57 protein-coding genes (1 of these 57 only partly in view) are annotated in these 57,671 nt (G+C 46.2%); 41 read left to right on the top strand and 16 right to left on the bottom strand.

Features of this window, described 5'->3' with window-relative positions; all coding sequences use genetic code 11:
* Positions 1–381 precede the first annotated feature (381 nt).
* Positions 382–1,374, top strand: a complete 993-nt coding sequence (locus bslm_RS19630; RefSeq protein WP_003243554.1) for a JmjC domain-containing protein — start codon at positions 382–384, stop codon at positions 1,372–1,374.
* Between the two features lie 79 nt (positions 1,375–1,453).
* A complete protein-coding gene (locus tag bslm_RS19625; RefSeq protein WP_003244176.1) occupies positions 1,454–1,933 on the top strand; it encodes a GNAT family N-acetyltransferase in 480 nt (159 codons plus the stop codon).
* A 38-nt stretch (positions 1,934–1,971) separates the two neighbouring features.
* Here bslm_RS19625 and bslm_RS19620 read toward each other — a convergent pair whose 3' ends face one another.
* Positions 1,972–3,309, bottom strand: coding sequence for an aldehyde dehydrogenase family protein (locus tag bslm_RS19620; RefSeq protein WP_003243415.1), 1,338 nt, complete (start codon positions 3,307–3,309; stop codon positions 1,972–1,974).
* 142 nt (positions 3,310–3,451) lie between these two features.
* Here bslm_RS19620 and bslm_RS19615 point away from each other — a divergent pair, with 142 nt between their 5' ends.
* The gene (locus bslm_RS19615; protein ID WP_003243187.1) at positions 3,452–4,594 is read left to right on the top strand and encodes a TetR/AcrR family transcriptional regulator; all 1,143 of its coding nucleotides are present in this window, start codon (positions 3,452–3,454) and stop codon (positions 4,592–4,594) included.
* Positions 4,595–4,622: 28 nt separating this feature from the next.
* On the opposite strand, the gene bslm_RS19610 is transcribed toward bslm_RS19615, so the two are convergent.
* Positions 4,623–5,444 (bottom strand): SDR family oxidoreductase, encoded by an 822-nt coding sequence (locus tag bslm_RS19610; RefSeq protein WP_003244072.1) that lies wholly within the window; start codon positions 5,442–5,444, stop codon positions 4,623–4,625.
* A 116-nt stretch (positions 5,445–5,560) separates the two neighbouring features.
* Between bslm_RS19610 and bslm_RS19605 the strand changes: the two genes are divergently transcribed.
* Together bslm_RS19605 and htpG are read left to right on the top strand one after the other, a co-directional pair.
* Positions 5,561–5,812 carry a hypothetical protein gene (locus bslm_RS19605; RefSeq protein ID WP_003244458.1) on the top strand — a complete coding sequence of 84 codons (252 nt, stop codon included), beginning with the start codon at positions 5,561–5,563 and terminating at the stop codon, positions 5,810–5,812.
* Between the two features lie 167 nt (positions 5,813–5,979).
* Entirely contained in the window at positions 5,980–7,860 is a 1,881-nt protein-coding gene (gene htpG / locus bslm_RS19600; protein WP_003243561.1) for a molecular chaperone HtpG, read from the top strand.
* Positions 7,861–7,901: 41 nt separating this feature from the next.
* Here the strand turns inward: htpG and bslm_RS19595 are convergent, their stop codons facing one another.
* The 5 genes from bslm_RS19595 to iolR form a co-directional block, all read right to left on the bottom strand.
* Positions 7,902–9,287 (bottom strand): sugar porter family MFS transporter, encoded by a 1,386-nt coding sequence (locus bslm_RS19595; RefSeq protein WP_003244055.1) that lies wholly within the window; start codon positions 9,285–9,287, stop codon positions 7,902–7,904.
* A gap of 241 nt (positions 9,288–9,528) precedes the next feature.
* Complete coding sequence (locus tag bslm_RS19590) at positions 9,529–9,837, bottom strand: YxcD family protein (protein ID WP_003227046.1); 309 nt, start codon at positions 9,835–9,837, stop codon at positions 9,529–9,531.
* A 3-nt stretch (positions 9,838–9,840) separates the two neighbouring features.
* Positions 9,841–10,491 carry a hypothetical protein gene (locus bslm_RS19585; protein ID WP_046381462.1) on the bottom strand — a complete coding sequence of 217 codons (651 nt, stop codon included), beginning with the start codon at positions 10,489–10,491 and terminating at the stop codon, positions 9,841–9,843.
* Positions 10,492–10,755: 264 nt separating this feature from the next.
* Entirely contained in the window at positions 10,756–11,688 is a 933-nt protein-coding gene (locus tag bslm_RS19580) for an aldo/keto reductase (RefSeq protein ID WP_003227049.1), read from the bottom strand.
* 53 nt (positions 11,689–11,741) lie between these two features.
* Complete coding sequence (gene iolR / locus bslm_RS19575; protein ID WP_003227050.1) at positions 11,742–12,497, bottom strand: myo-inositol utilization transcriptional regulator IolR; 756 nt, start codon at positions 12,495–12,497, stop codon at positions 11,742–11,744.
* Positions 12,498–12,913: 416 nt separating this feature from the next.
* Between iolR and iolA the strand changes: the two genes are divergently transcribed.
* From iolA to bslm_RS19500, 15 genes are all read left to right on the top strand, one after another.
* Positions 12,914–14,377 (top strand): methylmalonate-semialdehyde dehydrogenase, encoded by a 1,464-nt coding sequence (iolA, locus tag bslm_RS19570; RefSeq protein ID WP_003243682.1) that lies wholly within the window; start codon positions 12,914–12,916, stop codon positions 14,375–14,377.
* A gap of 74 nt (positions 14,378–14,451) precedes the next feature.
* Positions 14,452–15,267: a 5-deoxy-glucuronate isomerase gene (iolB, locus tag bslm_RS19565; protein WP_014481418.1), complete on the top strand. Its 816-nt coding sequence runs from the start codon at positions 14,452–14,454 to the stop codon at positions 15,265–15,267.
* 23 nt (positions 15,268–15,290) lie between these two features.
* On the top strand, positions 15,291–16,268 hold the full coding sequence (iolC, locus tag bslm_RS19560; RefSeq protein ID WP_029318583.1) for a 5-dehydro-2-deoxygluconokinase: 978 nt from the start codon (positions 15,291–15,293) through the stop codon (positions 16,266–16,268).
* Between the two features lie 32 nt (positions 16,269–16,300).
* Complete coding sequence (iolD, locus tag bslm_RS19555; protein WP_046381461.1) at positions 16,301–18,214, top strand: 3D-(3,5/4)-trihydroxycyclohexane-1,2-dione acylhydrolase (decyclizing); 1,914 nt, start codon at positions 16,301–16,303, stop codon at positions 18,212–18,214.
* A gap of 16 nt (positions 18,215–18,230) precedes the next feature.
* Positions 18,231–19,124 (top strand): myo-inosose-2 dehydratase, encoded by an 894-nt coding sequence (gene iolE, locus bslm_RS19550; protein WP_003227062.1) that lies wholly within the window; start codon positions 18,231–18,233, stop codon positions 19,122–19,124.
* Between the two features lie 14 nt (positions 19,125–19,138).
* Positions 19,139–20,455 carry a myo-inositol transporter IolF gene (gene iolF / locus bslm_RS19545; protein WP_029318585.1) on the top strand — a complete coding sequence of 439 codons (1,317 nt, stop codon included), beginning with the start codon at positions 19,139–19,141 and terminating at the stop codon, positions 20,453–20,455.
* A 22-nt stretch (positions 20,456–20,477) separates the two neighbouring features.
* Positions 20,478–21,512, top strand: coding sequence for a bifunctional inositol 2-dehydrogenase/D-chiro-inositol 1-dehydrogenase (gene iolG / locus bslm_RS19540; protein WP_003244482.1), 1,035 nt, complete (start codon positions 20,478–20,480; stop codon positions 21,510–21,512).
* Between the two features lie 19 nt (positions 21,513–21,531).
* On the top strand, positions 21,532–22,401 hold the full coding sequence (locus bslm_RS19535; protein WP_015250852.1) for a sugar phosphate isomerase/epimerase family protein: 870 nt from the start codon (positions 21,532–21,534) through the stop codon (positions 22,399–22,401).
* An 85-nt stretch (positions 22,402–22,486) separates the two neighbouring features.
* Positions 22,487–23,323: a 2-keto-myo-inositol isomerase gene (gene iolI / locus bslm_RS19530; protein WP_046381460.1), complete on the top strand. Its 837-nt coding sequence runs from the start codon at positions 22,487–22,489 to the stop codon at positions 23,321–23,323.
* A 20-nt stretch (positions 23,324–23,343) separates the two neighbouring features.
* Positions 23,344–24,216 carry a 6-phospho-5-dehydro-2-deoxy-D-gluconate aldolase gene (gene iolJ / locus bslm_RS19525; RefSeq protein WP_015250854.1) on the top strand — a complete coding sequence of 291 codons (873 nt, stop codon included), beginning with the start codon at positions 23,344–23,346 and terminating at the stop codon, positions 24,214–24,216.
* Positions 24,217–24,323: 107 nt separating this feature from the next.
* The gene (yxdJ, locus tag bslm_RS19520) at positions 24,324–25,013 is read left to right on the top strand and encodes a two-component system response regulator YxdJ (protein ID WP_046381459.1); all 690 of its coding nucleotides are present in this window, start codon (positions 24,324–24,326) and stop codon (positions 25,011–25,013) included.
* Entirely contained in the window at positions 25,010–25,987 is a 978-nt protein-coding gene (gene yxdK, locus bslm_RS19515; RefSeq protein ID WP_024572300.1) for a two-component system sensor histidine kinase YxdK, read from the top strand. Before yxdJ ends, yxdK begins: the two co-directional genes overlap by 4 nt.
* Positions 25,988–26,130: 143 nt before the next feature.
* On the top strand, positions 26,131–26,904 hold the full coding sequence (gene yxdL, locus bslm_RS19510) for an ABC transporter ATP-binding protein YxdL (RefSeq protein WP_003243557.1): 774 nt from the start codon (positions 26,131–26,133) through the stop codon (positions 26,902–26,904).
* Positions 26,879–28,747, top strand: coding sequence for an ABC transporter permease YxdM (gene yxdM / locus bslm_RS19505; RefSeq protein WP_046381458.1), 1,869 nt, complete (start codon positions 26,879–26,881; stop codon positions 28,745–28,747). The genes yxdL and yxdM overlap by 26 nt, the downstream gene beginning before the upstream one ends.
* A 13-nt stretch (positions 28,748–28,760) precedes the next feature.
* The gene (locus tag bslm_RS19500; RefSeq protein ID WP_015715011.1) at positions 28,761–29,108 is read left to right on the top strand and encodes a YxeA family protein; all 348 of its coding nucleotides are present in this window, start codon (positions 28,761–28,763) and stop codon (positions 29,106–29,108) included.
* A gap of 40 nt (positions 29,109–29,148) precedes the next feature.
* On the opposite strand, the gene bslm_RS19495 is transcribed toward bslm_RS19500, so the two are convergent.
* Complete coding sequence (locus bslm_RS19495) at positions 29,149–30,114, bottom strand: iron-hydroxamate ABC transporter substrate-binding protein (RefSeq protein WP_046381457.1); 966 nt, start codon at positions 30,112–30,114, stop codon at positions 29,149–29,151.
* Between the two features lie 177 nt (positions 30,115–30,291).
* On the opposite strand from bslm_RS19495, the gene bslm_RS19490 reads away from it, so the two are divergent.
* The gene (locus bslm_RS19490) at positions 30,292–30,690 is read left to right on the top strand and encodes a hypothetical protein (protein WP_003243293.1); all 399 of its coding nucleotides are present in this window, start codon (positions 30,292–30,294) and stop codon (positions 30,688–30,690) included.
* A gap of 43 nt (positions 30,691–30,733) precedes the next feature.
* Here the strand turns inward: bslm_RS19490 and bslm_RS19485 are convergent, their stop codons facing one another.
* Together bslm_RS19485 and cotNE are read right to left on the bottom strand one after the other, a co-directional pair.
* On the bottom strand, positions 30,734–31,087 hold the full coding sequence (locus tag bslm_RS19485; protein ID WP_003242469.1) for a hypothetical protein: 354 nt from the start codon (positions 31,085–31,087) through the stop codon (positions 30,734–30,736).
* Positions 31,088–31,334: 247 nt separating this feature from the next.
* Positions 31,335–31,700 carry an inner spore coat protein CotNE gene (cotNE, locus tag bslm_RS19480; RefSeq protein ID WP_003227093.1) on the bottom strand — a complete coding sequence of 122 codons (366 nt, stop codon included), beginning with the start codon at positions 31,698–31,700 and terminating at the stop codon, positions 31,335–31,337.
* A gap of 90 nt (positions 31,701–31,790) precedes the next feature.
* Here cotNE and bslm_RS19475 point away from each other — a divergent pair, with 90 nt between their 5' ends.
* The 18 genes from bslm_RS19475 (at position 31,791) to bslm_RS19390 (ending at position 48,290) form a co-directional block, all read left to right on the top strand.
* Positions 31,791–32,225, top strand: a complete 435-nt coding sequence (locus bslm_RS19475) for a DUF3255 family protein (RefSeq protein ID WP_015715009.1) — start codon at positions 31,791–31,793, stop codon at positions 32,223–32,225.
* Positions 32,206–32,763: a hypothetical protein gene (locus bslm_RS19470; protein ID WP_038429908.1), complete on the top strand. Its 558-nt coding sequence runs from the start codon at positions 32,206–32,208 to the stop codon at positions 32,761–32,763. The genes bslm_RS19475 and bslm_RS19470 overlap by 20 nt, the downstream gene beginning before the upstream one ends.
* A gap of 39 nt (positions 32,764–32,802) precedes the next feature.
* The gene (yidA, locus tag bslm_RS19465; RefSeq protein WP_003243315.1) at positions 32,803–33,615 is read left to right on the top strand and encodes a sugar-phosphatase; all 813 of its coding nucleotides are present in this window, start codon (positions 32,803–32,805) and stop codon (positions 33,613–33,615) included.
* A gap of 154 nt (positions 33,616–33,769) precedes the next feature.
* Positions 33,770–34,756 carry a penicillin V amidase gene (gene yxeI / locus bslm_RS19460; protein ID WP_003243495.1) on the top strand — a complete coding sequence of 329 codons (987 nt, stop codon included), beginning with the start codon at positions 33,770–33,772 and terminating at the stop codon, positions 34,754–34,756.
* A complete protein-coding gene (locus tag bslm_RS19455) occupies positions 34,743–34,970 on the top strand; it encodes a hypothetical protein (protein ID WP_003243777.1) in 228 nt (75 codons plus the stop codon). Before yxeI ends, bslm_RS19455 begins: the two co-directional genes overlap by 14 nt.
* Before the next feature lie 185 nt (positions 34,971–35,155).
* Positions 35,156–36,481 carry an LLM class flavin-dependent oxidoreductase gene (locus bslm_RS19450; protein WP_015385100.1) on the top strand — a complete coding sequence of 442 codons (1,326 nt, stop codon included), beginning with the start codon at positions 35,156–35,158 and terminating at the stop codon, positions 36,479–36,481.
* Positions 36,482–36,494: 13 nt separating this feature from the next.
* Positions 36,495–36,992, top strand: coding sequence for a sulfur-containing aminoacid acetyltransferase SnaB (gene snaB / locus bslm_RS19445; protein WP_046381456.1), 498 nt, complete (start codon positions 36,495–36,497; stop codon positions 36,990–36,992).
* Between the two features lie 24 nt (positions 36,993–37,016).
* Positions 37,017–37,811, top strand: coding sequence for an amino acid ABC transporter substrate-binding protein (locus tag bslm_RS19440; RefSeq protein WP_003227109.1), 795 nt, complete (start codon positions 37,017–37,019; stop codon positions 37,809–37,811).
* Positions 37,812–37,833: 22 nt separating this feature from the next.
* On the top strand, positions 37,834–38,508 hold the full coding sequence (locus bslm_RS19435) for an amino acid ABC transporter permease (protein ID WP_003243465.1): 675 nt from the start codon (positions 37,834–37,836) through the stop codon (positions 38,506–38,508).
* A gap of 12 nt (positions 38,509–38,520) precedes the next feature.
* Complete coding sequence (locus bslm_RS19430) at positions 38,521–39,270, top strand: amino acid ABC transporter ATP-binding protein (protein WP_003243284.1); 750 nt, start codon at positions 38,521–38,523, stop codon at positions 39,268–39,270.
* Positions 39,271–39,286: 16 nt separating this feature from the next.
* Entirely contained in the window at positions 39,287–40,429 is a 1,143-nt protein-coding gene (gene sndB / locus bslm_RS19425; RefSeq protein WP_003243840.1) for an N-acetyl-sulfur-metabolite deacetylase SndB, read from the top strand.
* On the top strand, positions 40,426–41,763 hold the full coding sequence (locus bslm_RS19420; protein WP_003243743.1) for an MmgE/PrpD family protein: 1,338 nt from the start codon (positions 40,426–40,428) through the stop codon (positions 41,761–41,763). The genes sndB and bslm_RS19420 overlap by 4 nt, the downstream gene beginning before the upstream one ends.
* 69 nt (positions 41,764–41,832) lie before the next feature.
* Positions 41,833–42,945 carry an ethanolamine utilization protein EutH gene (gene eutH / locus bslm_RS19415; protein WP_003243423.1) on the top strand — a complete coding sequence of 371 codons (1,113 nt, stop codon included), beginning with the start codon at positions 41,833–41,835 and terminating at the stop codon, positions 42,943–42,945.
* Between the two features lie 72 nt (positions 42,946–43,017).
* On the top strand, positions 43,018–43,845 hold the full coding sequence (locus bslm_RS19410; protein ID WP_046381455.1) for a DUF1206 domain-containing protein: 828 nt from the start codon (positions 43,018–43,020) through the stop codon (positions 43,843–43,845).
* Positions 43,846–43,978: 133 nt separating this feature from the next.
* The gene (gene deoR / locus bslm_RS19405) at positions 43,979–44,920 is read left to right on the top strand and encodes a DNA-binding transcriptional repressor DeoR (protein ID WP_003227124.1); all 942 of its coding nucleotides are present in this window, start codon (positions 43,979–43,981) and stop codon (positions 44,918–44,920) included.
* Positions 44,921–45,025: 105 nt separating this feature from the next.
* Complete coding sequence (gene deoC / locus bslm_RS19400; RefSeq protein ID WP_003227127.1) at positions 45,026–45,697, top strand: deoxyribose-phosphate aldolase; 672 nt, start codon at positions 45,026–45,028, stop codon at positions 45,695–45,697.
* Between the two features lie 80 nt (positions 45,698–45,777).
* Complete coding sequence (gene nupC / locus bslm_RS19395) at positions 45,778–46,959, top strand: nucleoside permease NupC (protein ID WP_046381454.1); 1,182 nt, start codon at positions 45,778–45,780, stop codon at positions 46,957–46,959.
* Positions 46,960–46,988: 29 nt separating this feature from the next.
* Positions 46,989–48,290, top strand: a complete 1,302-nt coding sequence (locus tag bslm_RS19390) for a pyrimidine-nucleoside phosphorylase (protein ID WP_046381453.1) — start codon at positions 46,989–46,991, stop codon at positions 48,288–48,290.
* A gap of 41 nt (positions 48,291–48,331) precedes the next feature.
* On the opposite strand, the gene bslm_RS19385 is transcribed toward bslm_RS19390, so the two are convergent.
* From bslm_RS19385 to hutP, 6 genes are all read right to left on the bottom strand, one after another.
* Positions 48,332–49,759, bottom strand: coding sequence for an amino acid permease (locus bslm_RS19385; RefSeq protein WP_046381452.1), 1,428 nt, complete (start codon positions 49,757–49,759; stop codon positions 48,332–48,334).
* A gap of 75 nt (positions 49,760–49,834) precedes the next feature.
* Positions 49,835–50,794: a formimidoylglutamase gene (gene hutG, locus bslm_RS19380; RefSeq protein ID WP_003227136.1), complete on the bottom strand. Its 960-nt coding sequence runs from the start codon at positions 50,792–50,794 to the stop codon at positions 49,835–49,837.
* On the bottom strand, positions 50,787–52,052 hold the full coding sequence (gene hutI, locus bslm_RS19375; RefSeq protein WP_003244327.1) for an imidazolonepropionase: 1,266 nt from the start codon (positions 52,050–52,052) through the stop codon (positions 50,787–50,789). The genes hutG and hutI overlap by 8 nt, the downstream gene beginning before the upstream one ends.
* A 12-nt stretch (positions 52,053–52,064) precedes the next feature.
* The gene (gene hutU / locus bslm_RS19370) at positions 52,065–53,723 is read right to left on the bottom strand and encodes a urocanate hydratase (RefSeq protein WP_003243634.1); all 1,659 of its coding nucleotides are present in this window, start codon (positions 53,721–53,723) and stop codon (positions 52,065–52,067) included.
* Positions 53,720–55,246 (bottom strand): histidine ammonia-lyase, encoded by a 1,527-nt coding sequence (gene hutH, locus bslm_RS19365; RefSeq protein WP_003243255.1) that lies wholly within the window; start codon positions 55,244–55,246, stop codon positions 53,720–53,722. Before hutH ends, hutU begins: the two co-directional genes overlap by 4 nt.
* A gap of 112 nt (positions 55,247–55,358) precedes the next feature.
* Positions 55,359–55,805 carry a histidine utilization transcription antiterminator HutP gene (gene hutP, locus bslm_RS19360; protein WP_003243875.1) on the bottom strand — a complete coding sequence of 149 codons (447 nt, stop codon included), beginning with the start codon at positions 55,803–55,805 and terminating at the stop codon, positions 55,359–55,361.
* A gap of 317 nt (positions 55,806–56,122) precedes the next feature.
* On the opposite strand from hutP, the gene bslm_RS21175 reads away from it, so the two are divergent.
* Positions 56,123–56,287 (top strand): hypothetical protein, encoded by a 165-nt coding sequence (locus tag bslm_RS21175; protein ID WP_069703969.1) that lies wholly within the window; start codon positions 56,123–56,125, stop codon positions 56,285–56,287.
* A 133-nt stretch (positions 56,288–56,420) separates the two neighbouring features.
* Positions 56,421–57,671: the 5' portion of an arabinan endo-1,5-alpha-L-arabinosidase AbnB gene (gene abnB / locus bslm_RS19355; RefSeq protein WP_003244268.1), read on the top strand. It continues 159 nt past the right edge of the window; only the first 1,251 of its 1,410 coding nucleotides appear in the window; the start codon lies at positions 56,421–56,423; its stop codon lies beyond the right edge, outside the window.

Below are 57,671 nucleotides of genomic sequence, written 5' to 3'. Positions count from 1 at the left end.
TCATTGAGCATCCCTCCTAAAATAGAGTACTAGATGTCAAATGCTATATGAGATTAATGGCCGCCAGCTGCTACAGCACGGCGCAGTTCAAAAAGGCGAGGTTTCTTATAAGCTTTTTTCATTGAGCATCCCTCCTAAAATAGAGTACTAGATGTCAAATGCTATATGAGATTAATGGCCGCCAGCTGCTACAGCACGGCGCAGTTCAAAAAGACGAGGTTTCTTATAAGCCTTTTTCATCCTTTTCCCTCCTTCCTTGTAAAAAAATAGGCTATCACGCACAACTAAATATTATAATCCTCTGATAATTCTGTCAATATTTACTTTTAGAAAAAAATGTTATATCTTTGTGGTGAAGTTACTTTTTTTGGGAGGGATAATATGAGTGCTGTAACCGAATCGGTTTTGGAGTCTATCATCAGTCCTGTAACGATGAGTGAGTTTTTAGAAGAATATTGGCCTGTAAAACCTTTGGTAGCCAGAGGAGAAGTGGAGAGATTTACAAGCATACCGGGGTTTGAAAAGGTTAGAACGCTAGAAAACGTATTGGCTATCTACAATAATCCAGTCATGGTCGTTGGTGATGCTGTGATTGAAGAATCTGAAGGGATCACAGACAGATTTCTTGTGTCACCTGCAGAGGCTTTAGAGTGGTATGAAAAAGGGGCTGCATTAGAGTTTGATTTCACCGACCTATTTATTCCCCAAGTCAGAAGGTGGATAGAAAAACTCAAAGCGGAATTAAGACTGCCTGCGGGTACTTCTTCCAAAGCCATTGTTTACGCGGCGAAAAATGGCGGGGGATTCAAAGCCCATTTTGACGCCTACACCAACTTGATTTTTCAAATTCAAGGTGAGAAAACATGGAAGCTTGCCAAGAATGAAAATGTGAGCAATCCAATGCAGCACTATGATTTATCAGAGGCTCCTTACTATCCTGATGATTTACAGTCATATTGGAAAGGAGATCCGCCAAAAGAGGATCTGCCAGATGCAGAAATCGTTAATTTAACACCGGGAACCATGCTGTATTTGCCAAGAGGTTTATGGCACTCCACCAAATCTGATCAAGCAACGTTAGCTTTAAATATTACATTTGGCCAGCCTGCATGGCTTGACTTGATGCTAGCAGCTCTTCGAAAAAAATTAATCAGTGATAACAGATTTAGAGAACTCGCTGTAAATCATCAATCCCTACATGAATCGTCCAAATCAGAGTTAAATGGATATTTGGAAAGTCTGATTCAAACGTTATCAGAGAACGCAGAGACATTGACCCCAGAGCAAATCTTCCAATCTCAGGATTCAGATTTTGATCCTTATCAATCCACGCAATTGGTATTCAGACAGCTTTTGACAAGTTATAAGTTCTAGTAAATACTAGATAAGGGGATTAATGACATAAAATAGGTTGTTAATTCTCTTATTTTTGTTCAGCTAAAAGGAGGAAAATATGAATATTATTCCGACATGCCAGATACCTAAAGATCTTGTTTCCGCGTTTTTTCAAAAACACTGGGGCAGTCCGCAAATGGTTATTTCTAGCGGTATTTATAACTGCGATGAATTAGATGGTTATGGAATGCTCAACGATGATAACCAGATTGTTGGCCTTATTACATACATATTTGAAGAAGATGCCTGTGAAATCATTTCGCTGGATAGTGTCATTGAGAATAAAGGGATCGGAACAGCTCTGCTAGAGAAAGCCGAGGAAGCATGCAGAGAGAGAAATATCAAACAAATAAAACTGATCACAACCAATGATAATATTCATGCATTAGCGTTTTATCAGAAGAGAGGGTACCGGTTGGATCGACTATTTGTGAATGCAGTCGAGACGGCCAGAAAGATGAAGCCCGAAATTCCTTTACTGGCAGATAATAAAATACCTATCCGTGATGAATTGCTTTTGGTCAAGGAGTTACAATAAAAGGCGCTCCTCTAAGGAAGCGCCTTTTGATCATGCGATTATTCAGCGGCCTGAATAAATACACCCTTCTCATGAGAAAACTCTTTGAATCCGTATACCCCATGATAGGAGCCGATTCCGCTTGTGTTGACGCCGCCGAATGGCAGGTTGACGTCACTGAAATGGACGACGACATCATTGATGGCGGCATTTCCTGATGTCGTGTGCTGAAGGACGTTGTCAATCAGATCTTGGTTTTTGCTGAACACATAAAGTGCAAGCGGTTTATCGCGGTCATTTACGTAATCGATGACCTCGTCGATGTCTTCATAGTTCATCATTGGCAGGATCGATGCGAAGATTTCCTCCTGCATGATTTTCATGTCAGGCGTGACGTTTTTCAAAACGGTTGGCGAGATCGTGCGGTCGCTGGCATCGAATACGCCGCCGAACACCACTTCCGCCCCTCTTTCGATGGCATCGTCGAACAGATCTTTGACGCGGTTGAAGTTGCGGTCATTGACGATCTGCGTAAATTTGCTGCGGTCTGGGGTATGATCATCCTCCATAAATCCAGCGTTGACGACTGTTTGTAAAATCCCCGCGAACCTGTCCTGAACGTCTTTTTTAATGAACAGGTAATCAGGTGCGATGCAGGTTTGGCCGGCGTTTACGAATTTCCCGACGGCGATCTTTTTCGCTGCGTCCATCAGATCGTATTCACTGTCAATGATCGTCGGGCTCTTGCCGCCAAGCTCAAGTGTGACAGATGCCAAGTGTTTGGCAGCCGCTGTCATGACAATTTTCCCGACATTTGTGCTTCCAGTGAAGAAAATATGGTCGAACGGCTGATCAAGTAGTTCGGTTGCCACCTCAACCTCTCCTTCAAAAATCGCGACTTCTTTTTCATCAAAAGCGTCTCTTATTACTTTAGCAGCAATGTTGCTCGTGTTCATCGTGAAATCGGACAGCTTCACAATCGCGCTGTTTCCGGCTGCGAGAGAAGCGGCAAGCGGCGCCATCGTCAGCATAAACGGATAGTTCCACGGGCCGAGGATGAGTGTGACGCCTTTAGGCTCGTACATAAGAATTCCGTTTGCGTCAGGGCTTAACGATGAACCGACTTCTTTAGGCGCCATCCATTGTTCCAGGTTATTCATATTATCTCTAATCGCTTTTTTTGTTCCTTCGATTTCCGCTTTTTTGACTTCGTGATATGGTTTGCGGACGTCTTTGCGGATCGCTTCGATGATTTCTTCTTCATGGGCGATGACGGAATCTAAAAAGCGTTGAAGCTTTTCTCTCCGCTGTTCCGCTGTTGAAGCGCGCAAGGCTTTTTGCTGTTTTTTCTGAAGCTGAAAGACACGCTGGATGTCGTCCTTTACTTGCTGTTCCATTGTAAAATCCCCCTCATTTGCTTTCTTCTTTTCTCGGACCTATTATAAGGTGGTACCTTTTCTGTAAGAAAGACAACGGTGAACCATCTATACGTTACCGTACATATATCTAAGATCTGTCTAATGATTGGAGGTGTCTTTTGTGCCGGAATCTGCCGAAGCTCAAGTGAAAGAGGCGCTGCTGGCTTTATTGAAAGATAGAGATATTCAACACATCACAATGAAAGAAATCGCTGAGAAGGCCAAAGTGAGCCGCGGATCGCTCTACCTTTATTATGAGGATAAGTTTTCAATCATTGAGGATGTGATCGAAGACATGAAGGAAGGACTGGGCAAAGCGCTTTTTGACGCCTTCAGTCATATGGATACCCTTCATTTGAACAAAAAACGGCAAACGGTGCATCCGACGCTGTCCTTTGTTCATGAGCATCGTTCCTTTTTTTCTGTGATGATGAACAGAGGACATTTTCATCGTTTTTTTAAGGATGTGTTTCAGCAGGATGTGCTGCTGGCTCCGATCCATGTGAATTTAACGCCGATTGAACGGGACATTTATGGACATTATCGGGCCTTGTACACGTACGCGATTATCCTGTATTGGCTGAATGAGGATGCGGCCGCGTCTCCTGAAGCCATCAGCCAGAAGGTATGGGAGCTTGTTTCTCAAAAGCGGTTTTATTGGCTGTTTGGAAAAGCTGTGCCAGGAGAGCGAGAGAAGGAGAAGCAAATCGACAGGCGGGTGGTTCGAACGAGAGAGGCGCTGCAGAAGGCATTTCTGGATGTATTGGCGGAGAAACAAGACTACGCGGGCATCACGATTTCAGATATTACGCGTAAAAGCAATATCCGCCGTGCAACCTTTTATGATCACTATGCCAATAAGGAGGAATTGCTCCAAACCATGATACAGCGATCATGTGCGGAGATCATTGATCACCTGACGATTGCCTCCAGCCCGAATGAATTTTCCTTAAAGGAAGCGGAGAAGGCGCTCGCCATTCTGCTTTCTGCTTTGTCAAACATGCCCATTGTCCATTTTCTCAATCGGGAATGGGGTGTTCCTCATGTGATACCTGATATGTTCAAAGCGCTGGAATCGTTTTATCTGCATCAGCAAACTGATATTCACGCAGAGAAAAAGCTTTATGCCCATTATGTATCCGCAATGATTATCGGGTTGCTTTTGTATCGGCTGGATGAAGGAAAGGCGCATCCGCCTGAAGTGCTGGCGAGGGAGTTTTTGCAGTTTTTGGATGTGAAGAAATATAAGGTTGTATTGCTTTAAAAGACAAAAAGAGAGGGGGCTCCCTCTCTTATTTCGTTTCTTCCTTCCATTTCTCCTCAATCAGCATCTTCCCAGGCCATGTGTACGCCATGATGCCGCCGTCTGCGGTGATGTCTTCTCCTGTGACGTATGAGCTGTCGTCTGATGCGAGGAACAGTGCCACTGTTGCCATTTCTTTGGGCTGGCCAAGACGTCCGAGCGGCGTGATCCATTTGTTGGCTTCGCGGAATTGTTCGCCCATTTCCTGTTCTTTTGTGCCTGCTAATTTGTCAATCAGCGGTGTTTCGATCGTGCCCGGTGAAATGGAATTGACGCGGATGCCGTTTCGTGCGTAGTCGATTGCCATTGCCTTTGTCAGGTTGGTGATACCGCCTTTTGCGGCGTTGTAGCCGGAGCGGTCAAGGTCCGCGGCACGGCCTGACATGGAGGAGGTGTTGATGATGGAGCCTCCATTTTCGAGCATGAGCGGAATCAAATATTTGCTGCAAAGGAATGTGCCGCGCAGGTCGACGGCGATAATGCGGTCAAACAGGTCAACCGGATATTCGTGCACCTTTCCGCCTTCCTGATCAACGCCGGCATTATTAAACAGAATATCAATCGTTCCGCATGCATCCTTGATTTGATCAGCAAATGCTTTCACACTGTTTTCATCTGACACATCGAGGTGAAAGGATTCGGCCTGTCCTCCGTTTTTTCTGATTGCGTCAACTGTTTCTTCCATTTGATCTTTATTGATATCTCCGATGATCACACGCGCGCCTTCATTGGCAAAAACCTCCGCCGTCGCTTGACCAATGCCTGTCGCGGCGCCTGTGATAACTGCTGTTTTGTTTTCAAGTCTTCCCATGATACGAGACCTCCTTTTTCTATTTGTCTTCCCGCTATGTGCAGTGATAAACATGCGAGAAAAGAAAGGCCAGCATATGTTAAGATGAATTAGAAATTGTTGGGAGGTTTGTATGTTTGAAGGTACAGCATAAGAAGGAGCTCAAGTTTTATTGCATCGTGACCATTCCATCTGCATTTGTTGTGCTGACTGTCATCTCTTTTTTATTGCAAGAGATTACGTTCCCGGTGACTGCAAGCGCATTTCTGAATGCTTCATGGCATAATCTTTTGTTTTTGATACCGTTCGGTTTGTTTTTCTACCCGGTGCATATATGGATGAAGCGGGAGTTTGGCCGTTGGAATGACACAGAAAAAAAGAGAGGATGATGAAGCCTCTCTTTTTTATGAGAATGAGTGAGAAAAAGAGTGAAAACAAATCCAACTAATGTTAAATTTACATATATATGCATCTATCAATCTAATTGACAATTGTCATCTTATGTGATAAATAGATGCTGAAAAGGGTTTACATAATGGTAAAGGAGCGATCAAGAGTGGCGAAAAAAGAGTTTAAAGCAGAGTCTAAACGCTTGCTGGATATGATGATTAACTCCATTTATACCCAAAAAGAAATTTTCCTGCGCGAGTTAATCTCCAATTCGAGTGATGCGATTGACAAAATCTATTACAAAGCGCTTACGGACGATGCGCTTACGTTTGATAAAGACAGTTACTACATAAAGGTCGCAGCTGACAAAGATGCGAGAACATTAACCATCTCTGATACGGGGATCGGAATGACAAAGGATGAGCTTGAACAGCATCTTGGAACAATTGCAAAAAGCGGTTCCCTCGCGTTTAAAAAGGAAAACGAGCTGAAAGACGGACATGACATTATCGGGCAGTTCGGTGTCGGTTTTTACGCGGCATTTATGGTTGCCGATGTCGTGACAGTCATCAGTAAAGCGCTTGGCAGCGAAGAGGCTTATAAATGGGAGTCTGCGGGTGCAGACGGCTATACGATTGAGCCGTGTGAAAAGGATTCTGTCGGTACAGACATTATCCTGAAAATCAAAGAGAACACAGAAGATGACAGCTATGACGAGTTTTTAGAGGAATATCGTTTAAAAGCGATCATCAAGAAGTACTCCGACTTCATTCGCTACCCGATCAAAATGGATACAACCATTAATAAGCCGAAGGAAGGCAGCGAAAATGAATTTGAAGAGGTGCAGGAAGAGCAGACGGTCAACAGCATGGTGCCGATCTGGAGAAAAAACAAAAGCGAGCTGACAGATGAGGATTATGAAAAATTCTATGCTGAAAAGCATTACGGGTTTGATAAACCGCTGACACACGTTCATATCAGCGTGGATGGAGCGGTTCGCTACAACGCGATTCTATTCGTCCCTGAAAACATGCCGTTTGACTACTATTCCAAGGAATATGAGAAAGGCTTGGAGCTGTATTCCAATGGCGTGCTGATCATGAATAAGTGCGCAGACCTGCTACCGGACCACTTCAGCTTTGTGAAGGGCATGGTCGATTCTGAGGATCTGTCGCTGAATATTTCCAGAGAAATGCTGCAGCATGACCGCCAGCTGAAGCTGATCGCGAAAAACATCAGCAAGAAAATCAAAAGCGAGCTGCAAAGCCTGTTGAAAAAAGACCGCGAGAAATACGAGACGTTCTACAAGTCGTTCGGCAGACAGCTGAAATTCGGCGTGTACAATGATTTTGGCGCGAATAAGGATCAATTGAAGGATCTCCTCTTATTCTACTCTTCAAAAGAGAAAAAACTGGTCAGCTTAGACGAGTATGTTTCCAGAATGCCAGAGGAGCAGAAATTCATTTATTACGCGACCGGTGATTCTTACGACCGCATTGAGAAACTGCCGCAAACGGAAATGGTGGCGGACAAAGGCTATGAAATCCTCTACTTTACTGAGGACATCGATGAGTTTGCAATTAAAATGCTGGCTTCTTATCAGGAAAAAGAATTCAAGTCCGTATCAAGCGGAGACCTTGGCATAGACACGGATGAGGATCAAAAGCAGTCCGAGGAAGAGGAAAGCAAGTATAAGGATCTGTTTGAGGAAATGAAAAACATTCTGTCAGACAAAGTGAAAAACGTCAGAATCTCAAAACGGCTTAAATCACATCCAGTCTGCCTTGCTGCTGACGGCGAAGTGACAATTGAGATGGAAAAAATCTTAAATGCGATGCCTGACAGCCAAAATGTGAAGGCGGAAAAAGTGCTGGAAATCAACCCAAATCACGAGGTATTCCAAACACTGCAGGACGCGTTTGAACAAGATAAAGAGAAGCTGAGCCTGTACACAAACCTTCTGTACAATCAGGCGCTCCTCATCGAAGGCCTGCCGATTCAGGACCCTGTGGAATTTACGAACAATATTTGCAAGGTCATGGTGTAAACAGAAAAAGGAATCGTCTCATAAGGAGACGATTCCTTTTTTTATAATGTACGCTCATTCAGCACTTGGTTTTGGGTGCTTTTCTTCTTTTTAAACCGTTTTTTCAGGCTTGCTTCAATTTCCTCCAAGCTTTTCCCTTTGGTTTCCGGTACCATGTAGAACGCGAAGAAAAATGAGAGAAGACAAATGACTGAGAAAACCATAAAGACCCATGCGATGCCCATCGCGCTTAGCATCAGCGGGAAGACAAGCGACACGATCAGGTTAGCCGCCGATAACACCAAAGTCGTGAACCCTGTCGCGGCTCCGCGTGCTTTGGACGGGAAGAGCTCAGGCATGAGCACCCACACTACCGGACCCCATGTCGCCTGGTAAAAGACGATATAGACACCGAGAAAGACTACTGTCATCCACGCTGTTGATGCGGAAAGCCCCAGTGTCAGGAGCACGCCTGATAAAGCAGCAAGGCTCAGTGTGATGCCGACACTTCCCCAGATCAGAAGTTTTTTGCGGCCGACACGGTCAATTAAGATCATGGCAGTGATACACATGATGACGTTGAGGATGCCGATTCCCATTGTGCCGAGCGCCGAAGCTGATGTGCCAAGACCGGCCTTCGTAAAAATGGTTGGCGCGTAGTAGATGACCGTGTTAATGCCGACTGCCTGCTGGAAAATGGCAAGGCCGACGCCAATCAGAAGCATAGGGCGAATCCACTTGGCTTTCAGCACGCCAAGTGTCGTTTCTTTTTTCTCCGCTTCCCCTTGCTTCATCTCTGCCAATTCCATTTCGATGTCTTTGGGGTCATGAGTGATGTTCATGATGCGTCTCGCTTCTTCTTCGCTGCCGCGCTTCACGAGCCATCTTGGCGATTCCGGCATGAAGGCGATGCCGATTAATAGAAGCACGGCAGGCACTGCAGCCAGACCGACCATCCAGCGCCACGCTTCAAACGGTGTGAACAGGTAGTTAACGATATAGGCGAGCAAAATCCCGGTGACAATCATTAAGTTGTTCATTGTGCCGAGTGTCCCGCGAATTTTCGTCGGTGCCATTTCGGAAAGATACACGGGCACAAGTGCCGTTGAACCGCCGACGGCCAACCCGAGTATCACCCTAGATGCAATCAGCATGCCGATTGTTTGAGAAAATGCGCAAGCGAGCGCACCGATAATAAAAATGATGGAAAGGACAAATACAACCTTTCTCCTGCCCCAGCGGTCTGAGCATGTGCCGCTCAAGGCAGAACCGAAAATCGCGCCAAGGAGCAGCATGCTGACAACCAATCCTTCTGTCAATGTCGTTAAAGGAATATCGTTATTGATAAACAGGAGTGCTCCGGAGATAACACCTGTATCGTAACCATATAGCAGTCCCCCTAAAGCGCCGAAAAAGTAGATCATATATTTCCTTGTGTCTTTCTTCACAAATGTCTCCTCCTCAGTTGTTGAGCCAATGAGTATCTAAAATGTATAACAAAGTTAATAGATTAGTACCCATTTCCTATCTCATTTGAAACATTTGTTTTGAACAAACGGAAACGTTAAAGCCAAAAGAGATGATCACAGATCCGCTGAGTTTAGGAAAAACGAAATAACTTTGAGATATGCTCAGAGAAACCATTAAAAAACCTTACCCGCGCGGAGTAAGGTTTTGATTAAGACATTTTTATTCTTCTGCTTCGTTGACGAAAACCAAGGCGGAGAAGCCTTTTTTCTTATCAAATTGCAATTCAACGACGGTAACGTCCGGATTGAAGTTGTGGTATTCCTCTAAGAACTGAATAATGCCTTCTGAAATGTCATCTGACATAAGCTGCTTGTGGTGCAGGCCAAATGTAGCTTCAGCGAAGAACCCTGTACGCTTGTTATAAGATAGCTCCTTTACTTCAACGTCTTCAGGGTAGATATCTTCTTCATTGGAAATATACACGCAAATTCCGTCTACAATTTCTTGCTCATTTAATATTAATCTCATTGCCTAAAATCTCCTTCTGTACGTCTTTGGTGCTTTAAATGCGCGAATCAGTGCGATGACAATGATTAAAATAATGATTAAAGCGATGATATCCACGATCCAGGCAATGGGTGAAGCGCCATACGAAACATAGCCGGGGCCTCCGACTGGATGATAGGTGTAACCCCACGGGTGCATCATGCTGATCATGAACATACCCATTGTAAATCCGCTATAATATCCAAACCATCCTGATGGCGCGAAACCTGCGTGATAGTAATGATTGACTGAAACATATCGTCCGCCAACATAGGCTTTAGACGTTTTTCCGCTGTATGTCTTTCCGGTTACTTTTGATGTAGCGCCGGAAAAGGTGCCTGACGATTTTTTAGAGCTTGATGAGCTTGCCTTTTCCGAAGGCTTCTTTTTAAGCGAAATCGATGATGATGAATCGTCAGGCGTCTTGGATTTTTTGCTAGAAGAGTTTGATCCTGAGCTGTAGCTTGATTTCGGGCTTGATTTATAGCTTCCGCTGTATGACGAGCTTGAACTTCGGCTGCTGTAACTAGATGATGAGCGGCCGCTGAAGCTCTTTGCATGAGAAATCGTTGATGGCAGCAGTAGACCTAAAGCAACGGTTACTGCAACTAAGGCTTTTACATATTTAAGTTTCATTCTGTTTCCTCCATAGACCATCGAAACGGTGGTCCGCTATTCTGACCAGCAAATAAAAGAAGCTGGGTCAGCTTTATTTCATATGAGCTGGATGATATGAACGTTTCATACTTTTGCTTTCTCAATCACTTTCTTTCTGAGATAAACTACCTTTATTTTATCGGATTTATGGCTCATTTTGTAAGGTTTTGCTTCAAAATCAGTTATTTAGGAATTTATGGCACAAAAAAACAGCCTTCTCCAATGGAGAAGGCTGTTTTCTTCTTATGCGAACAGCTTATCAATAAATGAAATATCCTCTTGAGAAAGCGTCACATCGGCTGTTTTGATATTATCAATCAGTTGATCGGCACGTTTTGCTCCCGGGATTAAAATATCAATTTCCGGTCTTGCTAAATACCAGGCCAATACGATGTGAGGGATATCCACGTTGTGTTTTTCGGCAATCGGCGCAAGCTTGTTGACCTTTCTGATATTTTCTTTGAAACGCTCACCCTTGAAGTGTTCCTGTTCGTTTCGCAGGTCGCCTTCTGGGAACGTTGTATCTTCTGTATACTTTCCTGCCAATAAACCTGATACGAGCGGGAAGTAAGGGATAAATGAAATATTATGCTCCTTCGTATACGGGAAGAATGTTTTTTCCGCTTCACGGTTTAACAGGTTGTATTCGCCTTGCAATACATCTACCAAACCGTCTTTGTTTGCTTCTTTCAATTGCTCTAAAGAGAAGTTGGATACACCGATGGAGCGGATTTTTCCGGCTTTCTTCATCTCATTCAGCGCGTTAACAGCTTCATCCTTAGGCGTATGTTCGTCAGGGAAGTGAATGTAGAACAAATCGATATAATCGGTATTCAAGCGCTTCAGGCTTTCATCAACTGATTTTTTAAGAAATTCTGGTGAATTATCAAAGACAAAGTCATTGCCTTGTTTTCTGTGAGCGGCTTTTGTAGCGATGACAACATCTTCACGGTTGAATTCACGCAGCACTTCACCAATTAATTCTTCGGAACGGCCGATCCCGTAAATATAAGCGGTGTCTAACATTGTCACGCCATTACGGATCGCCTCGCGCACCAATTCTTTTCCGGTTTCTTCATTTAGGTTCGGGTAGAGGTTATGTCCTCCGACAGCATTTGTTCCTAATCCAATAGGGAATACCTGCAAGTCTGATTTTCCGAGCTTCGCTTTTTTCATGATCTGCCTCCTAGAATAAAATGGATGATAGACTCTCAACACTATTGTAAACGTTAGGCTAGATGAATGCCGATTTGATGCTCATTGCAGTACTGCGTGTACTCGTCGTCTAATGGCTGAGAGGTTACAATGCAATGCAGCCTGTCAAACGGTGCATACGTCAGAAGCGTTGATTTTCCGAATTTAGAATGGTCAGCCAATAGATACACTTCTTTTGCTTTTTCCGAAATCCTCTTTTTAATTTCATACTCCAGCAGATCCGAGTTGGTCAATCCGTGTGTCAGCGTCGTTCCGGTAGCGGACATAAAGGCTTTGTTGATATTGTACTTATCAAGCATAGCCGGGTCGTCCATGCCGACAAAGGAGCGGGTTTTTCTCTTATAGTTGTTTCCGATAATGATTAAGTTGATATTCTTCAAAGCTGACGCCGCATTGATAATGTCTAAACTGTTGGTTAAGATGGTGACATTTTTGGCTGGATCAAGCGTATCAAGAATAGACTTTGTCGTCGTTCCTGAATCAATGAAGACCAAATCGTGATCTTCAATAAATCGGGAAGCATAATGGGCGATTTTTGTTTTTTCATCCTGGTGCTGAATGGTGCGATTTTCAAAAGGAACTAATGCGGTTTTTTCAATAGATGTTACGCCGCCGTATACTTTTTCAATCGCACCCTTTTCTGTTAGCTTGTTGATATCACGTCTTACTGTGTTTTTGGAGACATTGAACACCTGGCACAGCTCATCTAAGGAAACAGTGCCATGCGATAAAATGTACTCCTCCATTTCCTGAATCCGCATCAGTTTCATATAAAAAACTCCTTCTTGAATCTTTACGTAACATAAATATATAATAAAAACCAAAAGTTAATCAATAGTTGCTTAAAAAATGATAACATCGGTGTATATCTTTTGCAAGATTCTACGGCCTTCTCTTACCTCTCTTACTTGATTAAAAGATTAATATAATAAAAATAATGAAAAAATGTAGTGTTTATGATTGACTTATGGGTATTATGCGATTAAAATATAACCAAGAAATGACCAAAAAGTAACCTGTTGTGCATGAAATGGTTGCTTGTATGTAAATATGCATCCGCCATTTATTTTTTTGGTTTTTTTGAAAGCGTTTAATTCTTGGCTTACTGAAAAGTGGATATTGATATGAATCTATCCTGAACCATCCATACAAGTGTATGTGTTTACTAATGAAGGAGGCAATAAGAATGGCAGAAATCAGAAAATTAAAAAACTACATCAACGGTGAATGGGTTGAAAGCAAAACAGATCAATATGAAGATGTCGTCAATCCGGCGACGAAAGAAGTACTATGCCAAGTGCCGATTTCTACAAAAGAGGATATTGATTACGCAGCGCAAACGGCGGCTGAAGCATTTAAAACATGGTCAAAGGTGGCGGTTCCGCGCCGTGCCAGAATTCTATTTAACTTCCAGCAGCTGCTGTCTCAGCATAAAGAAGAACTGGCTCATCTGATTACCATTGAAAACGGAAAAAACACAAAAGAAGCTTTAGGTGAAGTGGGACGCGGGATTGAAAACGTAGAGTTCGCCGCTGGAGCACCTTCCCTGATGATGGGAGACTCGCTTGCCTCCATCGCAACGGACGTTGAAGCGGCGAACTACCGTTACCCAATCGGAGTTGTCGGCGGAATCGCGCCATTCAACTTCCCGATGATGGTTCCCTGCTGGATGTTCCCGATGGCGATCGCGCTCGGCAACACATTTATTTTAAAGCCATCTGAGCGGACTCCGCTGTTAACAGAGAAATTGGTTGAGCTTTTTGAAAAAGCGGGCCTTCCGAAAGGGGTATTCAACGTCGTATACGGTGCGCATGACGTTGTGAACGGCATTCTCGAGCATCCCGAAATTAAAGCGATTTCATTTGTAGGCTCCAAGCCAGTCGGCGAATACGTCTACAAAAAAGGAAGCGAAAACTTAAAACGCGTTCAATCTCTGACTGGTGCGAAAAACCATACGATTGTCTTGAACGATGCGAATCTTGAAGACACGGTCACAAACATCGTCGGAGCTGCCTTCGGTTCTGCCGGTGAACGCTGCATGGCTTGTGCAGTTGTGACGGTTGAAGAAGGAATCGCCGATGAATTTATGGCGAAGCTGCAGGAAAAAGTGGCGGACATAAAAATCGGTAACGGCCTTGATGACGGCGTGTTCTTAGGACCGGTGATTCGCGAAGACAACAAGAAGCGCACGCTCAGCTATATCGAAAAAGGTCTTGAAGAAGGTGCCAGACTCGTATGTGACGGACGTGAAAATGTGTCTGACGACGGCTACTTTGTCGGCCCGACGATCTTTGACAATGTCACAACAGAAATGACGATCTGGAAAGATGAAATTTTCGCTCCAGTCTTATCTGTCATCCGTGTGAAAAACCTGAAAGAAGCGATTGAAATCGCCAATAAGTCTGAGTTTGCGAACGGCGCCTGCTTGTTTACATCCAACTCAAACGCAATCCGCTACTTCCGTGAAAACATTGATGCGGGAATGCTAGGCATCAACCTTGGTGTGCCGGCTCCAATGGCGTTCTTCCCATTCTCAGGCTGGAAATCTTCATTCTTTGGAACGCTGCATGCGAACGGAAAAGACAGCGTCGACTTCTATACACGTAAAAAAGTGGTGACGGCAAGATATCCGGCACCTGATTTCAACTAAACGACGAACAGCCGAACGGCGTCCATGTGCGCTGTTCGGACTCATTCTGCCAATAGAAAGAGGAGGGCTTCTCTATGAGTTATTTGTTGCGTAAGCCGCAGTCGCATGAAGTGTCTAATGGGGTCAAACTCGTGCACGAAGTAACGACATCCAACTCTGATCTCACTTATGTAGAGTTTAAAGTGTTAGATCTTGCATCAGGTTCAAGCTATACAGAAGAATTGAAAAAACAAGAAATCTGTATTGTGGCGGTAACGGGGAAAATTACAGTGACAGATCATGAGTCGACTTTTGAGAATATCGGCACGCGCGAAAGCGTATTTGAACGAAAACCGACAGACAGCGTCTATATTTCAAATGACCGTGCATTTGAGATCACAGCGGTCAGCGACGCAAGAGTGGCGCTTTGCTATTCTCCATCGGAAAAGCAGCTTCCGACAAAGCTGATCAAAGCGGAAGACAACGGAATTGAGCATCGCGGGCAATTTTCAAACAAACGTACTGTTCATAACATTCTTCCGGATTCAGACCCTTCAGCTAACAGTCTATTAGTAGTTGAAGTCTATACAGACAGCGGCAACTGGTCCAGCTACCCGCCTCACAAACATGACCAAGACAACTTGCCGGAAGAATCTTTCTTAGAAGAAACGTACTACCATGAGTTAGACCCGGGACAGGGCTTTGTGTTTCAGCGCGTATACACAGATGACCGTTCTATTGACGAGACAATGACTGTGGAAAATGAAAACGTTGTCATCGTTCCTGCGGGATACCACCCGGTAGGCGTTCCGGACGGATACACATCCTACTATTTAAATGTCATGGCAGGGCCGACGCGAAAATGGAAGTTTTATAACGACCCGGCGCATGAATGGATTTTAGAACGCTAACAAGTGAGGAGTGGCTGTTTACGATGAAGTATACATTCAATGAAGAGAAGGCTTTTGATATTGTTGCCATCGGCCGGGCATGTATTGATCTGAACGCAGTCGAATACAACCGCCCAATGGAAGAAACGATGACATTTTCGAAATATGTCGGCGGTTCACCTGCGAATATCGCGATCGGCAGCGCGAAGCTTGGCTTAAAAGCGGGCTTCATCGGCAAAATTCCAGATGACCAGCATGGAAGATTCATAGAGTCCTATATGAGAAAGACCGGCGTTGATACAACACAGATGGTTGTTGATCAAGATGGACACAAAGCAGGCCTTGCATTTACAGAAATCCTCAGCCCAGAAGAATGCAGCATTTTAATGTATCGCGATGATGTGGCGGATCTTTATCTTGAGCCTTCAGAGGTAAGCGAGGACTATATCGCAAATGCGAAAATGCTGCTTGTTTCCGGGACAGCGCTCGCCAAAAGCCCGTCACGGGAAGCGGTATTAAAAGCTGTTCAATACGCGAAGAAGCATCAGGTCAAAGTGGTATTCGAACTGGATTACCGCCCGTATTCGTGGCAGTCATCAGATGAAACAGCCGTTTATTATTCTTTGGTTGCCGAGCAGTCTGATATCGTCATCGGCACACGCGATGAATTTGATGTGATGGAAAACCGCACAGGCGGAAGCAATGAAGAATCCGTCAATCATTTATTTGGCCATTCAGCCGACCTCGTTGTCATCAAACACGGCGTCGAAGGCTCTTACGCATACAGCAAATCCGGCGAGGTATTCCGCGCCCAAGCGTACAAGACAAAAGTGCTGAAAACCTTTGGGGCCGGTGACTCCTATGCGTCAGCCTTTATCTATGGCCTTGTCAGCGGAAAAGACATTGAAACGGCATTGAAATACGGCAGTGCTTCAGCCTCCATTGTGGTGAGCAAGCACAGTTCGTCAGAAGCGATGCCGACTGCGGAAGAAATCGAACAGCTTATTGAAGCACAGTCATAATTGAAAAAGATCGAGTAAAGGTGGGATCGTTTGTGGGTAAGAAAATTCGCTTAACAACTGCGCAGGCGCTGATTAAATTCTTAAACCAGCAGTACATCCATGTAGATGGAAAGGAAGAGCCTTTTGTCGAAGGGATTTTCACAATTTTCGGTCATGGAAACGTATTAGGGATCGGGCAAGCGCTTGAGCAGGATGCAGGCCATTTGAAAGTCTATCAAGGGAAAAATGAACAAGGAATGGCGCATGCGGCCATGGCGTACAGCAAGCAAATGCTGAGAAGAAAAATATATGCGGTGTCTACATCCGTCGGACCTGGAGCGGCTAACTTGGTGGCGGCAGCCGGCACTGCGTTGGCAAACAATATCCCAGTTCTCTTGATTCCGGCAGACACATTTGCGACAAGACAGCCAGACCCTGTACTGCAGCAAATGGAGCAAGAATACAGCGCGGCGATTACGACAAACGATGCATTGAAACCTGTATCGAGATACTGGGACCGCATTACGCGCCCTGAGCAGCTGATGAGCAGTTTGCTGCGCGCGTTTGAAGTCATGACTGATCCGGCAAAAGCAGGTCCGGCAACGATTTGTATTTCTCAGGATGTTGAAGGGGAAGCATACGATTTTGATGAAAGTTTCTTCGTCAAACGGGTTCACTATATTGATCGCATGCAGCCGAGCGAGCGCGAGCTTCAAGGTGCGGCGGAGCTGATTAAATCCAGCAAAAAACCTGTGATTCTCGTCGGCGGAGGCGCAAAATATTCCGGTGCGCGCGATGAATTGGTTGCCATTTCTGAAGCCTATAACATTCCGTTAGTTGAAACACAGGCAGGAAAGTCTACTGTTGAGGCAGATTTTGCGAACAACCTTGGCGGAATGGGCATCACAGGTACACTTGCGGCAAACAAAGCGGCCCGCCAAGCTGATTTGATTATCGGCATCGGCACAAGGTATACAGATTTTGCGACATCCTCTAAGACCGCTTTTGATTTTGATAAAGTGAAGTTTTTGAACATTAACGTCAGCCGAATGCAGGCGTATAAACTTGATGCATTCCAAGTGGTAGCGGATGCGAAAGTGACGCTTGGCAAACTGCATGGCTTGCTTGAAGGCTATGAGAGCGAGTTCGGCACAACGTTCCGGGAGCTGAAGGACGAATGGCTAGCTGAACGCGAACGTCTCAGCAAAGTGACGTTTAAGCGGGAAGCATTTGATCCGGAAATCAAAAATCATTTTTCTCAAGAGGTCCTGAATGAATATGCTGACGCGTTGAATACTGAGCTTCCGCAAACAACGGCATTGCTGACAATCAACGAGACGATTCCTGAAGACAGTGTCATCATCTGTTCAGCAGGCTCACTCCCAGGAGATTTGCAGCGTCTGTGGCATTCTAATGTTCCGAATACGTATCACCTGGAGTATGGGTATTCTTGCATGGGCTATGAAGTGTCCGGGACACTCGGTCTTAAACTGGCCCACCCTGACAGAGAAGTGTATTCAATCGTCGGAGACGGCAGCTTCCTGATGCTTCATTCTGAATTGATCACGGCGATTCAATACAACAAGAAAATCAATGTGCTGCTCTTTGACAACTCAGGATTCGGATGCATCAACAACCTGCAAATGGATCACGGCAGCGGCAGCTACTATTGCGAGTTCCGCACAGATGACAACCAAATCCTGAATGTCGATTACGCGAAAGTCGCTGAGGGATACGGCGCGAAAACCTACCGTGCAAACACAGTAGAAGAATTAAAAGCGGCGTTAGAGGATGCGAAGAAACAGGATGTATCAACATTAATTGAAATGAAGGTGCTGCCTAAAACAATGACGGACGGCTATGACAGCTGGTGGCATGTCGGGGTGGCAGAGGTATCTGAACAAGAAAGCGTTCAGAAAGCATACGAAGCAAAAGAGAAAAAGCTGGAATCTGCGAAGCAGTATTAGAGGGGAGGCACCATAGATGGGCAAAAATGAAATCCTGTGGGGAATCGCTCCCATTGGGTGGCGGAATGATGACATGCCTGAAATTGGAGCGGGAAATACACTTCAGCATTTGTTAAGTGATATCGTTGTCGCACGTTTTCAAGGCACGGAGGTCGGGGGCTTTTTCCCCGAACCTGCCATCCTGAACAAAGAGCTGAAGCTTCGGAACTTACGCATTGCAGGAAAATGGTTCAGCAGTTTTATTTTGCGTGACGGACTTGGTGAAGCGGCAAAGACATTTACCCTGCATTGTGAGTATTTGCAGCAAGTAAACGCGGATGTCGCAGTTGTCTCTGAACAAACGTACAGCGTGCAAAGCTTGGAGAAAAACGTGTTCACAGAGAAGCCGCACTTTACGGATGATGAATGGGAGCGGCTTTGCGAAGGGCTGAATCACCTTGGCGAAATTGCCGCTCAGCATGGCTTGAAGCTTGTCTATCATCATCATCTCGGCACTGGTGTCCAAACAGCGGAAGAAGTGGACCGCCTGATGGCAGGAACAGACCCTGCGCATGTACACCTCCTCTATGATACAGGCCATGCGTATATTTCTGACGGCGATTACATGGGGATGCTTGAGAAGCATATCGGCCGCATTAAGCATGTGCACTTTAAGGATGCCCGCCTGAATGTCATGGAACAATGCAGGCTCGAAGGACAATCGTTCCGGCAATCATTTTTAAAAGGCATGTTTACGGTTCCCGGTGACGGCTGCATTGACTTTAGAGAAGTATATCAGCTGCTGTTGAAGCACAGTTATTCCGGATGGATTGTCATTGAAGCTGAACAAGACCCCGATGTTGCAAACCCGCTGGAGTATGCATTGATTGCGAGAAACTATATTGATCAGCAGTTGTTGGATCTGGCTTAATGGGGAATGAACATATGGGCAATACCAATGGAGATTCAGCCTTCAATAAACGGACAATCGCGGCAGCATTGGCCAACTATATTGATGCCGGTTCAATTGTGGCAGGCTCCGCCGGTTTATCATTATGGGTCAGTTACCTTAAGCTATCCGATACGCAAATCGGGCTGCTTGGCGCACTGAGCGCAAATGCGATTTCTGCCGCTGTCGGCGCGCTGCTTGGCGGATTTCTGGCTGATAAAGTCGGACGGAAGGCTGTTTATACCAATAGTATGCTGGTTTATGCACTAGGGATTTGTTTGGTTTTGTTCGGGGTTAATTTCCCCATGTTGTTAAGCGGTTACATCATTATCGGTTTATCAGTAGGGGCTGACATAACCGCGTCATGGACCATTATTGCGGAAAATGCGCCAAAGAAGAATCGGGCCAGGCATTGCGGCGTAGCACAAGTCGCTTGGGCCGCGGGCGCTGTCGTTGTACTGCTCCTCTCCGTACTGGCCGGTGACTTGGGACTCTTGGGGAATAAAATCGTATTTGCCCATCTGCTTGTGATTGCGCTGATTACGTACATCCTGAGAATCAGGCTTCCGGAATCAGACGCCTGGCAGACAAAAAATCAGCCGGAGGAAGCTCAGGCAGAGAAGCCGGCTGTACTGAATAAGACATCGTATTTTGATTTGCTCAAGCCTATGTATCTAAAAAGCATATTGTTTTTGATGGGTGTGTACTTGGTTTGGAACTTAGCCGCTGGGGTCATGGGCTTCTTTATGCCATACATTTATCAGCAGGTCGGCGGTGTATCTGCCAACATGGCCAACCTTTTGCAAATGGGGCTGTTTATCTTCACAGGATTGGGGGTCGCCTTGATCTTCATGCCCTTTGCCGACAAATATAGAAAAACCGTATTTGGAATCGCCGCTTTCATGGCGGTGATCGGGTGGACACTGTTTCTGCTGCCAGTTGAAGGCCTGCCGATTCTGCTCCTGTTTATTGTCGTGATCGGCATCAATAACGGAGCCGGGCAGCAAGCGAACTATCAGTTATGGGCCAGCGAAATCTTTCCTACGCAATATCGTGCTTCCGCACAAGGACTGATGTTTTTCCTTGTCCGTATTTCAATAGGGATTTGGAGTCTGTTTGTCCCAATGATTATCACCAATTTCGGCATTGGAACGATGGCTGCAATTCTTCTCGGATGTGTGACGGCCAGTATGATCATCGGGCTGCTCTTTGCGCCGAATACGTCTGGCAAGTCGCTTGAACAAATTCAAGAGGAACTCTACGGATCTCCTCAGAGCCAAGTAAAGCAAGGAACAGAAAGCAAAATCATGTAACCAACAGAAGGAGTGGCTGTCAATGAGTTTACGTATTGGCGTAATTGGAACTGGAGCAATCGGAAAAGAACATATTAACCGCATCACGAACAAGCTGTCCGGAGCGGAAATTGTAGCTGTAACGGATGTTAATCAAGAAGCTGCACAAAAGGTCGTTGAGCAATACCAATTAAACGCGACGGTTTATCCGAATGATGACAGCTTGCTTGCAGACGAAAATGTAGACGCTGTCTTAGTGACAAGCTGGGGGCCTGCGCATGAGTCAAGCGTGCTGAAAGCAATTAAAGCCCAGAAATATGTGTTCTGTGAAAAACCGCTCGCGACAACGGCTGAAGGATGCATGCGAATCGTCGAAGAAGAAATCAAAGTGGGCAAACGCCTTGTTCAAGTCGGCTTCATGCGCCGTTATGATAGCGGTTACGTACAGCTGAAGGAAGCACTCGATAACCATGTGATTGGCGAACCGCTTATGATTCACTGCGCGCACCGCAACCCGACTGTAGGAGATAACTACACAACCGATATGGCCGTAGTCGACACGCTCGTTCATGAAATTGATGTACTGCACTGGCTCGTCAACGATGACTACGAGTCCGTTCAAGTCATCTACCCGAAAAAATCGAAAAACGCGCTGCCGCATTTAAAAGATCCGCAAATCGTCGTGATTGAAACAAAAGGCGGTATCGTCATCAATGCTGAAATCTATGTGAACTGTAAATATGGCTATGACATTCAATGTGAAATCGTCGGAGAAGACGGCATCATCAAGCTTCCAGAACCATCAAGCATCAGCTTGAGAAAAGAAGGCAGATTCAGCACAGATATTCTGATGGATTGGCAGAGACGCTTTGTTGCTGCGTACGATGTGGAAATCCAAGACTTTATTGATTCGATTCAAAAGAAAGGCGAGGTCAGCGGACCGACGGCATGGGACGGCTATATTGCTGCTGTCACGACTGACGCGTGTGTAAAAGCCCAGGAATCTGGACAAAAAGAAAAGGTGGAATTGAAGGAAAAACCGGAATTCTATCAATCTTTTACAACAGTTCAAAACTAAAAAACAGAGGAGTGAAAATATGAAGTTAGCATTGGATCCATCCATGTATCGTGATGATTTAACTTTAGAGGAAACGGTCTATAAAACGGCGGAGCTTGGCTATGAATATATCGAATTGTCTCCGCGTGAGGATTTTTGCCCGTTTTATAAATATCCGAAAGTCGATTCAGCAAAGATCAAACAATTAAAGCGCCTTTTAAGAGATACAGGTGTTAAGCTTTCATCGCTTCTTCCTCTTTACCACTGGGCGGGTCCTGATGAAGACCGCCGGCAGGCAGCGGTGCGCAATTGGAAACGGGCAATCGAAATTGCGGTTGAACTTGAAGTGGATTTGATGAACAGCGAATTCAGCGGTTCAAAATATGATCCTTTAACAAGTGAAGAAAAATTTATCAAATCCATGGATGAGCTTCTGCCAGTCTTTGAAAAAGAAGGTATTAAACTTAATCTTCAAGCCCACCCATACGATTTTATCGAAACGCACAAAGGTGCGATGGATATGATCCGCGCGCTTGACAAGGATTGGATCAATCTTGTCTACTCGACTGCGCATACGTTCTTCTATGATGACGGCAAAGGCGACATCGAGACCATGTTTGACGAAGCCGGCGACCGCCTCACACATGTTTTATTTGCAGATACCTATAATCATAAAGCGGCTCATGGTCTTCGCTATATCGTCAATCCGCCTGACGCGAAAGTAACGGTTCACCAGCATTTGGACATTGGCCAAGGCGAGGTTGATTTTGATACGATTTTCAGAAAACTGAGAGAGATGAAGTTCGACGGAATTGCGACGAATGCCGTATTTGCTTGGGTCGATGAAAGAGCGGATGAATCAAGCCGATTTATGCTTAAGAAAATGAAAGAAGAATTAGGTCTGGCATAAGCTGAGCATGGAGTTCGGCGGGATATGGCGACAGCCTTCCTGCCGAACTCCCTTCATATCTAAAACGCAGATGGGGGAGTCTGGCATGAAACTTTGTTTTAATGAAGCGACAACATTGGAAAACTCAAACCTTAAACAGGATTTAGAACTATGCGAAAAGCACGGCTATGATTATATTGAAATCCGTACAATGGATAAGCTGCCGGAGTACTTAAAAGACCATTCATTGGATGACCTTGCGGAATATTTTCAAACCCATCACATCAAACCGCTTGCCTTAAATGCGCTCGTTTTCTTCAACAACCGTGATGAAAAGGGCCACAACGAGATCATCACTGAATTTAAAGGCATGATGGAAACATGCAAAACCCTCGGTGTGAAATATGTGGTGGCCGTTCCGCTTGTGACAGAGCAGAAGATTGTAAAAGAAGAGATCAAAAAGAGCAGTGTAGACGTGCTGACTGAGCTGTCAGATATCGCGGAGCCGTACGGCGTAAAAATCGCGCTTGAGTTTGTCGGCCATCCGCAATGTACGGTCAATACGTTTGAACAGGCGTATGAGATTGTAAACACAGTTAACCGTTACAATGTCGGGCTTGTCCTTGACAGTTTTCACTTCCATGCAATGGGTTCAAATATTGAGAGCTTAAAGCAGGCGGACGGAAAGAAAATCTTCATCTATCATATTGATGATACAGAAGATTTCCCAATCGGCTTTTTAACAGATGAGGATCGTGTATGGCCGGGACAAGGGGCAATTGACTTAGATGCCCACTTATCAGCACTGAAGGAAATTGGCTTCTCTGATGTTGTATCGGTTGAGCTCTTCCGGCCTGAATACTATAAGCTGACTGCTGAGGAAGCCATTCAAACAGCGAAAAAAACAACAGTGGACGTCGTATCAAAATACTTCAACATGTAATGGATAAAGGAGGGGTGGACATGGCTTTTGTATCGATGAAAGAGCTTCTTGAAGATGCAAAGCGGGAGCAATATGCAATTGGCCAGTTTAATATCAACGGCCTGCAATGGACGAAGGCGATTTTGCAGGCGGCGCAAAAGGAGCAATCACCGGTCATCGCCGCGGCTTCCGATCGCCTGGTCGACTATTTAGGCGGATTTAAAACGATTGCTGCCATGGTAGGCGCGTTAATGGAGGACATGGCGATTACCGTTCCGGTCGTGCTTCATCTCGATCACGGCAGCAGTGCGGAACGCTGCAGACAGGCCATTGATGCCGGATTCAGCTCAGTGATGATTGACGGCTCCCATCAGCCGATTGACGAGAATATCGCGATGACAAAAGAAGTCACCGATTATGCCGCAAAACACGGCGTGTCAGTAGAAGCCGAAGTCGGCACGGTCGGCGGAATGGAAGACGGACTGGTCGGCGGGGTCCGCTATGCGGATATCACGGAATGTGAGCGGATCGTTAAAGAAACCAATATCGACGCGCTGGCCGCCGCACTCGGCTCTGTACACGGCAAATATCAGGGTGAGCCGAATCTCGGATTTAAGGAAATGGAGGCTATCTCCCGCATGACTGATATTCCCCTCGTTCTTCACGGGGCATCCGGGATTCCGCAGGATCAGATCAAAAAAGCCATCACGCTCGGCCACGCGAAGATCAATATCAATACGGAATGTATGGTAGCGTGGACAGACGAAACACGCCGCATGTTTCAGGAAAACAGCGATCTGTACGAACCGCGCGGCTATTTGACACCCGGCATTGAAGCCGTGGAAGAGACAGTGCGAAGCAAAATGAGAGAGTTCGGATCAGCCGGTAAAGCAGCTAAGCAGCAGGTCGGCTAAAGAGACCAGAAACCGCCGAGATGGCGGTTTTTTTGTGCGGTGTTGCGTCCATACGCCCAAAACGATTATGATGGTGGCAGCAGTGTAAGAAACGGGAGTGGTTCAGGTTGAATAAAATTATGATTGTGGAAGACAGTGAAGACATTCGCGGACTATTGCAGAATTACCTTGAAAAATACGGATATCAAACAGTGGTCGCCGCGGATTTTAAAGCTGTTCTTGATGTCTTTTTGCGGGAAAAGCCCGATGTGGTGCTGCTTGATATCAATTTGCCGGCATATGACGGATATTATTGGTGCCGGCAGATCCGCCAGCACTCCACAAGCCCGATCATCTTTATTTCTGCCAGAAGCGGGGAAATGGATCAGGTGATGGCGATTGAAAACGGGGGAGACGATTATATCGAAAAACCGTTTTCTTATGATATTGTGCTGGCGAAAATCAAAAGCCAGATCCGGAGGGCGTACGGGGAGTACGCCGCAAAGCAGGGAGAGAAAGTGGTTGAATATGCCGGCGTCCAGCTCTTTGTGGAACGGTTTGAACTGCGTTTTCAGGATGAAAAAAGCGAGCTTTCTAAAAAAGAAAGCAAGCTTTTGGAAGTGCTGCTTGAGCGGGGAGAAAAGGTGACGAGTCGGGACCGTCTCATGGAAAAGACGTGGGACACCGACATATTCATCGATGATAATACACTTAACGTGTATATCACGCGGCTCAGAAAAAAACTGCGGGAGCTGAATGCGCCTGTTTCTATTGAAGCGGTGCGGGGCGAAGGCTACCAGCTGAGGGCGCAGTCATGAAGCTGTTTCTCCGGTCTCATGCAGTGCTGATTCTGCTTTTTCTCCTTCAAGGGCTGTTTGTCTTCTTTTATTACTGGTTTGCGGGTCTGCATTCTTTTTCTCACTTGTTTTACATATTGGGCGTGCAGCTTCTTATTTTGGCGGGCTATCTTGCCTATCGCTGGTACAAAGACCGCGGCGTGTATCATTGGCTCAGCTCGGGGCAGGAAGGGACGGATATCCCGTATCTCGGTTCTTCAGTGTTCTGTTCAGAGTTGTATGAAAAGCAGATGGAGCTGGTCCGGCTGCAGCACCAGAAGCTCCATGAGACCGAAGCCAAGCTTGACGCGCGGGTGACGTATATGAATCAATGGGTGCACCAAGTGAAGACGCCGCTGTCGGTCATTAATTTAATCATTCAAGAAGAGGATGAGCCCGTTTTTGAACAAATCAAAAAAGAAGTCCGGCAGATTGAATTCGGGCTGGAGACGCTTCTTTATTCTTCTAGGCTCGACCTGTTTGAACGGGATTTTAAAATTGAAGCGGTTTCCCTGTCCGAGCTTCTCCAATCAGTCATTCAAAGCTATAAACGATTTTTTATTCAATATCGCGTTTATCCGAAAATGAACGTTTGCGATGATCATCAGATTTACACCGATGCCAAATGGCTCAAATTTGCGATTGGCCAAGTGGTCACAAATGCGGTCAAGTATTCAGCGGGCAAGAGTGACAGACTTGAGCTGAATGTCTTCCGCGATGAAGACAGGACGGTGCTTGAAGTCAAAGATTACGGTGTCGGGATTCCCTCACAAGACATCAAGCGGGTGTTTGACCCTTATTACACGGGTGAAAACGGGCGGCGTTTCCAAGAATCTACGGGAATCGGCCTCCATCTCGTCAAAGAAATTACAGATAAGCTCAATCATACGGTGGACATCAGCTCGTCTCCCGGTGAAGGGACATCAGTTCGATTTTCATTTCTTACAAAAATGTAAGGCTGCGTTAAGAAAACAACATAGCCCGCTTTGTTTCCCCTTGATAACATGGATTTATGTCAAGGGGATTTTTATGTTGAACGTCCCGGCACTACATGAAAGCAGCCCAGATCAACAAGAATAAAACCATAAGGAGGATTTTCATGGCGAATATGCTTGAAGTCAAACATATAAATAAAACCTATAAAGGACAAGTGTCCTATCAGGCCTTAAAGCAAATTTCATTTTCAATAGAAGAAGGCGAGTTCACGGCGGTGATGGGGCCGTCCGGGTCCGGAAAAACAACGCTTTTGAATATCATTTCAACGATTGACCGTCCAGATTCAGGCGATATCCTGATTAACGGAGAAAACCCGCATCGCCTGAAGCGGACAAAGCTCGCTCATTTCCGCCGCAAGCAGCTCGGATTTGTGTTTCAGGATTTCAACCTTCTGGACACGCTGACGATCGGTGAAAATATCATGCTGCCGTTAACGCTTGAAAAAGAAGCGCCGTCTGTCATGGAAGAAAAACTGCACGGCATCGCGGCAAAGCTCGGTATCGAAAACCTGCTTAACAAGCGGACGTTTGAAGTATCCGGAGGCCAGCGCCAGCGGGCCGCCATCGCAAGAGCGGTCATTCATAAGCCGTCACTCATTCTGGCCGATGAACCAACTGGAAACCTTGATTCCAAAGCGACAAAAGACGTCATGGAAACGTTGCAGAGCCTGAATCGGGATGATCATGTCACGGCTTTGATGGTGACCCACGATCCGGTTTCGGCAAGCTACTGCCGCCGCGTCATCTTTATAAAAGACGGCGAATTGTTTAATGAGATTTACCGCGGGGAAAACCGCCAAGTCTTTTATGAACAAATTCTTGATGTGCTGTCTATGCTGGGGGGAAACGCAAATGACCTTTCTTCAGTTCGCTTATAAAAACGTCACGAGAAACAAAAGGGCCTATCTTGCATTCTTTTTAAGCAGCGCCTTTTCCGTTTTGATTTTCTTTACCTTTGCGATGTTCCTGTTTCATCCGGCATTAAAGGAAGGCTACCTGAATAACATCGCCAAAAAAGGCTTAACCGCCGCGGAATGGATGATCTTTGTTTTTTCTTTCTTATTTGTTCTGTATTCGGTTAATGCATTTTTGAAATCGAGAAATAAAGAATTCGGCATTCTGCTCATGCAGGGCATCACGCCGGGGCAGCTGAGAAAGCTCATTACAGCGGAAAATATGATCATCGGCGTCATGTCAATTGCAGCCGGCATTATCGGAGGATTCATTTTTTCAAAGACGTTCTTTACGGTCGGCGCTTATATTTTAGAAATGGACGCGCTGCCTTTGTATATGCCTTGGAAAGCGCTCGGTATTACGGCCTGCGGATTTCTGCTCTTATTTTTCTTTTTATCGCAGTTTACGATCCTTTTTGTCAGATCAAATACGGTAATCAAATTAATAAAGGGCACTGACAAGATTAAGCCGGAGCCTAAGCCGTCCGTGCTTCTGTCCTTATTCGGCATCGCCTGTCTGTGCGGCGGGTACGGTATGGTCCTTAAAGGCAATGTCCACGGGGCCGAACCGTTTATCATTTTACTGCTCACCGTCATCGGAACATATTTCTTTTTCAGCCAAAGCAGCATATGGATTCTGCGCGCGCTGAAGAAGTGGAAAACCTTTTATCTGCGCGGGAAAAATGTCATTTGGGTTTCTGACCTTGTCTATCGTCTAAAAGACAACGCCCGCCTGTTCTTTATTGTCAGCATTATTTCCGCGGTTGCGTTTACTGCGACAGGCGTGCTCGCAATGTACAAATCGACCGTCGGAGCGGAAGAGTCCGCTTATGAAATGGAGTATTTATCTTACAGCAACAATCCAAAAGAACAGACTCATTTGAAAGATATTGACCATGAACTGAAAACACACGGCTTTACGTATACGAAAGACAAAATAGATGTTTCCTATGTTCGCTATCAGGAAGGAGAAACTGTTCCCCCTGTTTACATGATCAGCAAATCGGATGCGGCAAAATACTTCCATGTCAAAGTGAACGGTCTGAAAGAAGACGAGGCTGTCTATTTCCCGGGAACGTATGACCGCAATTTCAAAAACAAAGCGCCGGATCAGCTGAAGCTGCTGAACCAAAAAGGGGAGATGTCTGATCAAAAACTGTCGGTAAAAGAAGTCAAAAAACCGCTGATCTCATTGAATGCCATCATCGCGGTGAATGATCAAACCTTTGATCAGCTGAAATCACTCGGTGATCAAGCGTCATTATACGGCTACAGCTATGATCATTGGAAAGACAGTCTTGAGATCAGCCAATCTTTGCAAAATGAGATTTACGGCAATTATATCGACGTGCATTCTGATTTTGCTTCAAAAGCCGGGACTTACTATGATACGGTGCAGCTGCCGAGCCTGAGTTTATTTATCGGCCTGTTTATCGCAATTGTATTCTTTGTCGCGGCAGCAAGTTTCTTATATTTCAGGCTGTTCACTGATTTAGATGAAGACCGGGAGCGCTACCGTTCACTGGCCAAAATCGGCCTGAGTGAGCGTGAAATGGCACAAAGCGTGACAATACAATTGGCCATTCTTTTCTTCTTTCCTTTCGTCATTGCCGTCATGCATACGCTGTTTGCTTTGAGAACATTGGCGGTGGAAGGCTATTCTGATGTCGCGGGGCCGCTCAGTCTCACCATCGGAGGGTTTTTCATTTTTCAGCTTCTATTCTTCCTCGCGGTGCGGTCAAGCTATTTGAAAAAAATGAACAAGTAAGGGGAGTGCAAAGATGAAAAAAGCAATGGCAATCCTGGCCGTCTTGGCGGCTGCTGCCGTAATATGCGGGCTTCTCTTTTTTCATAACGATGTTACAGACAGATTTAATCCGTTTATTCACCAGCAAGATGTCTATGTGCAGATTGATCGAGATGGCAAACATCTTAGCCCAGGCGGTACTGAGTATACATTAGACGGATACAATGCATCCGGAAAAAAAGAAGAAGTGACCTTTTTCGCCGGCAAAGAGCTTCGGAAGAACGCGTATTTGAAGGTGAAGGCGAAAGGAAAGTATGTCGAGACTTGGGAAGAAGTCAAGTTTGAAGATATGCCGGACTCCGTACAGTCAAAATTAAAGTGAATCATAAAAAACGGCACAGCGTCATGACTGTGCCGTTTTTTTATTTTTTATTTTCTTCGGTCCGTTTGATCAGCATGTCGGTGATGATATCCACCTGTTTGCTGACAGAAATCGGGTCGTACGGGTAGAACGTGTCAAAGTCATTGATAAACACGCGATTATGTTTAACAGCGTCAAGATTTTTCCAAATAGAGGAATTCTCCAGCTTGTCGAGTGTTTTGCTTTCGCCTTTCGGGTTGTAATCCGTAATGAACATATAATCTGCGGCATACTCAGGAATAACCTCTTGAGAGAGCTGTTTCATCTCTCCTTTTTTGATGACATCTTGCTCAATTTTTTCAGGCGCTTTTAACCCAAGTGCATTGTATACAGCTTGGCCGCCGCGTCCGCCATTGTCATTGAACACCCAGAATTCGCCCTTGTCTGTGTTTTCATAAATGCCGAAGGTTGCATCTTTGTCGATGACGCCGGCAATTTTCTTCTTAGCTGCTTCCGCTTTTTTGTTAAAGTCAGCCATAAAGGATTTTGCTTGGTCTTTCGCTCCGGCGATATCTCCGAACATGCTGACTGTGTCTTCTACGTTTTTCGCTGTGTTATAAGGTATGACAACAGTCGGAGCGATTTTCTTTAATTTATCAACATTCTCTTCATTCATGACAACAATTAAGTCAGGCTGAAGCTCCATCACTTTTTCAACGCTTATTGGATCACCAACATCCTTCACATTTTTCAGCTTTGATTTTAAAAACGGATTATCAAATGACCATGAGCCTGAGCCGACCACATTGGCCCCGACAGACAGCAATTCACCGGCATAAAAATCAGTGACGATGCGTTTCGGATGTGCAGGAATGTTGACGTTCCCTTTTGGTGATTTGTATGTTCTCATTTCTGTTTTTTCGGAAGCAGAATCGCTTGAGCTCCCTTTAGAAGCCGTGCCGCTGCAAGCGCTGACAAACATGAGAAGCAGCACAAGCATGCCCACGAGCAATATGTTCTTTTTCATCAAGAACCCTCCCACTATGTATCTCAATAGATTAGTAATGATTATCATTATCAATTAATAATATAGCAAGAAACCTGTTCTCCGTCTATCACTATTTTTAAGGGAGAAAGTTTTTCCCGTTTATGGGTGACGCGGTGTGCCTAATCGATTATTATAGGTAAATAGGAGGAGAAAAATATGGGAATTACAAAAAGAGGTGCCGCTTGGGAATGGCTGCATAGCTGGTGGATGCTGTTTATTTTCATGCCTTTTGCCATTACCAGTTTTTTTGCCTTTTTATTTATTGGCATCAAGGTTAGAAATAGAAAGTGGATCATGTACGGCATCATTTATTTTTTCATTTTTGCGTTTGGTTTTGTTTTGCCCGATCTGCCCGGTGTTTTTATTGTGGTCCCGTTATGGGCGGTAACCATTATTCATGGATTTAAAGTGCGCCCGCTGTATTTGATTCAGCTGGATGTCTACAAAGATCATGTGGAGGCGCGGGCTTTTGCCGAGGCAAGAAGTGAAGCCGAGAGCAGATTTCATGCACCGAAACAGTCTATTCAGGATATACATATTCGCAAAGAACAGTAAGAAAAAAAGCTCAACACTCGCATTGTGTTGAGCTTTTTATATGTTACTGCTGGTAGGATTGCTGCTGAAATGTCGTGTTTTGGCCGAATGGAAGTGTAGACACATTCGTATTCATGACGCTGGATTGTCCAGTAAGTTCCTGTTGCATTTGGTTGCACATGTTGACAACCTGCTGGCACTTTTGAATCGCCATGTCATGCCCGTGCAGTGCTTGCTGAATGGTATGTGCAGCTTGTTGTTCGTGGTTTAGAATCTGCTGCAGCATTTGGATGTTTTGCTGTTCCTGATGAAGCATTTGGCGATATTGCTGGCTGCTTTGCTGTGTTTGCTGAATGAGCTGCTGAGCAGTTTGGCGGCATTGGTTCAGCTGCTGCAAGCCGTGTTGTGTATTATGCATGAATGATCCCTCCATGTATCGATTGACGTGAGTCGGTATTATCATGCAACTTGAATGAAAAGAAATTCCGTCAAAGAGGAACTACAATTATTTTCCTCAGCCCCTCTATCTTTGAATGAAAACGGTAAAGATTGTATACTGGGTACAAACCCTTTTTATGTAAATGTTCCGTTTTAACATATAAGAAATGCGGAAAACGAAACCCTGAGATGGGAGAATCGTATTCCGCTTTTTTTCTTTGTTTCGCTCAGAAACCGCCTTCCCCTGCAGTAAATGGGATATTCAGCCGGTTTTCTACTGTACGGAGGCGCTGATTGAGCCGATTTAGGCGGCGTGTATGGCGTTCAACAGCCTGGCTTAACTGATTGACCTGTTCGGCAATCCGTGCAATTTCCCGATTTTGACGGCGGTCTTCGTTTGTCAGACGGGTTAATTCTCTTGACTGCTGTTCATTTTGCCGTTCAAGTGCTGCGATTCTTCTTTCCAATGCCGGCTGTCTATCCATTTGGTATGGATCGTATACATCCTGCTGCGGATAAGGATTGTACTCATAGTGGCTATAGTAAGGTTCCTGCTGAGGCAGCTGAGGGCTGTAATATTGATAAGGGTTCATTATGATCAATCTCCTTGTGGGTGAATTCCTTATAACTTATGTAGTCATTGGCACAGTGGCACGGCATTCGCCCAAAAAAAGGAGGAAAGGATGGTGATCCCCTTGAGAAACAAATATGGCATTTTGTTTTTAATTGCTGTATGCATCATGGTATCGGGCTGCCAGCAGCAAAAAGAAGAGACGCCGTTTTATTACGGAACGTGGGATGAGGGGCTTGCCCCCGGGCCAACGGACGGCGTGAAATCAGCAACAGTCACATTTACCGAAGACGAGGTTGTGGAAACGGAAGTGATGGAAGGAAGAGGAGAGGTACAGCTGCCTTTTATGGCATACAAGGTGATTTCCCAAAGCACTGACGGGTCTATCGAGATTCAGTACCTCGGCCCCTATTATCCGCTCAAAAGCACGCTGAAAAGAGGAGAAAACGGGACATTGATATGGGAGCAAAATGGCCAGACAAAAACGATGACAAGAATCGAATCAAAGACCGGCAGGGAGGAGAAAGATGAGAAATCAAAAAGCTGAAAGACTGGTGGCAGCGGGGCTTGTTTTACATATTATTCAGTGGATATTTATATTATGGGCTTTTCTCAAAGTCAAACATTTATTTAGTGACTATACGATCTATAACCCTAATGTCATCAGCGGCTCCATGCAGTCCTTATCGTTTATACAAATGATGCGCGCTATGATGTACTCAGGGGCAATCGTGAATTATGTATTGTTTTTTGCCCTTGTATTGCTGATTTATGGCATAGTGCTTCATGCCATCCTGATTGTTCTGGAAATGGCGGCTTACGTCATGATCAGACGGAATCCATCATCTTCATGGGGGTTCTTTTTCATCGCGGCGGGTGTGAAGCTTGCCATCTTGAATATAACCGGCATTCCTTTTCTAGCTGCCGGCTTTCTGCTGATGAAACAGAAAAAAGCAGAAAACGGCGTCAAGGCAGAAAGAAAGCGGAAACCGCGCTTGCGTATCCGAAGACAAGGGCAGCGTCTAAACAGAATCCGGAGAAAACCATCTCTTCCGGTTGAATATCAAAAAGAAAAAACGATATGATGGGACTATAGCCTGAAAACGACATGAAGGAGATGCAGGATGTACAAACTAATTGCAATTGATATGGATGGAACACTTTTAAATGATCATCATGAAGTAACAGAGGAGGTCCGCGACGCCCTTCACGCGGCAAAAGCGGAAGGTGTCAAAATTGTGCTTTGCACCGGCCGGCCTATCGGGGGTGTGCAGAGATATTTAGATGAACTGAATTTAATTGAAGAAGGCGACTATGTTATTGCGTATAATGGAGCACTTGTTCAAAATACGCATACAAATGAAGTGGTCTCAGAGCTGTCTCTCGGTTATGATGATTTGACTTCATTATATGACCTGAGCTTAGAGCTGAAGACGCCGATGCATTTCTTTGACTCATCTAATTTGTATACGCCTAACCGGGACATTAGCGAATTTACCGTATACGAATCCTATGTGACACAGGTGCCGCTTCATTTCCGCAAAATTGACGAGGTGCCAAAAGATATCCTCATCCCGAAAGTGATGTTTATTGATAAACCGGAGAACTTAAGCCGCGTCATTACATCGATTCCGAAAGACGTGAGAGAAAAATATACAATGGTCAGAAGCGCGCCTTTCTTTTATGAAATTCTGCACTCGGAAGCCAGCAAAGGAAATGCTGTACGCCAGCTGGCTCAGCTGCTTGGAATTGAACAGGCGGAAGTCATGTGCATAGGCGACAACGGGAACGACCTGACAATGATCGAATGGGCGGGCTGCGGGGTTGCCATGGCAAACGCCATCCCAGAAGTATTGGAAGCAGCAAACTTTCAAACACGCTCCAATAATGAACATGGCGTTGCACATGCGATTCACGAGCTTGTTTTGGCTAAATAATAAAAAATCCAGCCTTCTAAAGGCTGGATTTTTTCGTTTTATTTGATGTAATGTCAATTCTTTGACGAATCGATTTGACTTTCGTTATGCTGATAAAACCAATTCGTTCACAATATGTATGATATTAATCTGAATTGAAAAGGGGACTGATCAAATGTGCACAAGTCTTACATTGGAAACTGCTGACCGTAAACATGTATTAGCAAGAACAATGGATTTTGCATTTCAGCTGGGGACAGAGGTGATTCTCTATCCGCGCCGTTACAGCTGGAACAGTGAAGCTGACGGAAGGGCCCATCAGACACAGTACGCGTTTATCGGTATGGGGAGAAAACTTGGAAATATATTATTTGCCGACGGCATTAATGAAAGCGGTTTATCTTGTGCGGCGCTTTATTTTCCGGGCTATGCGGAGTACGAAAAAACGATACGGGAAGATACCGTTCACATTGTCCCGCATGAGTTTGTGACATGGGTGCTGTCAGTCTGTCAGTCTTTGGAAGACGTAAAAGAAAAGATTCGATCTTTAACGATTGTAGAGAAAAAATTAGATCTATTGGATACAGTTTTACCGCTTCACTGGATATTGTCAGACCGGACGGGCCGAAACCTGACGATAGAACCAAGAGCAGACGGCCTCAAAGTCTATGATAATCAACCTGGTGTCATGACGAACAGCCCCGACTTTATATGGCATGTAACCAATCTGCAGCAATATACAGGAATCAGACCGAAGCAATTAGAGAGCAAAGAGATGGGCGGATTAGCCCTTTCTGCTTTTGGCCAAGGCTTAGGAACTGTTGGTCTGCCGGGGGATTATACACCGCCTTCCCGGTTTGTCAGAGCTGTTTATTTGAAAGAACATCTAGAGCCGGCGGCCGATGAAACGAAAGGTGTAACAGCCGCTTTTCAAATTTTGGCAAATATGACGATACCAAAGGGCGCAGTGATAACGGAAGAAGACGAAATTCATTATACGCAATATACTTCCGTGATGTGCAACGAAACTGGAAACTACTATTTCCACCACTATGACAATCGGCAAATCCAAAAAGTAAATTTATTTCATGAAGACCTTGACTGTTTGGAGCCTAAAGTGTTTTCCGCTAAAGCAGAAGAGAGTATTCATGAGCTTAATTAATTCACATCAATCAGCTGATTCCGGTTTGAATATCTGGAGTCAGCTGTTTTTTTATACAATCGTTACGGCGTCTGAATGGATAGGCGGTTTGCAAAAGCGAAGAAAAGGCAAAGGAAATGGCGAAATCTTATATGAAATTATTGGAAGAAAACTGAGTCTTTGCTTCATTAGACTCAGTTTTCTTGCCGATATAGAGGTTGCACTAGTTGAATGAATCAATGCCGTTCCCTCATGGTCACGCAAGGGTCTTTTCGCTTGAATAGAAAAAATTAATCTTAACTCATTGACAAACGTCCAAGACAAAGGTACATTTTGATTTATTCATATTAAACGACTAGGAATATAGGAGTTTATTTTTCGGATTATTCAGCCTAAAAACATGATAAAAGGAGTATCGCCATGACAAGCAAAAAGAAACAAATCAAATTAGGGGTATTTTTAGCAGGTACAGGCCATCATGTTGCGTCTTGGCGGCACCCGGACGCGCCGTCAGATGCGAGCATGAATTTGGATTATTTTAAAGAGCTTGCGAAAACAGCGGAGCGAGGCAAGCTGGATATGCTGTTTTTAGCGGACAGCCTTTCAATTGACAGCAAATCACATCCAAATGTATTAACAAGGTTTGAGCCATTCACCCTGCTCTCTGCTTTGGCGCAGGTCACATCAAAAATCGGACTGACAGCAACAGCCTCCACTACATACAGCGAGCCATTCCATATTGCCAGACAGTTTGCGTCATTGGATCATCTGTCCAATGGCCGTGCCGGATGGAACGTCGTCACTTCATCTATTGAATCAACAGCGCTGAATTTCAGCGGTGAAAAGCACCTTGAACACCATTTGCGCTATCAGCGGGCAGAGGAATTTGTCGAGGTTGTAAAGGGGCTTTGGGATTCATGGGAAGAGGACGCCTTTATCCGTAATAAAGAAACGGGTGAATTCTTTGACAAAGAAAAAATGCACGAGCTGAACCACAAAGGAGAATATTTCTCGGTTCGCGGACCTCTGAACGTTTCAAGAACGCCGCAGGGCCAGCCGGTCATTATCCAGGCAGGATCATCAGGAGACGGAAAAGCGTTGGCTGCCAGAACAGCAGAAGTGATCTTCACAGCACAAAACCACCTGGAATCAGCTCAGGAATTTTATCAATCCATTAAAGAACAGGCAGCGGAATTCGGACGTGATCCAGAAAAAATTGCCATCATGCCGGGTATTTTCCCAATCATTGCCGATACAGAAGAAGCAGCGCAAGCCAAATACAAGGAGCTTCAAGATCTGATTATCCCATCTGTCGGTCTGCAAATTCTCCAAAATTACTTAGGCGGAATTGATTTGTCGGCATATCCGCTTGATGGGCCGCTGCCGAAGCTTGACGCAGAAGCTTCCAATGCGGTGAAGAGCCGCTTCAAGCTTGTTCAGGAAATGGCTGAACGGGACAATATGACGATACGAGAGCTTTACAAATACGTTGCAGGCTCCAGAGGCCACCATATCTTCGTCGGCACGCCGGAGCAGCTCGCCGACAAGATGCAGGAATGGGTGGATAAGAAAGCGTGTGACGGGTTTAACATCATGCCTCCGCTTCTTCCAGAAGGAATTGAAGTGTTTGTTGATCAAGTGGTTCCGATTTTACAGGAGCGCGGCGTGTTCAGAAAAGAATATGAAGGCACAACATTACGAGAGCACTTCGGTTTGGAAAAGCCGGTAAACCGCTATGCAAAGTAAGGAGGAACGCTAGATGAAGCCACAATATCGCCTTGCAGTTGAACGTGATGCTGAACAGCTCCTCGCGCTGACATTGCGGGCTTATGAACCGATTCGAAAGCTCGGCATTCGTTTTGCTGCCGCTCATGCGGATTTAGATTTGGTGCTGCAAAATATTCGGAAAAACGCTTGCTACGTCATGGAAGAAGACGGGCGGATCATCGCGACCATCACCTTGAGAATGCCTTGGGGAAAACAGCCGGGACCGTATGGTGTTCCGCATATCTGGTGGTTCGCTGTGGACCCCGGCACCGGTAAAAAAGGAATCGGAACAAAGCTGCTTCAATGGCTGGAGGAAACAATCCTTCGCGATACGTTAAAGGTTCCGTTTGTCTCACTCGGAACAGCGGATAAGCATCCGTGGCTGATTGAGATGTACGAACGAAAAGGGTATGTCCGCTCAGGTGAACAAGACCTTGGAAAAGGGCATATCACAGTCTATATGAAAAAACAATTGCGACATGATCTATAAAAATAGAAAAGGCGGGAAAATCAAATGAAGATGAAAAAATGGACAGTGCTGGTCGTTGCTGCATTATTAGCGGTGCTCTCAGCTTGCGGCAATGGAAACAGCAGCAGTAAAGAGGATGACAATGTGCTTCATGTCGGTGCGACAGGACAAAGTTACCCATTTGCTTATAAAGAAAACGGAAAGCTGACAGGCTTTGACGTGGAAGTGATGGAAGCAGTCGCTAAGAAAATTGACATGAAACTGGACTGGAAGCTGCTTGAATTCAGCGGGCTGATGGGAGAGCTTCAAACAGGCAAGCTTGACACCATTTCCAACCAGGTAGCTGTGACAGACGAACGTAAGGAAACGTATAACTTTACGAAACCATACGCTTATGCGGGAACACAGATTGTCGTCAAAAAAGACAATACAGACATCAAATCAGTAGACGATTTAAAAGGCAAGACAGTAGCAGCCGTTCTCGGTTCAAACCACGCGAAAAACCTTGAAAGCAAAGATCCTGATAAAAAAATCAATATCAAAACGTACGAAACACAAGAGGGTACGCTGAAGGATGTTGCGTACGGCCGTGTAGACGCTTATGTCAACAGCCGAACTGTATTGATCGCGCAAATCAAGAAGACCGGTTTGCCATTAAAGCTTGCAGGAGATCCGATTGTTTACGAACAGGTTGCATTCCCATTTGCCAAGGACGATGCGCACGACAAGCTCCGCAAAAAAGTCAATAAGGCGCTAGATGAATTGCGTAAAGACGGAACACTGAAAAAACTCTCTGAAAAATACTTTAATGAAGATATCACAGTAGAACAGAAGCATTAAGAAACGGCGGTGACTCACCAGAATGAACACGATTGATTGGGAATTCATGATATCAGCGTTCCCGACTTTAATTCAGGCCCTTCCGATCACCTTGTTTATGGCAATAGCAGCTATGATTTTTGCCATTATCGGAGGACTTATTCTCGCACTCATTACAAAAAACAAAATTCCAGTGCTTCATCAGCTGTCAAAGCTGTATATATCCTTTTTCCGAGGCGTGCCGACACTTGTACAGCTGTTCTTAATCTATTACGGGCTGCCGCAGCTATTTCCAGAGATGAGCAAAATGACAGCTCTCACAGCTGCCATCATCGGGTTAAGCTTAAAAAACGCAGCTTATTTGGCAGAAATCTTCCGGGCCGCCCTCAATTCTGTTGATGACGGGCAGCTGGAGGCGTGCCTGTCTGTCGGTATGACAAAATTTCAGGCATACAGACGGATTATTTTGCCGCAAGCGATCCGAAATGCGATTCCGGCAACGGGCAATACATTTATCGGGCTCCTGAAAGAAACGTCACTGGCCTTTACATTAGGGGTCATGGAGATGTTCGCCCAAGGGAAGATGTACGCTTCAGGAAACCTCAAATATTTTGAGACGTATTTGGCGGTTGCGATCGTCTATTGGGTTCTTACCATTATCTACAGCATTTTGCAGGACTTGTTTGAACGTGCCATGAGCAAGCCATACCGGACTTAGAGGTGAAATCAGTTGATAACAGTAAAAAATATTCGCAAAGCGTTTAAAGATCTCGTCGTGCTCGACGGAATCGATCTAGAAGTGAAACGCGGAGAAGTGGTGGCAATCATCGGTCCGTCCGGTTCCGGAAAATCAACGCTTCTCCGGTGCTTAAATCTATTAGAGCGTCCGGATCAAGGCCTTATTGAAATCGGAGAAGCCAAACTGAATGCGGAAAAGTTTACACGCAAGGAAGCACATCGGCTTCGCCAGCAAACGGCCATGGTCTTTCAAAACTACAATCTGTTTAAAAATAAAACGGCTCTGCAAAACATTACAGAAGCTTTAATCGTGGCTCAACATAAACCACGCGACGAAGCGAAACGTATTGGAATGGAGATTCTGAAACAAGTCGGTCTGGAGCATAAGGCTGACAGCTATCCAATCACAATGTCCGGCGGCCAGCAGCAGCGAATCGGCATTGCGCGGGCGCTTGCGGTCAATCCGCATGCGATTTTGCTGGATGAACCAACGTCAGCGCTTGACCCTGAGCTCGTCACAGGGGTGCTTCAGGTCATCAAGTCCATTGCGGAAAAACAAACAACGATGATCATTGTTACACACGAAATGGCGTTTGCAAAAGAGGTTGCTGATCAAGTGATTTTTATGGCAGACGGCCATATTATCGAGCAGGGAACGCCAGAGGAACTGTTTGACCATCCGAAAAACGAACGGACGAAACGATTTATCAAGCAGGTGGGAGAGCCTGCAGAGCTTATATAAGAAGGGGAGAAGAACAATGGCCGACAAAGCGTTTCATACCCGTTTAATCAATATGCGGCGTGATCTTCATGAACATCCTGAACTGTCATTTCAAGAGGTTGAAACGACGAAAAAAATCCGCCGTTGGCTTGAGGAGGAGCAAATCGAAATACTTGATGTCCCTCAATTGAAGACTGGTGTGATTGCAGAAATCAAAGGACGGGAAGACGGCCCCGTGATAGCAATACGAGCGGACATTGACGCGCTCCCGATCCAAGAACAGACGAATCTTCCATTTGCATCTAAGGTTGATGGCACAATGCATGCGTGCGGACACGATTTTCATACTGCTTCTATTATTGGCACAGCGATGTTGCTGAATCAAAGAAGGGCCGAGCTGAAAGGTACAGTCCGCTTTATCTTTCAGCCGGCCGAAGAAATTGCCGCAGGAGCAAGAAAGGTTCTAGAAGCTGGCGTACTTAATGGCGTTTCTGCGATTTTCGGCATGCACAATAAGCCGGATCTGCCTGTCGGGACCATTGGTGTAAAGGAAGGTCCGCTCATGGCAAGTGTTGACCGATTTGAGATCGTCATCAAAGGGAAAGGCGGGCACGCCGGCATCCCAAATAACAGTATTGATCCAATCGCTGCAGCCGGACAAATCATCAGCGGGCTGCAATCTGTGGTCAGCCGCAATATCAGCTCACTGCAAAACGCAGTCGTCAGTATCACAAGAGTACAGGCGGGCACCTCGTGGAACGTAATTCCAGACCAAGCTGAAATGGAGGGGACGGTTCGAACCTTTCAAAAAGAAGCGAGGCAGGCTGTTCCCGAGCATATGAGACGAGTGGCTGAAGGAATTGCAGCGGGCTATGGGGCACAAGCAGAATTCAAGTGGTTTCCTTATTTGCCTTCCGTTCAGAATGACGGCACATTTTTGAATGCGGCATCCGAAGCTGCGGCACGGCTTGGCTATCAAACCGTTCACGCTGAGCAGTCTCCGGGCGGAGAAGACTTCGCTCTGTATCAAGAGAAGATTCCGGGATTTTTTGTCTGGATGGGAACGAACGGGACGGAGGAGTGGCATCATCCGGCCTTTACACTGGATGAAGAAGCCCTTACGGTTGCCTCTCAATACTTTGCGGAGCTGGCGGTTATTGTATTGGAGACCATCAAATGAGCAAACAAGGGCTGACAGCAGGTCTTGCAGAGGCTGTGAGAACGTCACAACCTGAGCATTCAGTTGACGCGATTCACGAAGCAAAAAAGGGATTACTTGATTTTACTGCCGCTTCATTCGCAGGAAGAGAAGATAAAGGAATTCAAAAGCTCCTCCGTCTGATAGAGGATGAAGGAGGCCGGCCCCTTGTTCCTGTTATCGGACAGGGCAAAAAGGCCGCGCCATTACAATCCGCGATGCTCAATGGATTTATCGCCCATGCATTGGATTTTGATGATGTCCACTCCGATGTAAGAGGACACCCCAGTGCAGTCATCGTACCGGCCCTTATTGCTTCTGCCGCTCGCGGACATGACGAGCGGCTTCTTGGCGCTTATGTTGTTGGTGTTGAAGTGATGGCACGGCTGGGAGAATCAATTGGCAGCCGCCACTATGAGAAGGGCTGGCATAATACAGGTACGCTTGGTGCCATCGCTGCTGCCTGCGCCGTAGGTTATGCTGAGGAGCTGACTCAGGAAGAGTTGGAAAAAGCAATTGGTTTTGCGGCTACGCAATCTGCTGGGATGAGGGTGCAATTTGGAACAGAAATGAAACCGCTGCACGCCGGTTTGGCGGCTCAGGCTGGCTTGCTGGCCGTTAAGCTGGCCCAATCAGAATTTGGCGGGTCCCGCACGGCACTTGATGGAGAAACTGGTTTCTTCAGTCTGTACGGTGACGTTGAGAAAGCACAACACACTTTGCTAAACGATTGGGGGGCACCGTGGAGAATTGTGCAGCCGGGTCTATGGTTTAAAATCTATCCATTTTGTTCCGCGGCACACCATGCTGCAGATGCGGTACGACAGCTTATCTCCGAAGAAACCATTTCTGCTGCCAATACCGAACGTATTGAAGTGATATTTCCGCCAGGCGGAGATGCTGCATTGACGGAAAGATCTCCAAAAGCTGGAGAGGAAGGCCGTTTCAGCGTTGAATATGTGATTGCTCTTGCTTTGCATGGACACGGCCTGACCGTTGAACATTTCAGCAGCCAGCCGATCCCAAACGGGGTTCAAACGACAATGGGGCGAATTCAGCGCGTATATGACAATGCTATTCAGCCGGCTCCTCATGCCGTTCCAAAAGGCCGTTTCACGATTGTCCGGGCCTATTTATCAGACGGCCGGATTTGCGAAGCGCGTGTGGACTGCCCAAAAGGGGCACCAGGAAATGAGCTGTCTGAAGAAGACATAATAGAAAAATTGACATTAACGGTCCCGCAAGAAAAAGCGCGACGCATTATAACAGCCGTTGAAAAAGCCGATATAAAAGAATTTTTAGCTCATATTGAATAAGATCAACTCTATTCGGTGATTTCAGATGATATGATAAAACCAATCATACGTTTGAAAAAGGAGAAAACCATGACGGTGAATGACGCGGTTGTATTCATTTTGGCTGCCTTTTTACTATGGGGAGCAGCGGATTATTGTTTGGGAAACAGATGGGGGCTAGGCGAGCGGTTTGCGGACGGCTTTAAGGCTATGGGGCCGCTGGCGCTGTCCATGATCGGAATTGTATCGCTGGCGCCCGTGCTGGCAGCAATCTTGATTCCCATTGTTGCTCCGTTTTACACAGCGATTGGCGCGGATCCTTCTTCCTTTGCGAACACCATTTTGGCGATTGATATGGGAGGATATGCGCTGGCTGGAGAAATGGCGAAAGATCCGCAGGCCGGGCTGTTTTCATGGGTGTTTTTAGGAACAATGATGGGGCCGGCAATCGTCTTCACGATTCCCGTCGCTCTTGGCATCATCGAAAAAGAGGATCATCCGTATTTTGCGAAAGGCATATTAATCGGGCTGTGCACAGTGCCGATCGGTTGCTTAATCGGCGGATTATGCGCAGGCTTTGACATCGGCATGATAGGTAAAAATCTTCTGATCCCGAGTCTGTTATCTGCTGTCATCGCTTTTGGGTTATGGCGATACACCGACAGAATGATTCAGTTGTTTCATCTCTTCGGGAAAGCGGTCAGTATGGTTGCGATTATCGGGCTTGCAGCTGTTTCTGTTGAAACGATGACCGGCATTGTGCTGATTCCGGGAATGGAGAATGTCGAGACAGGGATACAAACGACAGGGACCATCGCCATTGCTCTGGCAGGGGCGTTCCCGATGACGGCATTTATTACAAAAACCTTTAAAAAACCGCTTCAGGCTCTGGGGAAATGCCTTCATTTAGATGAGACAGCAACAGCAGGCTTAGTGACCTCTTTGGCGCATCATATCCCAATGCTGGCTTCATTAAAGGATATGACGCCGAGAGGAAAGGTCATCAATGTCGCGTTTGCGGTCAGCGGCGCCTTTGTACTCGGCAGCCATCTCGGTTTTGTAGCTGGAATGAAAAAAGAAATGGCGGCGGCCATGATCATTGGGAAATTAGCAGGCGGAGTCACAGCTGCCGCAGCGGCTGCTTGGATGACACCTGCACAATCAGCTAAACAGCAAAAACGTATCTCAGCCAGCCATAGCTGAGGCAGAAGCTGTTTCAACTTTGTCCAATCGGGAATGTTACAGTAAAGATTTCTGTGAAAGAGGGTTGGACACATGGCGGTGAAAGACCAGTACATGTCAAAAATAAAACAGGAAACCAAGCCTTGGATCAAACGATTCGGGAGGCTTGGTTATTTTGCATTCGGCGGCGTTTTTATTCTGCTTGGGGTTTTGGCTTTTATGACGGCTGCCGGGGCAGGCCGCGCCAAAGATTCGAGCGGAGCTCTCCAAACGCTATCACGCATGCCGTATGGGTCACTATTGCTTTTTTTAATAGGCATCGGCCTTATCGGCTATGTAATCTGGATGGTGTTAAGCGCGATCAAGGACACGGAGGGGCACGGAAACAGCAGGCGAGGCCTGTCACGGAGAATAGGAAACTTTTTCAGTGCCGCCGTTTACACATCCATCGCTTGGAATGCCTTGCGATTTGTGTTTGGCCAAGGGGACGGCGGCACTTCAGAACAGACGTGGTCCGCTTATGTATTGTCGCAGCCGTTCGGCCAATGGCTCACAGGGCTTACGGGTGCGGGTTTTATCGTATTTGCGATTGTTCAATTTATGAAAGGCGTTCGGGCTGCTTTTATGAAAGAATTTGATACGTCAAAAATGAACAAACAAATGATATGCATCACGAAAAACACCGGGCGCGCAGGCAATATCGCCCGGGCCATTATTTTCTCGGCTATCGGCTATTTTCTCATCAAGACAGCCATGACTGCTGATCCCGATGACACAAGAGGCTTTGACGGCGCGCTCGCCGAACTCGCGCAGCAGCCGCATGGCAAATTGATTCTGTCTATATTGGCATTAGGCCTGATCCTATATGGAATGTACGCCATTATGAAAGGCATTTATCAGCATATGACCTGGGAGAAGTAAGCTCTGGGCAGGTCCGCGCCCAGAGCGTTTTTCAGTTTCTTAGAAATCAGGTGGATGAAAGCCGGCGCCAGCCTGTATAATAAAAGCAAATCAAAAGCAGTTTTATCAGGACTGATCCACAGGGAGGTGCAGAATGGATCGGGAAAAACAGCAATTAAGCATAGAAGCGGCAAGGCTTTACTATCAGTCTGACTACAGTCAGCAGCAAATTGCTGAGCAGCTCAACATTTCAAGGCCAACCGTTTCCCGGCTGCTGCAATATGCAAAGGAAAAAGGGTATGTCCAGATTCGCGTCATGGACCCTTTTGAGGATTTGGATGCGCTCGGTTCCATACTTGAAGAGAAATACGGGCTCCTTGAGGCGCATGTTGTGTTTTCCCCAACACCCGATTATGCAGGAATTACACATGACCTAAGCCGCTATGGTGCAGAATATATGCATGAAACGGTAAAAGACGGCGACATTGTCGGCGTCAGCTGGGGAACCACCATGTATCAAATCGCGCAAAACATGCAGCCGAAGCAGGTAAAAGGCGTCGAGGTCGTCCAGCTGAAAGGCGGCATCAGCCATTCCCGGGTAAACACGTATTCGGCTGAAACGATTCAGCTGTTTGCAGAGGCTTTTCAAACGATGCCGCGCTATCTCCCGCTTCCCGTCGTGTTTGATAATGCGGATGTGAAGCGAATGGTGGAGAAAGACCGTCATATTGAGCGGATTATTGAGATGGGCAAGCAGGCGAATATCGCTCTCTTTACGGTCGGGACTGTCCGTGATGAAGCGCTGTTGTTTCGGCTCGGATATTTTAACGAAGAAGAGAAAGCCCTGCTGAAAAAACAGGCCGTCGGGGATATTTGTTCACGCTTTTTTGATGCGAAAGGGAATATTTGCAGCAGCGCCATCAATGACCGGACCATCGGTGTTGAGCTTCAAGACCTTAGACTGAAGGAACGCTCCATTTTAGTTGCCGGCGGAAGCAGAAAAGTATCTTCCATTCACGGAGCATTAACCGGAAAATATGCCAACGTTTTAATCATTGACCAGCATACCGCGAGGGCGCTTGTTAATGATTTGTGACACGTTCAAACCTTGCATTGAACAAAATTTCAATTACCAATTTACATATGTTCAAAAGTCGGTTATGCTAAAAAATATCTTAACAAAAAAGGAAGTGTGCGAAGGATGTCATTAGCCAACATAATTGATCATACAGCTTTGAAACCGCATACACAAAAAGCGGACATTCTAAAACTAATTGAAGAAGCGAAAACATACAAATTTGCTTCAGTATGTGTCAATCCGACATGGGTGGAGCTTGCTGCAAAAGAGCTTAAGGGAACTGGAGTCGACGTTTGTACGGTCATCGGCTTCCCGCTCGGTGCCAATACAACTGAAACAAAAGCGTTCGAAACAAAAGACGCCATTTCAAAAGGCGCCACTGAAGTGGATATGGTCATTAATATTGCCGCTTTAAAAGACAAGGAAGACGATGTAGTGGAAGCTGATATCCGCGGTGTAGTGGAAGCTGCAGCCGGAAAAGCGCTTGTCAAAGTCATTATCGAAACGTGCCTTCTGACTGATGAAGAAAAAGAACGTGCATGCCGTTTAGCGGTGTCTGCGGGAGCGGATTTTGTAAAAACATCAACAGGCTTTTCTACAGGCGGCGCAACGAAGGAAGATATCGCCTTAATGCGCAAAACAGTAGGACCTGATATCGGCGTGAAAGCATCTGGCGGCGTCAGAACGAAAGAAGATGTAGACACAATGGTAGAGGCTGGAGCAAGCCGAATTGGCGCCAGCGCAGGCGTTTCTATCGTAAAAGGAGAAAATGCATCAGGCGGAGACAACTATTAAGAGCTGACGGAAGGCAGACTGCTTTCCGTTTTCTGAGGAAACAGTGATTGTAAGCGAATACAAATAAAGGAGAAACACATATGAAGTATTTGATTGGGATTATCGGTTTAATCGTGATTTTAGGCCTCGCGTGGATCGCGAGCAGCGGCAAAAAAAGAATTAAGATCCGCCCAATTGTTGTTATGCTCATTTTGCAATTTATTCTTGGCTACATTCTCCTCAATACCGGGATAGGGAATTTCCTCGTAGGAGGATTTGCAAAAGGTTTCGGTTACCTGCTTGAATACGCGGCAGAGGGAATTAACTTTGTGTTTGGCGGCTTGGTGAATGCGGACCAAACGACATTCTTTATGAATGTTCTCTTGCCAATCGTGTTTATTTCCGCTCTGATCGGGATTCTGCAAAAGTGGAAAGTCCTCCCGTTTATCATTAGATATATCGGCCTTGCCCTCAGCAAGGTAAACGGTATGGGAAGATTGGAATCGTATAACGCAGTGGCTTCTGCGATTTTAGGGCAGTCAGAAGTATTTATCTCCTTGAAGAAAGAACTCGGTCTTTTAAATCAGCAGCGCTTGTACACGCTTTGCGCATCTGCGATGTCAACTGTATCAATGTCGATTGTCGGTGCGTATATGACAATGCTGAAACCGGAATATGTTGTAACAGCGCTGGTCTTGAACTTATTTGGCGGTTTCATAATTGCTTCTATTATTAATCCGTACGAGGTTGCAAAAGAAGAGGATATGCTTCGTGTTGAGGAAGAAGAAAAACAATCCTTCTTCGAAGTGCTCGGAGAATACATCCTTGACGGTTTCAAAGTAGCGGTTGTCGTCGCTGCGATGCTGATTGGATTTGTCGCGATTATTGCCTTGATCAATGGCATTTTTAATGCAGTATTCGGTATTTCATTCCAAGGCATTCTTGGATATGTGTTTGCTCCATTCGCTTTTCTTGTCGGTATCCCATGGAATGAAGCTGTTAATGCGGGAAGCATTATGGCAACAAAAATGGTATCGAATGAATTTGTCGCCATGACGTCGCTTACGCAAAACGGTTTCCATTTCAGCGGCCGTACAACAGCGATCGTATCGGTATTCCTTGTGTCATTTGCGAACTTCTCCTCAATCGGAATCATTGCCGGTGCCGTAAAAGGACTGAATGAAAAGCAAGGAAATGTCGTCGCTCGTTTCGGCTTGAAATTATTATACGGTGCTACGCTTGTCAGCTTTTTATCAGCAGCAATTGTGGGCTTGATTTACTGAACTTAATCGAAAAGGATCGGTGACCAAACATGAGAATGGTAGATATCATCATCAAAAAACAAAACGGAAAAGAACTCACCACTGAAGAAATTCAATTTTTTGTGAACGGCTATACAGATGGAAGCATTCCTGATTATCAGGCAAGCGCGCTTGCTATGGCGATTTTCTTCCAGGATATGAGTGACCGTGAACGCGCGGACTTGACGATGGCTATGGTGAACTCCGGTGAAACGATTGATCTTTCTGCCATTGAAGGAATTAAAGTGGATAAACACTCTACCGGCGGCGTCGGCGACACGACAACGCTCGTTCTCGCTCCGCTTGTTGCGGCTCTTGATGTGCCGGTTGCTAAGATGTCCGGCCGCGGCCTCGGCCATACGGGCGGCACGATTGATAAGTTAGAGGCAATCATGGGCTTCCACGTGGAACTGACGAAGGATGAATTTATTAAACTTGTGAACCGCGACAAGGTTGCGGTCATCGGCCAAAGCGGCAATTTAACGCCGGCTGATAAAAAACTGTACGCGCTTCGTGATGTAACGGGAACGGTCAATTCCATTCCGCTCATTGCAAGCTCGATTATGAGCAAAAAAATCGCTGCCGGGGCGGACGCCATCGTGCTTGACGTAAAAACGGGAGCGGGCGCCTTCATGAAAACAGAAGAAGACGCAGCTGAACTTGCCAAAGCGATGGTACGCATCGGAAATAACGTCGGCCGTCAAACAATGGCTGTCATTTCAGACATGTCCCAGCCACTCGGCTTTGCGATCGGAAATGCGCTTGAAGTCAAAGAAGCGATCGACACGCTCAAAGGCGAGGGGCCTGAGGATCTTCATGAGCTTGTCTTAACGCTCGGCAGCCAGATGGTTGTGCTTGCGAAAAAAGCCGATACATTGGACGAAGCGAGAGCGAAGCTGGAAGAAGTCATGAAAAACGGCAAAGCACTTGAGAAATTCAAGGATTTCCTGAAAAACCAAGGCGGCGACAGCTCAATTGTTGACGATCCGTCTAAGCTTCCGCAAGCCGCATATCAAATTGATGTGCCTGCCAAAGAAGCGGGTGTCGTCTCTGAAATCGTTTCGGACGAAATCGGCGTCGCGGCGATGCTGTTAGGTGCCGGTCGCGCCACAAAAGAAGATGAGATCGATTTAGCCGTCGGCATCATGCTCCGCAAGAAGGTCGGCGACAAAGTAGAAAAAGGCGAACCGCTCGTGACGCTTTACGCCAACCGCGAAAACGTTGATGAAGTCATCGCAAAAGTCTATGACAACATCCGCATCGCCGCGGAAGCGAAGGCGCCGAAGCTGATTCATACGTTGATTACTGAATAAAAAAAAGCACATCCCATCCTGAGTGGGGTGTGCTTTTTTGATTACAGGATGTGATCAGCCTGATATTCCTCTTGGCTGATTTTTTTCGCTTTTGTAACATTTCTTTTGAAATGGTAGATCAGATAGCAAAGGATGATACAAGGAACTCCGCAGAAAAGTGCGATTCTTTGATTGGGATCAAAAGCAAGACCGATACAAGAAGCAGAACATAATAAGAGAGCGGCTATAGGCATAAGAGGATAAAGCGGCGTGCGAAATGTCAGATCTTTTACATTCCCCCCTTTTTTCAGAAATCTCTTTCGAAACAAGAGCTGGGACAAGGCAATGCTCATCCAGACCACGACTCCTGCAAATCCAGCAATTGCGACCATCACCACATAGACAGTTCCAGGGGCCACGATACTGGAAACGAGAGATAAGCAAGATACAGCCATACTGATCATTAAGGCATTTAAAGGAATGCCTTTAGAGGTCACTTTCTTAAAACGGGAACTGATCATGTTTTCATTTGCTAACGACCACATCATACGGGTCGAAGCATATAAGCCTGAGTTGGCGACAGACAGCAAGGCTGTTAATATCACGAAATTCATAATATCAGCAGCGTAAGGGATTCCGATCTCCGCAAATACGGCGACAAACGGGCTTTCAATCACGCCTGCGTCCTTCCACGAAATCAACCCGGATAATATGAAGACAGCGCCAATGAAAAAAATCACGGTTCTCCATGCGACATTACGGATGGATCGCGGTATATCCTTTTGAGGATTTGCTGATTCTCCTGCTGTAACGCCGATTAACTCTGTACCGGAAAAGGCGAAGCTCACAGATATCATCGCGATAAAAACGGCGAGAAAGCCATTTGGAAACAACCCGCCATGATCTGTGAAGTTTGACAACATAGGAGCATCCGCCGTTCCGTTTAAAGAGATCAGGCCAAACATGGCGGCTCCTCCTAAAATGATAAATAAAATAATGGTGACAATCTTTACGCTGGAAAACCAAAATTCAGTTTCCGCAAATAAATTAACTGAAAATGCGTTGCATATAAAAAGAAGGGCTGCAAAAATCGCACTCCACATCCATACACTGCTGTCAGGGAACCAGCGCTGCATGAGAATACCGGATGCGGTAAACTCAGAGCCTACCGTCACCACCCAATTGATCCAGTACATGATGCCGACCATAAAACCGGTAGATGGACCGATAAATGTTGTAGCATATTTTTGAAAAGAGCCGGTCACCGGCATGGCAACCGACAATTCGCCGAGACATTGCATGACGAGGTACATCATCAACCCGCCGATTACATAAGCGAGTATCGTACCGCCGGGTCCGGCTTGATGTAGCGTATAGCCCGTACTGAGGAAAAGTCCTGTGCCTATGACGCCTCCCAATGAGATCATAAATAGGTGCCTGCTTTTCATTGTGCGTTTTAGCTGTTGGCTGCTGTTCTCCTGAAGATTCACTGTCTCGCCCTCCTTTTAGCTGCCATTCCTTAGGCAGATGAGTTTCTTATACCCAAAATACAACCTGCCAGAAGATCACTTGAATGGGGAGAGTTTCATTCCTTTTAATGCGTGTAACAGAACATGAGCTGCAGCTCTGCTTGTCATATCTCGAAAATCGAGGGTAGGATCGACTTCAACAATTTCAATCCCGGCAATATTGGGCTGTTGTGCGATGTACTTGACTGCTTCAAGCAATTCGTCTGTATAGAGGCCGCCCGGGCCAATCGCTGGACAGCCGGGTGCATGGGACTGGTCTAAGACATCCATGTCAACAGATATAAAAATGAAATCTGTTCTATCTTGAACAACAGGCAAAATCTCTTTTATCGTTGGGATTAGTCCTTTTTCGCGGATCATGTCCATCGTGTGAATGTTCACGCTATGTTTTTTTGCATATGCTTCATAGGCCTGGCTGTTGCTGAATTCTCTGATACCCAGCTGGATCAAATGTTGACCTTCAATGATCTCTTCATCCAAAAGGCGGCGGAAGGGGGTGCCGTTTGTCGGCCCCCCGTCCTCCGTATTGCGAACATCGTGATGGGCATCAAATTGAATCACCGCTGTCGTTCCTTTTGTTTGTGCTATCGCTTTTATTGTGGAGTAGCTGATAGAGTTATCTCCCCCAAGTATGAGCGGCACCCAATCCGGATGATCCGAAAGCAGAGCGTGCATGGTTTGGAAAATGTGATGATGTGACTTTACGATATCAGTGACATGAATATCGATATCCCCCAGGTCATATAGAAGCTCTGATACGACGTGCTCTCCAAGCTCAGCAGAATAGGCTGATGAATGTTTCAGAGCCTGGCGTATTGTTCCGGGTGCAAAGGAAGCGCCTGAATGACTGATGGAGGATTTTGATAGGGGGACACCTATCAACGCCGGTCCCTTAATGTCCTGGCCGTCCCATGTTGCGATCAGGTCGCTCATTTTTGTGACATCCCGGTCTTTAAACGAAGATCCGGCCTCTCTGAGAAAAGGGTACTTATCCAAGAATGGCTCCCTCCCTGTTGACAACAATTGTTCCATTTTTCATGACTTGATGTACATGATTGACCCCGTAGTGATACGGAATATACATATAGTTCGGGGCTTGCCAAATGACAAGATCAGCTGAGCGGCCAGCTTTGAGCTGACCGGCTTCTTCTCCTTTTCCTATGGCATATGCGGCATTGACTGTGACCGCGTGCCATATTTCTTCTGCAGTCATTTTCAGATGAAGCGCGGCAATGGACATAATCAGCTGGATATTTTCAGTCGGCGAGCTGCCAGGATTAAAATCCGTTGCCAAGCTGACACATACACCTTCATCAATCATAGCTCTTGCCCTGGCGTATGTGCTTTTGCCAAGATAAAATGTCGTGCCCGGCAAGAGGACGGCGATCGTTCCTGCCTCAGCCAATTTCTTTATGCCTTCGTCCGATGTACCTACCAAATGGTCGGCTGAGACGGCCTTTAGCTTACCTGCTAATTCAGCACCTCCAAGCGGATCGATTTCATCTGCGTGTATTTTTAATCCGAAGCCTGCCTCAGCTGCTTTTTGTAAATAACGGCGGGATTGGCTGACTGTAAAAACGCCTGTTTCTGTAAAAATATCAGCAAAGCTGGCGAGCTCCTGCTCTTTGATTTCCGGCAAAAGGGAAAGCATTTGATCCAGAAAATCATCTGGATCGTTTTGATATTCGGGAGGAATCGCATGGGCTCCCATAAATGTGGAAACAAGGTCAACAGGCTGGCTTTCATGCAGTTTCTTTGCGACACGCAACTGTTTGAGCTCTGTCTCTTTTTCCAAGCCGTAGCCGCTTTTCACTTCTGCTGTGGTTGTGCCGTAGGACAGCATTCTTTGCAGATGAAAATGGGCTTTTTGCAGCAGCTCTTCTTCTGAAGCCGCCCTGGTATCCTTGACTGTAGACAGAATCCCGCCGCCCTGCGCCAGAATATCCAAATATGAAATGCCCTGAAGCTTAAGGTTCATCTCCTTTTCACGAGATCCGCCAAATACAAGATGGGTGTGCGGATCAACGAGGCCAGGCGTTACAAGGCGTCCCGAACAGTCAATGATTTCGTCTGCCTCGTAACCGGCTTCAGCCCCTTTTTGTCCGGCGAACACAATTTTCTGTTCATGGATGCCGACAACAGCGTCTTCGATCACATGAAGATCCTGCATGCTTTTGCCTGCCCGCGGACCGCTGCTTTCCATCGTCAAAAGCTGACCGATGTTGATGAGAATCGTATCAATTTGCTTTGGCATGTCATCACTCCTTTATTTTTGCATCGGCACGATAATGTCCTGTTCCTTCGCTACTTCAACGGCACGTTCATAACCCGCATCCGCATGACGGATAATGCCCATTCCTGGGTCGCTCGTTAAGACCCGCGCGAGCCGCTCGTCAGCCAGCTCACTTCCATCGGCCACTGCAACCATGCCGGCATGAAGGGAATAGCCCATTCCGACGCCGCCGCCATGGTGGAAGGAAACCCAGCTTGCACCCGCCGCCGTGTTGACAAGCGCATTTAGCACAGCCCAATCACCGACAGCGTCACTTCCATCCTTCATCGCTTCTGTTTCCCGGTTTGGAGAGGCGACAGACCCGCAGTCCAAATGATCTCTCCCAATAACGACAGGCGCTTTTAGCTCCCCGGTTCTAACCAGCTCGTTAATGGCAAGGCCCATCTTTTTTCGTTCTCCATATCCAAGCCAGCAGATACGGGACGGCAAGCCTTGGAAGGTGACTTTTTCCTGTGCCATATCAATCCAGCGGTGAAGGGCTTTATTTGTCGGGAACAGCTCTTTTAATAACGCATCCGTACGGTAAATATCTGCCGGATCTCCGGAAAGCGCCGCCCAGCGGAACGGCCCTTTTCCTTCACAGAATAAGGGGCGGATGTAGGCAGGGACAAACCCCGGAAAATCGAAGGCATTCTCCAGCCCTTCATCCTTTGCGACTTGCCGGATATTGTTGCCGTAGTCAAATACAATAGAGCCCTTTTGCTGAAAGGCCAGCATGGCTTCGACATGTTTTTTCATGCTTTGCTTCGCAAGGCGCACGTAAAGCTCTGGAGTGTCTTGACGCAAACGGTCAGCTTCATCAAGGGAATAGCCCTCGGGAACATAACCGATTAAAGGGTCATGGGCAGATGTCTGATCTGTCACAATATCAATTTTGACGCCTCGGTTCAAAAGTGTGTGATGCACCTCAGCTGCGTTTCCGAGAAGTGCAATGGACAAAGGTTTTCCTGCCAGCTTTGCCTCTTCAGCCCAAGCTAAGGCTTCCTCAATCGATGCTGTTTTTCGATCGCAGTATTTTGTTTCGATCCGCTTGTCGATGCGTTTCTCGTCAACCTCGACGGCAATCACGACGCCTTCATTCATCGTGACTGACAGCGGCTGGGCGCCTCCCATTCCGCCGAGACCCGCTGTCAGCGTCAACGTTCCTTTTAAGCTGCCCCCGAAGTGCTGTCGCGCCAGCTCAGCGAAGGTTTCATAGGTTCCTTGCAATATGCCTTGTGAGCCAATGTAAATCCAGCTGCCAGCCGTCATCTGTCCGTACATCATTAACCCTTTTTTCTCAAGTTCGTGGAAATGCTCCCAGTCTGCCCACTTCGGAACAAGAACAGAATTTGCTAGGAGCACGCGAGGGGCCTGCGGGTGTGTACGGAACATGCCAACGGGCTTTCCGGATTGCACGAGCAATGTTTCATCATTTTTTAATGTTTTCAAGGAATGCTCAATGGCGTGAAAAGCGTCCCAATCCCGTGCGGCTTTGCCAATCCCGCCATATACGATGAGGTCCTCCGGCTTCTCGGCGACTTCTGGATCAAGGTTGTTTCGAAGCATCCGAAGCACTGCCTCTTGCTCCCATCCTAAGCATTCAAGCTCTGTTCCTCTGTTGGCACGGATTGATTTTTTTACATCAGTCATATGTTCATCCCCCTTAGTTCTTTATTCTGATGATCAGGTATTAAAGATTCTTTCTTCAGCCAGTCAGTCAAGCGTTCAATGTCATAGGAAAAAACACGGTCCTGCTGAATGGACGGCACGACTTTTCTCATTTCTTGAAAAAGCTGTTTCGTATAGGACGCTGCATGTTCTATGCCTCTGTATTCAACAGCCTGCAATGCGCAAATGGCTTCGATCGCAATGACTCTCCTTGTATTTGCGATCACCTGATAAGCATGCCGAGCGGCGATGGTTCCCATGCTGACATGGTCCTCTTGGTTGGCGGATGACGGAATGGAATCCACACTTGCAGGATGGGCCAGTGTTTTATTTTCAGAAACGAGTGAGGCCGCGGCGTACTGCATGATCATTGCACCGGATTGCAGACCGGGATGAGGGCTCAGGAACGGCGGCAGGTCATTCAGCTGCGGATTCACAAGTCGTTCGATCCTACGCTCTGCGATATTCGCAAGCTCTGATATTGCGATTTTCAGAAAATCCATGGCAAAGGCGATTGGCTGTCCGTGAAAGTTTCCGCCGGAAATCACTTTGTCACCGTCATTGAAAATGAGTGGATTGTCTGTAGCTGCGTTCATTTCAATCTCTAATTTTTCTTTGACATATCCTAGTGTCTGCCAAGTCGCACCGTGTACTTGCGGAATACAGCGCAATGAATAGGCATCCTGTACCCGCAGTTCTCCCTGGGAGGTTGTCAGGCCGCTGTCAGATAGATAAAAGCGAATTCGTTCTGCGACATCGATCTGCTCCTGATAGCCGCGGGCTAAGTGAATATCCTCGTCAAATGCATCGATAATTCCCTGCAACCCCTCAATCGTTAAGCTGGCAATTCGTTCTGTTTGATAGGCTAGTTTCTCAGCTTCGATGTAGGCGACCACCCCCATTGCAGTCATGGCCTGAGTCCCGTTAATCAAGGCAAGCCCTTCCTTGGATGTCAGCGTTACCGGTTGAATACCTGCTTTTTTCAAGCCTGTCATTGCCGGCATTCTTTCCCCCTCAAAAAAGACTTCTCCTTGTCCGATCAGCGCAAGCGCCAAGTGGGAAAGCGGCGCCAGATCTCCGCTTGCGCCAAGTGATCCTTGCTGAGGGATGACAGGATGGACGCGTTTATTTAAAAAAGCAAGCAACTGCTCGATCAGCTCAGCGCGTACACCGGAAAAGCCTTTTAACAGCGCATTGGCGCGCAAAAGCAGCATTGCCCTGGAAACACACTCAGGAAAAGGGTCGCCGACTCCGCAGGCATGAGAAAGGATTAAATTCAGCTGCAGCGCCGCCGAGTCTTCTTTCTGAATCAGGACATCGCTGAATTTGCCAAATCCGGTGTTGATGCCGTAGATTGTCTTTTCGTCGCGTACAATCCGTTCCACTGCTGCTCTGCTTTTTTTCACGCGCTCCATACTTTCCTCAGAAGCCGCTGCCTCCTCAAAATCAAACAGCACACGAGCGACGTCGGCTGTTGTCAATGAAGAACCGTCTAAAGTCACCATAAGCCCAACTCCTTTTTCTTTACTTTGGTAAAGCGCCCATACAAAAAGGAGCTATGCTGTGAACTTCTGTTTTCACGCATAGCCCCCTATCGTCTAAGATCTATGGGCTGTTTCATATGTGATTAATTCCAACGCCGAATGTTTCATGCTCAAGACCTTTAATCGGCGCCCCGATTGTTCCGTAAAGCGAGACAGCGATCCAATCGCCTTCCGCTTCACTTTCATAAGGATTTCCCCTCAAAACGGCAAACCTCAATCCCACCGTCCGAAGCAGCGATCCCAGCAGCATTTCACCTCTGGTCACGCCATGCAAAGCCTCCATCGTCGCATGATAAAGCGCATGTGACTCCCGATAACCCTCAGATTGAATGACACCGCTCTTTTTGGAAGCGGTTTCAATTGCGGCTACTACTTTATGTGCGTCCATTGATCCTACCTTGCCAAGACAGACCTTCCATCCGTCTCGCTCCAGCTCCTCAACCTGCGTACTTTCTTCCGCCTCATTCAGCAGCAGGAGAACAGACAGCCGGCCGATCCGACGCTCTTTATGCAGTGTCATATGAATCACTCAATTCCTAAAAATTCTGATAACTATTAACTGAGTATTATATTAATTGGTTCAGCAGCAGAAGTCAAAAGGTTTTTTATAGTCTTTAACAAGTTAGATTGCTATTGTAATAGCGTGACGCAGAAAGCAGAACAGGTTTTTTCAGCGATTGCACACGATATCCAGACAAGGAGGCAAGCGCCGCTGTCTAACTCTCAATATGCGTTTACTAAGTCGTATTTTTCGCAAGGCGTTTTATAAAGAGCCAGCCGAATGACTCTGGTGTTGACGGGCAATCAGGCATCATCTTAAAAAACGCCGACAACGAAATGGCTGTATCACAGTTGATGCAAAACCTGACAAAGCAGTTATTACATGTACGCGAAAGAAAAACAGACGTGATGCAAGAAGGAGAAACAGCAAAAGAGTTGAACTATGAAGGAGAGAATATGCAAGCAACAAGTTCTGCGCAAAACAGACAGACATCAGTCTGACTATGTAAGTGAAGTGAGAAATCACCTATCTGGATGAATATGAAAACATTCGGCTGTTTTAATAGGCCGGGGTATCTTCATAGAGAAATGTAAGCGTTTAAAATTTAATAAAAAAGAGAGGCGAATTGTTTAGATGTTCAACCGATTGTTCCGTGTATGTTTTCTTGCAGCTCTTATCATGGCCTTCACCCTCCCAAACTCCGTCTATGCACAAAAACCTATATTTAAAGAAGTCAGCGTCCATGACCCTTCCATCATTGAAACAAACGGCACTTTTTATGTTTTTGGATCTCATCTCGCTTCAGCTAAATCGAATGACCTCATGCAATGGCAGCAGCTGACCACCAGCGTAAGCAATGACAACCCACTTATCCCGAATGTCTATGAAGAATTAAAAGAAACCTTCGAATGGGCGCAATCCGATACTCTTTGGGCGGCTGACGTCACGCAGCTGGCGGACGGCAAATACTACATGTACTACAACGCCTGCCGCGGCGATTCGCCAAGATCCGCCATGGGTGTTGCCGTTGCTGACAACATCGAAGGCCCATACAAAAACAAAGGCATCTTTTTGAAATCAGGAATGGAAGGCACAAGCAGCGATGGAACACCGTATGATGCAACCAAACATCCGAATGTCGTCGACCCGCATACCTTCTTTGATAAAGACGGCAAGCTGTGGATGGTGTACGGATCATACTCAGGCGGCATTTTCATACTTGAAATGAATCCGAAAACGGGCTTCCCGCTTCCTGGACAGGGATATGGGAAAAAACTGCTCGGCGGCAACCACAGCAGAATCGAAGGCCCGTATGTTCTCTACAATCCAGACACCCAATACTACTACTTATACCTATCATATGGCGGTCTCGATGCAACAGGCGGCTACAACATCCGTGTGGCCCGCTCCAAGAAACCGGACGGCCCTTACTATGATGCAGAAGGCAATCCAATGCTCGACGTCCGCGGCAAGGGAGGCACATTCTTCGACGACCGTTCCATCGAACCATACGGCGTCAAACTCATGGGCAGCTACACTTTTGAAACAGAAAATGAAAAAGGCACCGGGTACGTCTCACCAGGCCACAACTCCGCATACTATGATGAAAAAACCGGGCGTTCCTATTTAATCTTCCACACCCGCTTCCCGGGCAGGGGTGAAGAACACGAAGTCAGAGTCCACCAATTGTTCATGAACAAAGACGGCTGGCCGGTAGCAGCACCATATCGTTATGCGGGCGAAACATTGAAAGAAGTAAAACAAAAAGACATCACAGGAACATACAAACTTATCCAGCACGGAAAAGACATCTCAGCCGACATCAAACAAACCATCAACATCCAGCTCAACAAAAACCACACCATTTCCGGGGAAATGACCGGA

Origin of the sequence: Bacillus sp. LM 4-2 (assembly GCF_000978495.1) — a bacterium.
Classification (GTDB): domain Bacteria; phylum Bacillota; class Bacilli; order Bacillales; family Bacillaceae; genus Bacillus; species Bacillus subtilis.
Note: the sequence above shows the minus strand (reverse complement) of the source record. Positions and strands in the feature narration are given on the sequence as shown.

Bases quoted from the DNA above. Each gene is read 5' to 3' on its own strand.
- bslm_RS19630 (WP_003243554.1), top strand. From the start codon at position 382: ATGAGTGCTGTAACCGAATCGGTTTTGGAGTCTATCATCAGTCCTGTA.
- bslm_RS19625 (WP_003244176.1), top strand. From the start codon at position 1,454: ATGAATATTATTCCGACATGCCAGATACCTAAAGATCTTGTTTCCGCG.
- bslm_RS19620 (WP_003243415.1), bottom strand. From the start codon at position 3,309: ATGGAACAGCAAGTAAAGGACGACATCCAGCGTGTCTTTCAGCTTCAG.
- bslm_RS19610 (WP_003244072.1), bottom strand. From the start codon at position 5,444: ATGGGAAGACTTGAAAACAAAACAGCAGTTATCACAGGCGCCGCGACA.
- bslm_RS19590 (WP_003227046.1), bottom strand. From the start codon at position 9,837: ATGAGATTAATATTAAATGAGCAAGAAATTGTAGACGGAATTTGCGTG.
- bslm_RS19585 (WP_046381462.1), bottom strand. From the start codon at position 10,491: ATGAAACTTAAATATGTAAAAGCCTTAGTTGCAGTAACCGTTGCTTTA.
- bslm_RS19580 (WP_003227049.1), bottom strand. From the start codon at position 11,688: ATGAAAAAAGCGAAGCTCGGAAAATCAGACTTGCAGGTATTCCCTATT.
- iolR (WP_003227050.1), bottom strand. From the start codon at position 12,497: ATGAAACTGATGCGGATTCAGGAAATGGAGGAGTACATTTTATCGCAT.
- iolA (WP_003243682.1), top strand. From the start codon at position 12,914: ATGGCAGAAATCAGAAAATTAAAAAACTACATCAACGGTGAATGGGTT.
- iolB (WP_014481418.1), top strand. From the start codon at position 14,452: ATGAGTTATTTGTTGCGTAAGCCGCAGTCGCATGAAGTGTCTAATGGG.
- iolC (WP_029318583.1), top strand. From the start codon at position 15,291: ATGAAGTATACATTCAATGAAGAGAAGGCTTTTGATATTGTTGCCATC.
- iolE (WP_003227062.1), top strand. From the start codon at position 18,231: ATGGGCAAAAATGAAATCCTGTGGGGAATCGCTCCCATTGGGTGGCGG.
- iolF (WP_029318585.1), top strand. From the start codon at position 19,139: ATGGGCAATACCAATGGAGATTCAGCCTTCAATAAACGGACAATCGCG.
- iolG (WP_003244482.1), top strand. From the start codon at position 20,478: ATGAGTTTACGTATTGGCGTAATTGGAACTGGAGCAATCGGAAAAGAA.
- bslm_RS19535 (WP_015250852.1), top strand. From the start codon at position 21,532: ATGAAGTTAGCATTGGATCCATCCATGTATCGTGATGATTTAACTTTA.
- iolI (WP_046381460.1), top strand. From the start codon at position 22,487: ATGAAACTTTGTTTTAATGAAGCGACAACATTGGAAAACTCAAACCTT.
- iolJ (WP_015250854.1), top strand. From the start codon at position 23,344: ATGGCTTTTGTATCGATGAAAGAGCTTCTTGAAGATGCAAAGCGGGAG.
- yxdK (WP_024572300.1), top strand. From the start codon at position 25,010: ATGAAGCTGTTTCTCCGGTCTCATGCAGTGCTGATTCTGCTTTTTCTC.
- yxdL (WP_003243557.1), top strand. From the start codon at position 26,131: ATGGCGAATATGCTTGAAGTCAAACATATAAATAAAACCTATAAAGGA.
- yxdM (WP_046381458.1), top strand. From the start codon at position 26,879: ATGACCTTTCTTCAGTTCGCTTATAAAAACGTCACGAGAAACAAAAGG.
- bslm_RS19500 (WP_015715011.1), top strand. From the start codon at position 28,761: ATGAAAAAAGCAATGGCAATCCTGGCCGTCTTGGCGGCTGCTGCCGTA.
- bslm_RS19495 (WP_046381457.1), bottom strand. From the start codon at position 30,114: ATGAAAAAGAACATATTGCTCGTGGGCATGCTTGTGCTGCTTCTCATG.
- bslm_RS19490 (WP_003243293.1), top strand. From the start codon at position 30,292: ATGGGAATTACAAAAAGAGGTGCCGCTTGGGAATGGCTGCATAGCTGG.
- bslm_RS19485 (WP_003242469.1), bottom strand. From the start codon at position 31,087: ATGCATAATACACAACACGGCTTGCAGCAGCTGAACCAATGCCGCCAA.
- cotNE (WP_003227093.1), bottom strand. From the start codon at position 31,700: ATGAACCCTTATCAATATTACAGCCCTCAGCTGCCTCAGCAGGAACCT.
- bslm_RS19475 (WP_015715009.1), top strand. From the start codon at position 31,791: ATGGTGATCCCCTTGAGAAACAAATATGGCATTTTGTTTTTAATTGCT.
- bslm_RS19470 (WP_038429908.1), top strand. From the start codon at position 32,206: ATGAGAAATCAAAAAGCTGAAAGACTGGTGGCAGCGGGGCTTGTTTTA.
- yidA (WP_003243315.1), top strand. From the start codon at position 32,803: ATGTACAAACTAATTGCAATTGATATGGATGGAACACTTTTAAATGAT.
- yxeI (WP_003243495.1), top strand. From the start codon at position 33,770: ATGTGCACAAGTCTTACATTGGAAACTGCTGACCGTAAACATGTATTA.
- bslm_RS19455 (WP_003243777.1), top strand. From the start codon at position 34,743: ATGAGCTTAATTAATTCACATCAATCAGCTGATTCCGGTTTGAATATC.
- bslm_RS19450 (WP_015385100.1), top strand. From the start codon at position 35,156: ATGACAAGCAAAAAGAAACAAATCAAATTAGGGGTATTTTTAGCAGGT.
- snaB (WP_046381456.1), top strand. From the start codon at position 36,495: ATGAAGCCACAATATCGCCTTGCAGTTGAACGTGATGCTGAACAGCTC.
- bslm_RS19440 (WP_003227109.1), top strand. From the start codon at position 37,017: ATGAAGATGAAAAAATGGACAGTGCTGGTCGTTGCTGCATTATTAGCG.
- bslm_RS19435 (WP_003243465.1), top strand. From the start codon at position 37,834: ATGAACACGATTGATTGGGAATTCATGATATCAGCGTTCCCGACTTTA.
- sndB (WP_003243840.1), top strand. From the start codon at position 39,287: ATGGCCGACAAAGCGTTTCATACCCGTTTAATCAATATGCGGCGTGAT.
- bslm_RS19420 (WP_003243743.1), top strand. From the start codon at position 40,426: ATGAGCAAACAAGGGCTGACAGCAGGTCTTGCAGAGGCTGTGAGAACG.
- eutH (WP_003243423.1), top strand. From the start codon at position 41,833: ATGACGGTGAATGACGCGGTTGTATTCATTTTGGCTGCCTTTTTACTA.
- bslm_RS19410 (WP_046381455.1), top strand. From the start codon at position 43,018: ATGGCGGTGAAAGACCAGTACATGTCAAAAATAAAACAGGAAACCAAG.
- deoR (WP_003227124.1), top strand. From the start codon at position 43,979: ATGGATCGGGAAAAACAGCAATTAAGCATAGAAGCGGCAAGGCTTTAC.
- deoC (WP_003227127.1), top strand. From the start codon at position 45,026: ATGTCATTAGCCAACATAATTGATCATACAGCTTTGAAACCGCATACA.
- nupC (WP_046381454.1), top strand. From the start codon at position 45,778: ATGAAGTATTTGATTGGGATTATCGGTTTAATCGTGATTTTAGGCCTC.
- bslm_RS19390 (WP_046381453.1), top strand. From the start codon at position 46,989: ATGAGAATGGTAGATATCATCATCAAAAAACAAAACGGAAAAGAACTC.
- hutI (WP_003244327.1), bottom strand. From the start codon at position 52,052: ATGCCAAAGCAAATTGATACGATTCTCATCAACATCGGTCAGCTTTTG.
- hutU (WP_003243634.1), bottom strand. From the start codon at position 53,723: ATGACTGATGTAAAAAAATCAATCCGTGCCAACAGAGGAACAGAGCTT.
- hutH (WP_003243255.1), bottom strand. From the start codon at position 55,246: ATGGTGACTTTAGACGGTTCTTCATTGACAACAGCCGACGTCGCTCGT.
- hutP (WP_003243875.1), bottom strand. From the start codon at position 55,805: ATGACACTGCATAAAGAGCGTCGGATCGGCCGGCTGTCTGTTCTCCTG.
- bslm_RS21175 (WP_069703969.1), top strand. From the start codon at position 56,123: ATGGCTGTATCACAGTTGATGCAAAACCTGACAAAGCAGTTATTACAT.